The sequence below is a fragment of the Vibrio sp. M260121 genome, assembly GCF_036533715.1.
Classification (GTDB): domain Bacteria; phylum Pseudomonadota; class Gammaproteobacteria; order Enterobacterales; family Vibrionaceae; genus Vibrio.
In genome coordinates this window covers 57,672-115,342 of sequence record NZ_JATABF010000002.1, presented here as the reverse complement: position 1 = coordinate 115,342, position 57,671 = coordinate 57,672, and the positions used below count along the sequence as shown (strand labels likewise).

The following is a 57,671-nucleotide window of genomic DNA, read 5'->3' as shown; positions in this document are numbered from 1 at the left end:
GACGTAAGTATTTCTGCCAATAAAACGCAGGTGGAAATTGCTGAGCAAGCCTACAACCCACAATTTGGCGTCGAAGTAATGTACGCCTACCGCCAAGCCGACAACATGATGGGTGAGCCCGCCTCTGATTTGGTCAGCGCTTACCTCACCATGGACATTCCGCTGTTCACAGGTGACCGCCAAGATCGCAATCTTGCTGCCGCTCAATACCAAGTTGGCGCGGCACAATCGCAAAAAGACACCTTACTAACGCAGATGAATGCCAAGGTGAACACTTTGCTGGTTGATCGCGGCAACTTAACCCAACGCTTAGAACGTTATCAATCCACCTTATTGCCTCAAGCGAAAGCGCGCATTCAAGCCGTTGAGCGGGGTTATCAAAACAACACAGCGCAGTTTAACGATGTGATTTCTGCCACGACTGACGAACTGGCTCTGCAATTAGAGCAACAACGTCTGCTGACCGATCTCAACATCACAAACAGCAATTTAGCCACCCTACTCGGTGGTTTCGACTATCAAGTCGAGCAGCCAGAACTGTCTGAATTAAAAAAATAATAAGGTAAAACAATGAAAACATTTAAGATTGCAACCATCGCGCTGATTGTTGGTGGTGCTTTAGGGTTTGGTGCTAATCATTTTCTTACGGGCTCGACTCACGACATGAGTCCGATGGGTGGCGAATCTGCTGCAAGCTCTAATGATCCGCTTTACTGGGTTGCCCCAATGGATCCGAATTACAAACGCGACAAGCCGGGTAAATCCCCAATGGGCATGGATTTGATTCCGGTTTACGCAGAAGACCTATCCGGTGAACAAGATGCACCGGGTACAGTGACTATTGACCCTGCAGTAGAAAATAACCTCGGGGTTAAAACCGCAAACGCGACACTACAGCAGTTGTCACCACGCATCGAAACGGTTGGTTATATTGCCTTTGATGAAAGTCTGTTATGGCAAACCAACGTTCGTGTGGCGGGTTGGGTAGAAAAACTCTACATCAATGCCGTGGGTGAGAAAGTGAAGAAAGGCGATGTGCTTTTCACGCTTTACTCTCCAGAACTGGTTAAAGCACAAGAAGAATTGCTGAATGCGTACCGCACTGGCCGCAAAGGTCTGGTAAAAGGCGCGACCGAACGCTTGGTAACACTTGGTGTTGACCGCGCTCAAATCCAATCCATTACTCGTAGTGGTAAAGCATCGCAAACCATTGAAGTCAAAGCGCCTGCTGATGGTGTTATCGCGAGCTTAAACGTGCGTGAAGGTGGCTATTTGTCCCCTGCTCAAGCGGTGATCAGTGCAGGTCCTTTGGACAATGTTTGGGTTGATGCTGAAGTCTTTGAGCGTCAAGCACACTGGATGAAAGCGGGTTCTCAAGCCACGATGACCCTTGACGCGATTCCGGGCAATGAATGGCAAGGTGTCGTGGATTACGTGTATCCAATCCTTGATCCAAAAACACGTACATTGCGTGTACGCCTTAAATTCCCTAACCCAGATGGCGCATTGAAGCCAAACATGTTCGCCAATATTGCCTTGCAGCCTGTCACTGACGACGCAGTGTTAACGATTCCTAAATCATCTGTTATCCGCTCTGGCGGTATGACTCGCGTTGTTCTGGCTGAGGGCGAAGGCAAATACCGCTCAGCTCGAATTGAAGTTGGCCGCGAAGCTGGCGAACAAATCGAAGTATTACAAGGGCTTAAGCAAGGCGACAAGATCGTTACTTCATCTCACTTCATGCTCGACTCTGAATCAAGCCAGTCGGCGGATCTGTCTCGCATCAATGGTGTAGAAGCGGCAGTAGAAACGGCATGGGCTAAAGGTGAGATCACGGACGTAATGAAAGATCACCGCATGCTGACCATCAACCACCAGCCTGTACCAGAATGGGATTGGCCGGGCATGGTAATGAACTTCACTTTCGCAGATGGCGTTGAGATGGGTGACTTGAAAAAAGGTCAGGCTATCGAATTTGAAATGCAAAAGACGGAGTCCGGTCAGTACCAAATCATCGACTACAAGGCAGACAACAGCGTCATTGCCGCAGAGGTTTGGCTAACTGGTGACATCACAATGCTGATGGCTGATTTTGGCATGATCACCTTAAACCACCTACCGGTTGCAGAATGGAACTGGGATGCTGGCGAGATGAACTTCTCTGTCGGTGAAGATGTTGATCTATCGGGTTTTGAAGAAGGACAGAAAGTTCGGTTTCTAGTTGAAAAACAAGGATCTGACTACGTTCTTAGACAGCTAGTTCCTGCAACAACAGCCGTCGAGGGTTAATTATGATCAATGCTATTATTCGTTGGTCACTGAGCAACCGATTCCTAGTGTTGGTCGCGACCTTAGCCCTTGTATTAGGCGGACTTTACAGTGTAAAGAATACGCCTGTTGATGCGATTCCGGATCTTTCTGATGTGCAAGTGATCATCAAGACAAGCTATCCGGGTCAAGCTCCTCAAGTCGTCGAGGATCAAGTTACTTACCCACTCACCACCGCCATGCTTGCCGTGCCGGGTGCTGAGACAGTTCGTGGTTACTCATTCTTTGGTGATTCTTACGTTTATATCATTTTCAACGATGATACCGACATGTACTGGGCACGTTCACGCGTGTTGGAGTACTTAAGCCAAGTAGCACCCAAGCTGCCACCGAACGCAAAACCAACCCTAGGTCCTGATGCAACGGGCGTGGGCTGGGTTTACAGCTACGTATTACAAGACAAAACCGGCAAGCATGATTTGGCGGATCTTCGCAGCCTGCAAGACTGGTTCTTGAAGTACGAATTGCAAACCGCTGATGGCGTTTCTGAAGTCGCGACCGTGGGCGGTATGGTGAAGCAGTATCAAGTGCAGATTGATCCTGCCAAACTGCGTGCTTACAACCTCACTTTGCAACAAGTGAACATGGCAATCCAAAACGGCAACCAAGAAACCGGCGCATCCGTTATCGAAGTGGCCGAAGCCGAACACATGGTTCGTACCACGGGTTACCTAACCAGCATTGAAGACATCAAGTCACTGCCGCTAAAAGTCACTGAGAAAGGCACGCCGTTGCTACTAGGGGACATCGCAGACATTAACCTTGGCCCACAAATGCGCCGTGGTATCTCAGAGCTGAATGGCGAAGGTGAAGCGGTAGGTGGCGTTATCGTGATGCGCTTTGGTGAAAACGCCAGTGAAGTGATTGCGAAAGTCAAAGACAAACTCGCAGACTTACAACGCAGCCTACCAGAAGGCGTGGAAATTGTTGCAACCTACGACCGCTCTACCCTTATCGATTCAGCGGTAGAAAACCTATGGAAGAAGCTTGCAGAAGAGTTCATCGTCGTCGCGATTGTGTGTGCGTTGTTCCTGTTCCACATTCGTTCTTCGTTGGTTATCGCTCTGAGCCTACCGGTTGGTATTCTTAGTGCGTTTATCGTAATGCATTGGCAAGGCATCAACGCCAACATCATGTCCTTGGGTGGTATTGCGATTGCTATCGGTGCCATGGTGGATGGTGCAATCGTGATGATTGAAAACGTTCACAAGCACATTGAACGAACGCCACTAACCGACAAGAACCGCTGGCAAGTAATTGGCAAAGCCGCAGAGGAGGTCGGCGCACCGCTGTTCTTCTCGTTACTGATCATTACACTTAGCTTCGTACCGGTGTTCGCCTTAGAAGGTCAGGAAGGCAAGATGTTCTCGCCGCTTGCGTTCACTAAGACTTACGCCATGGCAGCGGCAGCAGGTTTGGCAATCACACTCGTCCCTGTTCTTATGGGCTACTTCATTCGCGGTAAGGTGTTACCGGAGCACAAAAACCCGGTTAACCGTGGCTTGGTCGCATTGTACCGTCCGCTGTTGAACACCAGCTTAAAATACCCTAAGACCATGATTGTTATCGCATTAGGTCTGATGGCGTCGGCTTACTACCCAACCAGTAAACTGGGTAGCGAGTTCATCCCGCCACTGGATGAAGGCGACTTGATGTACATGCCAACGACCTATCCGGGTATCTCAATTGGTAAGGCGCGTGAGCTTCTACAACAAACCAACAAGCTGATCAAAACCGTTCCAGAAGTGAAAACCGTATGGGGCAAAATTGGCCGAGCTGAGACCGCAACCGATCCAGCGCCACTCACCATGATTGAAACCGTGATTCAGTTGAAGCCACGCGATCAATGGCGTGAAGGGGTAACAACCGAGTCACTGCGCAAAGAGTTCGACAAGCTGGTTCAGTTCCCTGGTCTTACTAATGCTTGGGTAATGCCGATCAAAACCCGTATCGACATGCTGGCAACGGGTATCAAAACCCCTATCGGCATTAAGATCGCCGGACCCGATCTGAAAGTGATTGAGAAGATCGGTTCTCAGTTGGAGCCAATTCTTAATGGCGTACAAGGCACGGCATCGGTTTACGCAGAACGTGTAGCAGGTGGTCGTTATGTCACGATCGACATTAAACGTCGTGCAGCGGCGCGTTACGGCTTGAGCATCAAAGACGTTCAGCAGGTGATATCCACTGCGGTGGGTGGCATGAATGTGGGTGAAACCATCGAAGGCTTAGAGCGTTACCCAATCAACGTTCGTTACCCACAAGACTACCGTGATTCAGTGGTTAAACTGCAAAACCTACCGTTAGTGACACCAAATGGCGCTCGTATTGCGCTGGCTGACGTAGCGGACATTCGTTATGAAGATGGCCCTCCGATGATCAAGACGGAAAACGCGCGTCCAAACGGCTGGGTATTTGTCGACATCGATGGTCGTGACCTTGGCTCTTACGTCGTGGAAGCACAGCAAGTCGTGGCTGATCAATTGGAACTCCCTGCGGGTTACTCGCTGGCTTGGTCTGGTCAATACGAATACATGGAGCGTGCGAAAGACCGCTTGAGCGTCGTGGTACCAATCACCATCGCCATCATTATGCTGCTGCTTTACTTCAGCTTCCGTCGCGTTGGCGAAGTGATGATCATCATGCTTACCCTACCACTCGCTATGGTTGGTGGTTTGTGGCTTATGCATATCCTCAACTACAACTTCTCGATTGCTGTTGGGGTCGGCTTTATTGCCCTCGCAGGCGTCGCGGTTGAAATTGGGGTCATCATGCTCGTCTACCTAAACCAAGCATGGCACTACAAAAAACTCGATGCGGAAGAGAGCCAACAGAAGCTTGAAGCGAAAGACTTAACCGATGCCATTCGTGAAGGTGCGGGCCTGCGTGTCCGCCCAGTAATGATGACGGTACTGACGGTCATTATTGGTCTGATTCCGATCATGTACGGCGAAGGCACAGGGTCAGAAGTGATGCAACGTATCGCCGCACCAATGATTGGTGGTATGGCATCAGCACTGCTACTGACGCTGTTGGTGCTTCCTGCCATCTTCAAACTGTGGAAACAACGTGAGTTGCGTCATAGCAATGCGACTAATCACCAAGCTAGCACTCAAGCTAGTGATGTAAACAACCACGCTTAATCCCTACCTTCCCCTCAATCAATTCGTTTGAGGGGAAGCAACCAAGTTATTAATGAATTAAAACAAGGATATAAAAATGAAAAAGACACTAATCACTCTTGCTCTAGCCCTAACAACAACGACTGCGTTTGCCCAAATGGATCATTCAAACATGGACCACGCGAACATGGATCATAGCAACATGAAGCATGAAAACATGGACCACGGCAGCATGAAGATGGACCACAGCAAAATGGACCATTCAAACATGATGGATATGCCGGGCATGTCGACTGTTGGTATGCCAGCAAAAGGGGCAAAGCCAGACAAGGTGGTACACGTTATCTTGGGTGATGACATGACCATCAAGTTCAAGAAAGACGTTAAGATTGAGCCAAACGATGTGGTGCAATTTGTTGTGATGAACACAGGAAAGATCAACCACGAGTTTACGATTGGTTCGGCTAAAGAGCAGCTAGAACATCGTGAAATGATGAAGACAATGAGCGGTGATCATATGCACGACTCGGGCAACTCTGTGACTGTCGAACCGGGCAAAGCGAAGCAGTTATTGTGGCATTTCCACGGTGACAACAACGTTGAGTTCGCGTGCAACATTCCGGGCCATGCAGAAGCAGGCATGACAAAGAACATTACGCTGTAAATCGTACTTGAACACAACAAAAAGGAGCTGACATTTCAGCTCCTTTTTTCTCTCTGATTCCTTACTTACGAACCGACATCGGCTCAGAAGTTATAGGCTGCCATGACTCGAACCGCCATCTCATCTTCCTCCGACAAGCTGATGTCCTCGTCAATTTTGTAGCCTTCAACAATAAGACCAACGCTGGCAATATCGACTTTGACGCCTAAGGTTGGTTCAAAGTTGTTTTGGCTGTCTGTGTCGACATACTCACCCGTCTCTTCTTCAAAATACTCAATCTCGACATTGTTGTAATTCAGCCCGATACGCGGCGTTATCGCCAACACATCGTTCACGCGAATTTCGTAACCCAACGCAGTATGTAATCCCCAAACTTGCTTCTCTGCCCAATGCGTACCAAAGTGCTCTTGCTCACCGCTGTCTATCGGTGCGTTGAAGCCAAGTGACCAATTGATATTGGGTAACACTTCTGCGCCCATCTCTACACTCAAGACCTCATGCTCATCCAAAAACGTTACGCCACCGGCGATAAAAGGTTCTCTCTCTTCTGCAAACACCGGAGCACTAAGCAAGAGCACCAAAATGAATAAGCCAACCAGATCTTTAAGCATGACACCTCCGAGCTATGAATACGTCGATTTACCACTTTCAGAATACGTGGATTACGTGCGCATTTTTGACGGTTAAGAAGCTCAAATTTGAACCTTTAATCACCACACAATGTCGTAACCAACGATGTAAATTTATGCTTAAGGCGCTTTGTGAAACACTCCATAGACCTCAACCTATATCGCTTTTTAAACCTGATTTTTGAACAGAAGTCGTTGCCCAAGGTGTGCCATACGCTCGATATCAGCCGAGCCACGTTTAATCGCCAGCTGGCTGATTGCCGCGAGTTATTTGGCAACGAACTGTTCATTGCCAACAAAGGGCTGTATTTCCCTACCCTGTTTTGCAGTCAACTCATGAGCATTATCGAGGAGCCGTTAGAGCAACTGGAGTCTGCTCAAACTCAAGTCAACGTCCTTGAAGCCGCTACGCAACCGACCCAATTTCGCTTTTTTGTACCAAACCCTCTTAGCGCCATTCTCACCACACCGCTACTCGAATTGCTCAGCCAGCACGACAATATCGCTGATTTCTCGATGGTCGATTGGAATCTTGAAGGCATCGAATTTCCAAAAGCGGGTTCACTCGCCGTCGGCATTTCTGGTTACCCTTCCGTCATGAATGAACGCGTGGTTGAGCGGAAAATCGGTGAACTAGGTTTGTATCTCTATACCTCGCAGAACAACCCGATTTGGCAACATGAACGTATTGATATTCAGCGCCTACAAAACGAAAAACTGGTGCGAGTGTCGATGGGCGCACTGGATGACGCCATTTACTATGAGAGGGTGAAGCGACAACTTGGGTTTGCTCTGGAAAGACGGTTAACCGTGCCATCGGTTCATGCCGCTTTGGATTGGTTGATCAAAACCGATTATGTTCTGATTTGCTTTGCGCTGCCCGATTCGGCTTTGCCGCGAGGTATCAAGAAGATTCCGTTGATTCAGGATAACGCGCAGATGTTCTTTGATATCGGCTTGCAGTTTCACCGTGGCTATTATCAACACCCAACGATAGTGAAATTAGAAAAGCACCTATCCGATATTCTCAATGATTTATAACGTCAATGGTCATCGCGATACTGGACATACAAAAAAGCCGCCTGGTACAGGCGGCAAACAAGCAGTATGTGCAATAAAACGATAAAAATATAAAGGTCGATGAAAAACGTTAGAAGTTGAAGCTCAACGTAGCGCGAACCACATCCTCTTCAAATTCTTTACCATTGATCGGGTTAACCGCTGAGTCGTTGATCTTACCGTAATCAACCGTTAGGCCAACCATACGCCAGTTAACCGTACCGCCAACAGAAGCGTAAACGCTATCAATGTTCATGCTCTGGCCTGAGTAAGTACCGCTATTGATATCAACGTCCGCATTAAAGTAGTTGATACCAAGCTTAGGAATGATATCGAACTCAGCAATTTCAAAGCGGTAGCCAATGTTTGCGTACATGCCCCAAGCGTCCTGATCATTGCTCACAGGCAAATCAATCGCATCAGAGCCAACAAAAATACCACCGCCAGTGACAATGTTGTTACCCACATCGCGGCTGTAACCCAAGGTGTACATTTCGTGGTCGCCAACGAAGGTTGCACCCGCTTCAATTGAGTTGTTGCGGCCTTCTGCCAATGCGTGGCCAGAAGCAGTTAAAGTCGCCAGTGTCGTTAGCGCTAGAATGCGTTTTGATGTGATAGTCATCTTTACTCTCTCGGTTTGGATTTGCTTATTACCCTAACCATTTCTGAATATCGAAATTGAGGCTTAAAAAGCTCACCGCTGAGCTAACTCATGACTAACAATCTTGACACTTAGCGCATAATAAATAGCTCTTCGTGATAACTCTGCTCAATATTAAACTGATGCGCATCTAGCTCTTTTTTCAGTGTTTTTGAGAAAGCTTCTGGTCCACAGAAATACATTTCATACTGGTTCAAATCACCACACTGAGCCGCAATACGTTCAGCATTCAAACGTGGCGATTTCATGGTATCTATCACGTGCAGTTTGACGCTTGCTTGGTGCGCTAAATGCCAAAGTTCATCGACCAACTGACCGTCAATACCACGGCTGCAGTAAAACAAATGAACGTCGCTAGTTTGAGCTTGCACTTTCAACGCTTCCAAAGCGGCAAAGAAAGAAGCAATCCCTACCCCACCAGCAATCCAGATTTGAGGTTTCTCTAAATCAAATTCCAAACGTCCGTAAGGCCCCTCAACCATCACAGCATCGCCCGCTTTTACGCGCTCATACAAACCGGTAGTAAAGTCGCCGAGCTCTTTGATTAAGAAACGTAGCTCATCACTTTCACTGCCAGAGACGATAGTGAACGGATGGGCATCTTCATCACCAAAACGTAAGTAAGCAAATTGCCCCACTTTGTGCCCTTGCCAAGACGCATTTGGTTTGACGACCAATTCCATCACTTCAGCTTGAGGGAAGTAACGTGTCGACGCCACAACCGCAGAATGTTTGTTACGACGACCAACGAAGCCAAACAAACTGTAAAGTGCAGCAATCGAACCGACGACTGCGAATGCTATTGTGAGATAGTAAACAGGCTCGCCCCAATACGCGCGTTTGAGCAGCAGTACGGAGTGAATCGCGATCAGCAAATACGCCACAGACATAAAGCGGTGCGATAGTTTAAAGGGCTTGTATTTCACTGCGCCCCATAGAGAAGCCACCAGCAAAACCAACAGCATGTAGAAGCCCCACTCACCCATGCCTTGAGCAAGATCGCGCAGACCATGAATCCAAGCCTCGATTCCAGAGAGGTTACCCTCAGGCCCTGCACCTGTGTGTTTCTCTGGTCTTGCTAATACGCCAGACATGACTAACCATTTCGGCACTTGATACCAAAGCCAGTGCGCCAAACCTAATGCAACGCCACCGATACCGAGCCATTTGTGCACTCGATACGCTTTGTCCATGCCGTGTAGCCAGTTTTCAACCACAGGAAGGCGCATTGCCAACACCATGGTGATCGACATCAACATCAAAGACAGAATGCCTGAATATTGGATCATGGCAGATCGCCATTCAAAGACATTGGTAGAAGAGAAAAGCTGCGGTTCCATCGCAAACCATAATACGGACATCGCGGCGATCATTGCCCAGATGATATTGCGGAATGTTTTCATGATTGGTTACTCGGTTAATCGACAACTTTACTTTAGCGCTTCACATGTAAAGCAACGTCAATAAGCGTAAAAGCGGGTAAAGCTCGACATATGCAAGGATTCCTACAGAAAAAAGACAAGAATCTAACAGTCATTAGAGTATTCACTCGTTATAGTTCCGGCTAAATTCGCCAAGGTGCGAAGTGGAATAAATAACACTAAGAAAATCAATAATGAAAAAGCTATTTCTGCTACTCGGATTATTAGCCTGTTCGAGTGCAACGTATGCCGCCAAACTGAATGAAGACCTCTCCGCAATTGAAGACCACATTACGGGTCGCATTGGCGTTTCTGTTTGGGACACGCAAACAGACGAAAAGTGGGATTATCGTGGCGACGAGCGCTTCCCAATGATGAGTACCTTTAAAACGCTGGCGTGTGCGACCATGCTGAAAGACATGGACAGTGAAAAGCTTGATAAAAACGCCACCGCGAAAGTCGAAGAGCGCAACATGGTGGTGTGGTCACCTGTCATGGACCGAATGGCAGGCCAAACAACCCGTATTGAACATGCCTGTGAAGCCGCAATGCTGATGAGCGACAACACAGCGGCCAACATCGTTTTACGCAGCATTGGTGGTCCGCATGGCGTAACCAGATTCTTGCGTTCTATTGGTGATAAGGCCACTCGCCTTGACCGTTTTGAACCAAGATTGAATGAAGCTAAACCGGGCGACAAGCAAGATACAACAACGCCTAACGCCATGGTAAACACTCTACACACCCTGCTAGAAGGCGATGCACTCTCTTACGAATCACGTATTCAGTTAAAGATTTGGATGCAAGACAACAAAGTCTCTGACTCTTTGATGCGCTCTGTGTTGCCAAAAGGCTGGTCGATTGCCGATCGTTCTGGTGCTGGCGGGTTTGGCTCGCGTGGTATCACGGCCATGATTTGGAAAGAGAATCATAAACCGGTTTACATCAGCATTTACATTACTGAGACCGATTTATCGTTACAGGCGCGCGACCAAGTCATCGCTCAAATTAGCCAGTTGGTGTTGGACGAATACAAAAATATTTAACGCTAACTTGATGATTTAAAACGGAGCTTTCGGGCTCCGTTTTTTTATGTTTGCGATCTTAGTTGACACAGGTAGAACGATCGCTCTACCCTAATGGTAGAACATTCATTCTACCCATGAGAAGACGCTATGTTGAAAGAACAGATCGCCGCCAGTTTAGAACAAGCTTTTAGCGAGCTTGGATTTGCCGAGCCGAGTGTGGCACAGCTCAAGACGGCCTGTGGCGTTAGCCTGCGCACCTTGTACAAGCACTACCCTTCTAAGGAAGACATGATCGTAGCTGCACTGGAGCATCGCCACCAGCGCTACTTAAACTTCCTGCTGGATAACTCGCCACAAGCTGGGCTAGAAGCGACTCAGCACGTATTCAACAAGCTCAAACAATGGATGGAAGACTATGCACCGCATGGTTGCATGTCGATGAACGCGATTGCGGCATTTCCCGAGCACGACATCATCAACCAAACCGTGAAAGCACACAAAGAAGACGTTCGACAATTTTTGGGTAAACAGAGCCTTCGTCAAGACCTCGCCACGCAGCTGTTCTTATTGCACGAAGGCGTCTCCAGCGCTTGGCCGGTACTGGGTAACGAAGCTCTGAACTCTGCGCAACAAGCTGTTTTAAGATTGCTAAAGGAAGATTAATCATGACAACACTACCAACCACAATGAAAGGTGTTCTGTTGACCGGTCACGGCGGACCAGAAATGTTGGAATACCGCCAAGATATTCCTGTCCCAACACCAAAAGAGAATGAAGTGCTGATTCGTGTATCCGCTGCAGGCGTGAACAATACCGATATCAATACGCGTATCGGCTGGTATTCAAAAGGTGACAACGACAGCGAAGACGCAAGTTGGAGCGGCAATGCACTGGTTCTTCCACGCATTCAAGGCGCTGACGTCTGTGGCGAGATCGTTGCCGTGGGTAGTATGGTAGATGAACGCCGTATAGGTGAACGCGTGTTGATTGAACCTTGCTTGAGCGACGTGAACGGTGAAAACATTAATCCACCTTGGTACTTTGGCTCAGAATGCGACGGTGGATTTGCAGAATACACAGTGGTATCAGCTAAGCACGCCTACCAGCTAAAGACGGATTTGACTGACGTTGAACTTGCGTCTTTCCCATGTTCGTATTCAACGGCAGAAAACATGCTCACGCGCTCTCGTGTTGCCAAAGGAGATCGTGTCCTGATTTCTGGTGCTTCCGGCGGTGTCGGCTCTGCGGCGATTCAATTGGCCAAAGCGCGCGGTGCTACTGTTATTGCCATCACAAGCCCAAGCAAAAATGAACAAGTGCTGGAGTTGGGCGCAGATGAAGTCGTGCCACGCAACGCAAATCTTGTTGAAGCACTTGGCAACAACAGCGTCGATGTGATGATTGATTTAGTTGCTGGCGACCAGTGGCCACAGTTTCTTGAAGTCTTGCGCCCGAAAGGTCGTTACGCGGTATCCGGTGCCATTGGCGGTGCGATGGTTGAGCTAGACGTTCGCACTTTGTATCTCAAAGATCTCAGCTTCTTTGGTTGTACCGTCCTTGAGCCTGAAGTGTTTGGAAACTTGGTTCATCATATTGAACAAGGCAACATCAAACCATTAGTCGCACAGACGTTCCCACTTGAAGACATCAAACAAGCGCAAGCGGCATTCCAAGAGAAGGGCCACGTAGGCAAGATGGTCCTTACCGTGAAGTAATGCCTGGTGGAACGCATTAAAAAGCCCCTCTGCAAGTTCATCGCAGAGGGGCTTTTTCGTTCAGGTTAGGCCAACCAATGACCGGAACTTAATGGGTTACCAGTAAGCAGGGCTATCCAAACCTTGAACGCAAGAGGATGTGCCTTGGATTGACGTCAATTCACCTGCAAGTGATTGTGCCAACCAACCATGTGGGAAGCTCAAAGTATGAGGCGCTTTGAATTGCGCTTCTGTCACTTGTTGGAAACCAACACGCGAGTAAAAGTTAGGGTCGCCATAGGTAAATACCAATTCGATGCCTTGTTGTTTCAGTTGTTCAAGGCCAAAGTTGATTAGGGCTTGTCCTACGCCTTTACCTTGGCACTCTGTTAGTGTTGCCATTGGCGACAATAAGTAGCCCACTTCACCGCTCTCAAAGCGTAACGGTGTAAACAACACGCCTGCGATCAAACGCTCACCTTGTGTCGCTACAAAACCTTTCAGTTCTTGCTCGGGCGTCGTGCTCAATAAATCGCCGACTAGTGCGCCAATGGTTTTGCCTTCTGCTTCACCTTCTGAATCAGAAAAGGTTTGAGTAAACAAAGCGATCATCTCGCTGCTCATGGCTCTCTCATATTGAGAAAGAGTGTAGTTAGATTTTTGAGTATTTTGATTTGTTGTTTCGTTCATTTTTCTATCAATCTTTTTGTAAAATATACATCTGATACGCCACTTCATTACCACGGCGTTTAACGATATCTAATTCAACTTGTATGTCTTTCAATGCTTGTGATGCTGGCATCTCAGCTTTCAAACTTTGCACACGCTCATTTAAAGGAACGTAGTAGTTATCCCATGCCTGTTGGCTAATTGGGAAAGTCTCTAACACTCGGTAGCCTGCTGCTTTCGCTTGCGCAATGCGCTTCTCAACGCTGCCCATATCTGGGTACTCTTTTTGCCAGAATGCCACTGTATCTTCGCTTGGCGTGTCTGTATTCCAAACCAAATCGCTCACCACTAAGATACCGCCGCCTTTAAGCAATGGACGCCATTCTTTTAATGCGTTTTCAACGCCCATGATGTAAGCACTGCCTTCCGCCCAAATTAGGTTGCTCGTCCCGTCGGCGAATGGCAGTTCAGTCATGCTGGCACACACCGTGGTGATATTGTCACTTAGGCCAAGAGCTTGTGCTTTACCTTGCAAGCGTTGCAAAGATGGCTCGTCATTATCGACCGCGGTGACATGTGCGTGTTTTGCCAAAGTGCGAGTCGCAATGCCCTGCCCACAGCCGATTTCCAATATCTCATCAGGTTGAGTTGGTAATAGACTCAACGCTTTCAACGTATCTTGCTCTGAACCCGGCCCCCAAAACTCCAGGGCTTCATATACGCGGAAGAAGTCCGCCATGTAGTCGTCGTGAGTATTCATATCTTTTGATAACCAACGTAAGTGAAGGGCTTCTTTCTCGCTAAAACCTTGCGTCATCAGCCATTTCAAGTGCGCATCCGGCGCGACTTCATCCAACGATTCATGCCAATCAGTTAACGGAGTTTCACCAAGCAGCGCCGCCAACAACTGACGCGATTTCTGCTTTTGCTCAATCTCTTCATCGAGCTGCTTAAGCCTTTCCAACATCAACTGGCGATCCACTTTCGCTTCCAGACAGGCTTTACATTCTTTGAGCGTCAGTCCACCGCTCTGCAATTGCTGGATCAAACGCAAGCGTTGCAGATCCGCATCGCTATAAGCGCGGTAGCCGTTACTTAACCGTTGCCCTTTGATGAGCTCAATCTTCTCGTAATAGAGCAATGTGGTACGAGACAAACCCAGCATCTCAGCCAGTTCCGATATCCGATACATGTAATTTTCCTCAGCGCTGATGAAAGCATCTTAAACTGTAGAGTTATAGACAGGTCAACATGAATTGTAAAAAAAGATTCAAAAAGTAAAACGCCCACAATACGTTCGCATTGTGGGCGTTTTTGTATTCTGTTCGTGATTAGACGTTATTTCACTAACCCTTGTTCAACCAAACTCGAGAAGACCTCATTGCGGAAAATCGTGCTTATCGCGATGTCATCCACGTTTGAAGAATCTACCCATTGGCACTCTTCGATTTCGTTACTGGCAACCACCTCGCCCGAATAATCATTAACGAAGAACACATCCATGACCAAAGTAATGCCGTCTTTATCGTGTGCAGGCGCTTCAAAGCGACCAAAAAGCGTCAAGGCATCTTCCGCCACGACAATGCTTACTTCTTCTTGCAGTTCGCGACATAACGCTTGCTCTGGTGTTTCGCCACTATCCAGTTTTCCACCCGGCGCATAGAAGGTGTCTTTGCCTTTTGAGCGCAGCACCAACAGTGAGCCGTCTTTAATGATGATACCTGCTGACTTGTGCATCTTGCTTGCCTTCTAGGCGTTAGAGAAACTTCTCGATCATAACTTCATTGATGTATTGGCCATTAACCTTGGCATGCTTCTTAGCGGTGCCGACCACTTCAAAGCCATGTTTCAGATACGTTGCGAGCGCGTTGGGGTTGTCCTCTCGGACATAAGCAAACAACTTTTCATCAGCAAAGGTAGCGGTAAACAACGCTGAAGCGACCCCTTGTCGACGGCATTTCGCATCGACGAACGTACCAATAATGCCAACATGCACGAATGCCTTGGTATAACTAGCGAAAGGCTCTACGTTTTAGAAACCGAGCACGGCGCTGTCTTCCTCATCCGCTTCTTTTACATTCAATGCCACATTGAACACACCCGTTTCAGGAAAGCTTTCAATGAAGCCTTCTTCCTCTTCTGGGGTGAAGGTGGTATCAAGGGTTGTGTATAAGCCCTCTTCTATGATGGGATTGAGAACTTCGGTAATGCCTTGAGCGTGCTGTTTTTGTGCCTTTGTGACGACAACTTTCATAGTATTTTTCGTTCTTTTTGTAGGGATGGAATAGGAGCTCGATTATCTTCTATCTTAATCTTAAAACCGATGACATAACGATCGTTCGATCAGTAAGTATCCACTGAATAATCGTATCGTTAACGCCCTATAAATAAGCCACCGCTTCGATGTTGTTACCATCGGGATCATAAAAAAATGCTGCGTAGTAATTTGGCGCGTAGTGTTCACGCAAACCGGGCTCACCATGACAAGTAAACCCAGCCTCAATACCTGCTTTATGAAAGGCCTCGACGGACGCTTTGTCATTCGCTTTAAACGCAATGTGGCAAGGGGCTCTTTGGCCACCCTTTTCTATCAGGAAGCGCGTATTGGGTTCACCAACTAATCCAAAGCCTGCCGCTGCTTCGTCCGACCATTTTAGCTCGATGCCCAGAGGAGTAAGCATCTTGTAGTAAAACGCGACACAAGCATCAAAATCCACAACCTTAATTTCAAAATGATCAATCATATCTATCCCTACTTGATTGAATTTGTTCCATAAAAAAGACCACCTTAATCAAAGGTGGTCTCGATTGCGAAGTCTATCGTTTTATCGGTGACAAACTTGTCGGTAATGCCTCAGCTTAACTTAAAGTTCGGCCTTCATAATCGCCCGTCAGTGTTTTCAAGAACGCTTTGATGGCATCCACTTCTTCATCCGACATTTCCACTCCGACTTGGTATTTACCCATGTCGTAGATAGCTTTTTCTAGCGTATCAGCATGTCCATCGTGGAAGTATGGCGGTGTCAGTTCAATGTTACGCAAGGTTGGCACTTTGAACTTGTGCTTGTCTTCTTTGTTACCAGTGAAGTTGTAACGACCAAGGTCTGCATCCGTCATGTCAGTACCACGGTCCGCAAAGTAATCCGCTTTCATGCCCATGGTTTCAAACGTTTCACCACCCATCGCTTCACCTGCGTGACAAGTTTGACAATCGTACTTCTTGAACAGCATTAGACCGTATTTCTCATGTGAATCCAGTGCCTTTGTATCACCCATCATGTATTGGTCGAAGCGGCTGTTTGGTGTGGTTAGGGTTTTCTCAAACTCAGCAATCGCATCCGTGATGTTGTTGCCATTAATCTCACCTGAGTAAACCTTTTTGAACATCGCAACCATTTCTGGATCTTGGCTCAACTTGTCGACGATTTCATCCCAATCCATAGAGCCCATTTCAATCGGGTTAAACGGAGGACCACCCGCTTGATCTTGCAGATCCGCGGCACGACCATCCCAGAATTGCAGCTTGTTGTACACAGCATTAAACACGGTTGGCGCGTTGATGCCACCCACTTGGCCATGAATACCAACAGACGTTACGAGTCGGTCTACGCCGCCTGTATCAAGGCTATGGCATGACGCACATGAGACACTATTGTCTCCTGATAGTCGCGTGTCGTGATATAGCACCTTACCCAGTTCAGCCTTGTCTGCATCGGTTTCGAACGTGGTGTAAATTGGTTGTAGAACTTTGGTTTTACGTTCTTCAGATACCGGAGAGTGAGCATGACGCTCTGCACGCTTCTCACGAATCCACTTCAATAAGGTGTGCTTTTCGTCTTTCGACATACTTGCAGACCAGTGCATGGTCAGGTAAATCGCGGGCGGCATTGAATCGTCGTAGAGCACCTTCTCAAGACGAGCAAGTGCCACTTCAGAAACAGGATCATTCTGCTTCACGTCGCCGAACAGATTGGTCATATCAAAGTGACGCATGGCCACCTTCACATCCGCTTCCATGATCTGTTTCGCCACTGGCATTTCTGAGTAGAAAGGCATTTCGCTGTTTGGTGTATGACAATAGCCACAACCTTTATCCGCTAACACCTTCATCGCTTGATAATCCAGCGTAGATTGATCGAGCGAACTAAATTGCGCCAGATTTTGTTGAGCCACTTTTTTATCGTCTTGGTTCACCATGTAAACGGTGCCGAAGTAAGCCACCAAGCCTGCACCCACGATCCCTAGTGTTATTTTCTTTTTATTCATCACTGTTCCCCTAAATCAGTTGGGGCGAAAGTTATTGAAATGCCAATATTTTTAAAAATGGGAAAAAGGAATAGATATTAATCGAATATTTAGATGAGCAGCGAATTTAACATCTAAAGTTTATAAAAACAGACACTTGCGGAAATAAGTAAAAAATACAACATAAAAACAACAACTTAAAACCGGAGCTTTTATTGATATGAGTCAAAAATGACGGAGGCGACAATATATTAACCAAACATATTAAATTTGATTAAAAATAATTCAGGTCGAAATAAAGTAGGAATTTAGGAAGGAATTGTAGGCACAAAAAAAGGCAGCTCGAGAGCTACCTTTTTAGCAAGTCAGCAAATGTAATTATGCTTTCTTAAGATCTTTAGCTGGGTAAGTTAGTGTCTTTTCGCCAGCTTTAACGTGCGCGTAAAAACCGCCGCTGCTTAGACCTGTAACAACCATTTCGCCTAGTTCGATACCTTTAGTAGCTACTACTACGTCACCGATTGAAAACATATTTAATACCTTGTTTCTGTAGATTATGACCTTAAGTCGTTGGCGGTATTTAATCTGAAATTGCACCCTTAACCTAATCAGATTTGTTGTCGTCATGATTAAGTTTCATTATTGCCGCAGCCCTTATAGATAAAGGCGTTGCAAGGGTATGACGAAGATCGCTTTTACGACCCTAAAGTCTTAGAAGTAAAGGGGAGATTTCCCTCTAATGGGCTAAGATGGCTTGGTTATAGTCGCATTTGATTATGCTTTTGCTCTCTGGAGATAGACGATGAAAAATGGTCTCACTATTCGTGCTTTAGAACGTTCAGACCTGCGCTTTATTCACGACCTCAACAACAACCGCAACATCATGACTTACTGGTTTGAAGAGCCTTACGAGTCTCATGATGAATTAGAAGAGCTGTATCGCAAACACATTCACGACGATGCCGAGCGCCGCTTTGTCGTAGAAGATGAACACGGTGTCTTAATTGGCCTGGTCGAGTTGATTGAGATTAACTACATCCACCGCAGCGCCGAGTTCCAGATCATCATCGCCCCAGACCACCAAGGACGAGGCTATGCCGAAGAGGTGATCAATCGTGCTTTGGATTATTCATTCTCGATTCTTAACCTGCACAAAATCTACCTGTTGGTTGCCTTGGACAATGAAAAAGCGATCCACCTTTACCAGAAGTGCGGCTTTATTGAAGAAGGCCATCTTGTGCAAGAGTTCTTCATCAACGGTAGCTACCGCGATGTAAAACGCATGTATATCCTACAAGACCAATACCGCGCAGAGCTAGAGAGCTGATCCGTTCTGATATGGGTTGGCACTTTTTAATTAAAACGCAGCCGATGGGCTGCGCTTCTTTAATCAAACTGATACTGGTATGAGACGATGACGCGCTTGTCTGGATCATCGAGATAAGTGTTGTTGCCCATCATAAACGTCATCAAGTTAAACGAGTGGCGTTTCTGCACCAGATAACTCATGCCTACTCCACCAAAAACGCCTTTGTAGTTGTCGCCTTCACTGTTCTCTGAGCCATAAGAGCCACCCGCAAATCCCATCAAGGTCAATTGCTCTGTTAGGGGTTTCAATGTGAACGCTCCCAAATAACCGCTACTGCCTGAAGAGTTCATCATGTTGAATCCATTCTCTGGGCTAGGCGTGCCAGTAAAACCAGGGTCTGAACATGCACTGCCTTCTGCGCCATCACAAACTGGCACATCGCCATCGTTATAAGTATAACCAGCCATAGGGAAGATCTGAAAGCCTGCTGGCTCGATGCCAAAATAGCTCAATGGTACAAACGTTCCGACGCTGTAGTTGGTTTGATCAGCACCGTTAGTGTATTCGTTCTTACCAAAGTTGAAGTTCACGATACCCACCGGAAACAGCCAAGAGCCGCCCACGCGCCATTCACTCGCATCATCATTGATACGAACATTAATCTTGCGAGCTTCATCCAATGCTAAAGAGCCAGAGAAAGAGAAGTTCTGGTCATCAAAATCATAGTTGTTGGAGTAAGCCGCACCGAACTTGGTGATCACCTTTGTTGGGTCATCGGCTAATTTGTTTTTGTTCTCTTTGGGAACGCGTTCGCTAGCCAGAGCCGACGAGCTTAAAATTAACGCTGCACATGCCAGCCAAAACGTGTTGTTCATTTCAAATTTCCTCGACGAATTCGCTATCGTCTTTTTACTTTGTGCTTTTTGTTCAGTTGAATTGATACCGTCCCGCTACAAACAAAAACGGCGGTAAGCCTAGGACGTGCTTACCGCTGCTTTTCGCCGTATCGCTAATCTAGTGATTGCGTGAACGCCGGATTATTGGTTTTTCCAGCTGTAGCCAATGCTTAGGAAGTACAACGCTGGATCATCAAAGCTTGCAACAGGAATACCCGCCATTTTCACTTCAGACGATTCAATTAAGGTCGCTTCAAAGGCAACTGACACCGTGCTTGTTTCATCAATCTTGTAATCAATGCCCGTACCTAGACGGTAAGCGTTGCCAGTTGGGATAGTCAGATCACCGTTGGATTGGTCTGTGTACATGCTTGAATCAAAGGCGAAACCTGCATTCCACATCACTTTGCTATTAACCTTGTATTGTGTCCCCAAAGCAATTTGGTAGGTGTCTTGTGTTTCTACATCCATCAGCGTCTGGTAAGCGCTCCAATCTTGCCAGTTCAAGTTACCCATCACCGCCAGTTTGTCGTTAAGCTCATGGTAAGCACTGAATACCAACTGCTGAGGTGCAACGGCACTGGTCGAGAAGTCTTTATCATCGAATTCGAACTCAGTTTCATTCGAGTAAGACAGACCTAAGCGAGTACCTGAATTCAATTCATACAGCACACCAACGCGGCCATTGACTTGAGTGTCGGTATCTTCAATGCCACCAACGATTGCCGTACCTTCAACTTTGACATCCATATCTAAGATGCCGTAATGGATGCCCAATGCAGCACCTACAGACCATTGATCGTTAATACGGTATGAAGCAGAAGGTTGAACCGTCACGGCCTGAGTAATTGCATTAGGAATATCAATACGGCTGAACAGCTTGTCGTATTCCAGACCCAAGCCGTAGTTGCCGTACATACCGATACCAAGCGTCCACTTATCGTTCACTTGTTGGCTGTAAAACGCAGAACCAAGCGGCACGTAACCAATGATGTTACCTGCGTCACCGCCACCAAAGGTGTCCAGTGTTGTGTCGCCATACAAGCTGATCAAGTGACCTGAAAATGACTGACCCGCCACATTAGATAAACCCGCAGGGTTCGCCGCCATGACCGAGGCATCCTGCGCTCTTGCCGCCATACCCGCAGACGCTAAACCAATGTCTGTGGTGGAAGTCTCGTACAAGTACAGACCTCCTGCTTGCGCTGCTGCACACGAGATGAGGGACCCCACAGCAACGATTTTGGTAAGATTTTTCATACTAAAACCTATAAGTATATTTAAAAGAAAACCCATGCTGACAATTTGGTTTTATCTCAACAAAAACTCTTTTCATTGCAGCAGCATGGGGAGGAGCGATTAGAACTTACGCGCTAGGTTCCTCCGTTTTAGTTGGAACATTACGCTTAAATCGTTCGCGCAATGACTGCATCATCACGAAGAAAACTGGAGTCAATAATGTGCCGACAAAGGTTGAAAGGATCATGCCGCCGAAGACAGCGAAACCTAATGAATGGCGTGAAGCAGCGCCTGCACCAGACGCAATCACTAACGGGAAAACACCCCAAATGAACGCAAATGCCGTCATTTGAACCGCTCGGAAACGAATTCGAGCCGCTTCTTTTGCCGCATCAATAATCGATAGCCCTTTCTCTTCTCGAAGCACTTTGGCGAATTCCACAATGAGAATGGCGACTTTCGCCGACATCCCGATCAAGATAACAACACCTATCTGTACATAGAGATCGAAAGACTGACCAACCATGACTAGCGTTCCCATTGCACCCAGAATGGCTACGGGTACTGCCATCATTACCGCAGCAGGAATCGTCCAACTTTCATATTGAGCAACAAGGAATAGGTAGGTAAATAAGAGGGATAGAGCAAAAGCAATAGGTGCAAGGTTACCTGCCTTTTGCTCTTGATAAGTCATGCCTGACCATTCGTAAGAATAGCCGCTCGGCAAACTGGTTTGTGCTAGTTCCTCTATCGCGTTAACGACATCACCAGAACTGTAACCAGGAGCAGGAGCGCCATTCACTGTTGCCGAACCAAACATGTTGTAATTTGATAGAGTATCCGGGCCAAAGATCGGCTCTACTTTTACTAACGTTGCCAGAGACACCATCTTTCCGGAACTGGAGCGAACATATAGATGGCTAATGTCATCAACGTTGTCCCGGAACTGCTCCTCTGCTTGAACCTTTACTTGGTAAGAACGACCAAATAAATTGAAGTCCGAGATATACGCACCGCCCAACTCAGCTTGAAGCGTTGTAAATATCTCATTCAACGGTACTCCCATTGAGATTGCTTTATCACGATCAATGTTGATGTAACGCTGTGGGATGTTTGCGCGGAAAATGGAAAACGCTCGTGCAACCTGCGGCAGTTGGTTTATCTTTGCTACAAACTCTGCGGTAGTTCTTGCCAACTCCTTCGGAGAGCGACCCAAGTTATCTTGCAAAACAAGATTGAAGCCATCGACCGCTCCCATCCCTTTAATTGCAGGAGTCGCAAATACAAACGAGGCTGCATCTGGCGTAGAATTCAGCAACTGATTCACTTTTGCCATCAGAGCACGTTGATGCAACGCAGGATCTTGTCGCTCATCCCAATTATCCAGTTTAATAATTAGCATGCCGGAGTTTGGGATAGCGGCCATATTGATGACGGAAAAGCCTGCCACAGAGACAACATTCTCCACGCCATCCATCTGTTTAAGCTCATCGACATATTTTTTCATTAAAGGGGCGGTGCGTTGCAACGCTGCAGCATCAGGTAACCTCATCTCAACCATAAACACACCTTTGTCTTCATTTGGAACAAACGACGACGGGACATTCATAAATCCGTAGGCAAGCGCACCGATTAACGCTCCATAGACTCCAAGACTGAGAACAAGACGACGGCTCAAAAAACCAACTAAGCTTTGATATTTACGAGTGATGGCATCAAAACCGCGGTTGAAAGCACGTAAAGGTGCGATAGGCTGCTCATGCGTTGACTTGAGCATCAGAGCACATAATGCAGGGGTAAGTGATAACGCATTGACTGCTGAGATAAGAACCGAGACACAAATCGTCACTGCGAACTGGTTAAACATGCGCCCAGAAATACCTGGTAGTAGTGCAACAGGTACAAATACAGCAAGTAAAATAAGTGTGGTTGCCAGTACAGGTCCCGTCACCTCTTTCATCGCTTGAATAGTCGCAGGCACAGGAGCAAGGTGCTCCTCATGCATTACACGCTCAACGTTTTCTACCACGATAATGGCATCATCGACGACGATTCCAATTGCCAATATCAGTCCAAATAGGGATATCGTATTTATCGTCATCCCCATGAGAGCCATTACCGCAAAAGTAGCAATGATCGACACTGGAATTGCTAACGTGGGTATGACCGTTGCACGCCAATTTTGGAGAAACACGTACACAACTAGCGTAACTAAAAGAACCGCAATAACGAGGGTCTCATACACTTCATCGATGGACGTTTCTACATATTCGGTAGAGTCGTAAGCAATATCGTAAACAAGATCATCAGGAAACGTCTTTTCGTACTCTTTCATTGCCTGCTTGACTTCTTCCATGACTGCCAACGCATTCGCTGTAGGCAATTGGTACAGCGCAAGTACTGCTGCAGGGGCGTTATTCATACGGCCATCAGCCTCATACCCTTGAGCGCCAACTTCCACACGAGCGACATCTTTAAGGCGAATTAAAGTCCCCTTTTCACTTGCTCGAATCACAATATTTTCAAACTCAGCGGCAGTCGTTAGTCTCCCTTTTGTCTGCAAAACATATTGATACTGCTGATCTCCCGGAGCAGGCATTCCGCCAACCTTACCTGCTGCAACTTGTATGTTTTGTGTTTTGATTGCTGTGATGACGTCACTGGCAGAAAGCTTCAAGGTCGCTAGCTTGTTAGGATCTAACCAAACTCGCATGGAGTAATCTTTTTTACCCAGTAACGTAATATCACTCATACCTTCAATACGCTTCAAACGTTCAACTACGTTTAAATCCGCATAGTTGGAAAGGTAAATGCTATCGAATGATTGATTTGGTGAGCGAAGAGTAATAACGCCAAGCATGTCCGACGACTTTTTTTTCACCGTTACACCGATTTGGTTTACTTCTTGGGGTAAAGAGGAGGTCGCTTGGGCAACTAAGTTGTTCACTCGAACCTGTGCCATATCACCGTCAGCACCTACCCGAAAGTAAACCTTCAGCGTGTATGAACCATCGTTACCAATAACGGATGACATATAAATCATGTCTTCAACACCATTGACTTTGGCTTCGATAGGTTGAGCTACCGTCTTTTTAACCACATCCGCATTTGCACCCGGATACATGGTTGTTATTGAAATTACTGTCGGTGATATTTGGGGATACTCAGAAATCGGCAACACATTTAAAGCGATCATCCCCATCAAGGTCATCGCCAATGAAATGACCAAAGCGAACTTTGGTCGGTGAATGAAAAATTTACTTAACATCGTGGCTAACCCTGTCGCTCAATATCATTCACAGTGCTGCCTGGACGCACTTTTTGTAGACCGTTCACAATGACTTTTTCATTTTCAGACAGGCCTGATAGGACAGCATGGTTCACACCATAAACTTGACCCAACTCGATATTGCGACGTGAGACAACATGATCATCAGCAACCACCATAACGTAGCTACCAGCTTGATCTTGTTGAATCGCTGATGACGGAACTAGCAACCCATCAATCGTTTTGTTACGGAGTTTGATCGTCAAATTTCCGTATTCACCCGGCATGAGTGAGTAAGTTGGATTGTCAAACTGAGCCTCAGCCTGAATTGAGCCTGTTTCTAAATCGATCTTATTCCCAAGTGCATAGATCTTTCCTTTGTGCGGATATGTTTTGCCGTCGGATAAAGAAAGCGTTACATCAACATTGAGCTTTTCGTCGTGGCTTCGTGCCACATCAATTGCATTTCTTACACGTCGATAGAGTTTTTCATCCACATCAAAGCCAAAGCGAATCGGGTCAATTTGAGTAATCGAAACGAGTGGAACAAGTTGTATTTTTGAGATGCGGTCGCCAACGCGAAAGTTACTGAATCCCACACGACCAGAGAATGGAGCACGAACTGACGAGAATTCCAAATCAAGCTTAGCTGAAACCAGAGTCGCCTTTGCCTCTTCCACCTCTGCACTAGCTGTTGCTTTATCTGTAATCGCCTCATCAAACTGCTGCTCACTGATGCTCTTGTCTTTGATCAACTTTTGAGCTCGCTGTGCATTTCGGTTAGCTTGAAGCAAGTTAGCGCGCGCCTTTTCTAATGATGCTTCGGCATAGGAAAGTGCGGCTTCATAGGGTCTCGAATCGATTTCAAATAGAAGCTGACCTTTTTCAACCATATCTCCATCTTTGAAATGAATCGCGGTCAGCTCTCCTCCCACTCTCGGCATAATATCAACATCATTGACAGCTTCTGTTCTGCCGATAAAGGTATGGTAAGGGGTAATTGGTGTTTTAGTGAGAGTGAGCGTTTCGACTGATGGGACTGCCTTATCTAGTGTTTTCGCCTCATCAGTATTACACCCAGAGAGTAAGGTAGTCGTAATAAGTAGAGAGAGTAATACTGCTTTATTTTGGACTTTCATAATAGACCTACTTAGGAAAAAGTGAGCTTATGAAAATACGCCCACTCGTTTATTCCTGAGATATAAATATAATTATTAGAATTGGTAGTTATATTCGATGCGGTGATCACCATCGCCAAAGTCGACTTGCTCATTCCAGTTAGCGAAGTAACGAATATTTGAGCGTGGTGTTATTTGGTAAGAAATCGCAAATTCATGCGTTAAGATATTATCCTCACCTGCATAATACGTGTCTTTATAATCACTTGAGCCCGACAAGGTGTGCATATACATCGGGTTGTAGTTGATCCAAATTTTGTCGGTAATATCGATTTTCGAATACATACCGACCACAGTAAATGTACCTGGAATCTCGTAGCCGTTATCTTCACCGCTGAAGTCATTGGCAATCGTCACACCTGCACCAGCTAATGGGTAAAGCTGGACAACACCAAGCTTAGGTAAGGCCTTGATGAAGCTGTACGATGCATCTAACTTGTCAGCATCCACGTCGTAGTTCACATCAAGCTGACGTCCCAATCCCTTCGCCACTTCAACTTGGAAATTACGCAGGCGGAAGGAATCAATACTGTCATCCACTTTGCTGTACAACGGGTCATCTTCGTCTCGAATGTCAAACAGTTCGCCACCAATACCTTTGACTTCGATAACGTTCATTGCCATCGTGCCCGGTTGTGACGCTTTATAAGTTTGACCTATTTTGATGTTTGCTCCTTTGTCCGTAATACCAAAACCTGCTTGGGTATAAACGGCAAGAGGATCCGACATATCTTGTAATTGTTCATCTGAATTTGTCTCAGCAAAAACGGGGGACGCAAACTGGATTACTGCTGCCATTACAACAACAGATGGTTTCACCAAATTCATAGGATTTTGTCCATTCTCATGATAATTAATTGTTTTGCGTCATCGAGTCATCACAAACAGCAAACGTTCAGAAGCAAGCTTTGGAGGATAATATTTCTAAATGCTATTCTAATGATGGCTAAAGGATTGACGCTGTGCGTAAATTAAGAGAAATGGTATAGAAAGTTCAATCACCTATGGTTATATGAGTTATAACCTAAACTTTGGTAAAAGAAGAAATAATAAGAAAACAATGGAATTAGAAATAAACAAGCATTGATAAAACAAATAACAAGTTGTTTTTAACATCACTTCTTCATGTGAAATCTTTCTTTAATTCTATAAGTTAACAAAAAAGAATCACTATTGATAATAGCTAGTAAATACGCGAGATACAGAAGTTTTTATATCTATGTGATTTTTCCATTTCATATTTATACTTTACAGTTGTAGAGCATTTTATATTAAAATAATGTTATTCTCCCTTTTGTAAAAGTACCGCTTAATACTCTACAGATAAATAATGAGGAATGTGAGAACTGTCACTCTTACTTTATCCCTTGTATTCACATAAAAAACGCAGCCCGAAGACTGCGTTTTAATTCCAAGGTAAATGAGCTTAAGCTCTTCGGTTAATCCGCCCTCTCGCTTACAGCTTTTCAACGCCCATATTGAACAAAGTAAAGCTGTAAACATCGGCAGTTTTCTCGATAACCTTGCTAGTCGGTGTGCCTGCACCGTGACCTGCGTTGGTTTCGATTCGAATCAAAGTTGGGTTTGTACCTGCTTGCTTAGACTGTAGTTCAGCCGCAAATTTGTAAGAATGCGCTGGCACCACACGGTCATCGTGGTCACCCGTTGTTACCATAGTTGCAGGGTACTTAACGCCGGCTTTGACGTTGTGTACTGGCGAGTAACCTTTGAGGTAATTGAACATCTCTTTACTTTGTTCTGCTGTACCGTAGTCATAAGCCCAGCCCGCTCCTGCCGTAAAGGTGTGGTAGCGAAGCATATCCAATACCCCCACAGCTGGCAGTGCCACTTTGAACAGCTCTGGGCGCTGCGTCATCACTGCACCAACAAGCAAGCCGCCGTTCGAGCCACCGTTAATCGCGAGCTTGTCTGACGAGGTGTAGTCTTTATCGATAAGGAACTCAGCTCCGGCAATAAAGTCATCAAACGAGTTTTGCTTCTCTAATTTGGTGCCGGCGTTGTGCCACTCTTTACCGTACTCGCCACCACCACGGATGTTCGCGACAGCGAAGATACCGCCCATTTCCAACCATGCAGCTCGGCTTGGGCTGAAGTAAGGCGTCAGGCTGATATTGAAACCACCATAACCATACAAGATCGTTGGCGCACTGCCGTCCATCGGCGTGCCTTTCTTGTAGGTGATGATCATTGGAATCTTGGTCCCGTCTTTCGACTTGTAGAACACCTGACGGGATTCAAATTGTGCCGGGTCGAATGGTGCGTTTGATTTGTGGTAAACCTCGCTGTCACCCTCTTTAATGTCTAGGCGATAGGTCGTGCTTGGCGTCTTGTAGTTGGTGAAAGAGTAGTAAACTTCAGCGTCTTCTTTCTTACCCCAAAAGCCGTAAGCATTGCCAATATCTGGCAGCTTGATTTCACGAATGAACTTACCATCCATATTGTATTGTTTGACCATCGAAAGAGCGTCAATAATGTAGCTGGCAAACAGGTAAGCCCCCGCAGTTGATGGACTAAGCACGTTGTCAGTTTCAGGAATTAAATCTTTCCAATTCTTCGGCTCAGGATTGCTCGCATCTACCGTCACTACACGTTTGTTTGGTGCATCTAAGTTAGTGACCAAATACAGCTTGGAGCCTTTGCTATCAATCACCCAAGTATCAGAATTGGTGTCATCCAAAATGGTTTTCAGCGGACTGTCTGGCTTGGTCAAATCTTTGAAGAACAGCTTATTGCCAGACGTTGAAGTGCTTGCCGAAATAAACAGGTAACGTTGGTCGTCGGAAGTGTAACCACGAACGTATCGGTGCTTCTCCGCATCTGTACCACCGAAGATAAGCTTATCTTCACTCTGCTTAGTGCCTAGCTCGTGATAATAAAGCTTGTGTTGGTCGGTTTTTGCCGAAAGCTCGCTGCCTTCTGGCTTATCGTAACTTGAGTAGTAGAAGCCTTTGTTGCCTAACCAGTTTACGCCACTGAACTTAATATCTACTAACGTCTCACCGACAGGCTTTTTGGTTTCAGTATCAAGCACAATTACTTTGCGCCAATCGCTACCGCCTTCTGAAATACTGTAAGCGACTAAAGAACCATCTTTGGTGAAGCTCACATTCGCCAATGAGGTCGTGCCATCTTCGCTAAAGGTATTTGGGTCGAGGAAGACTTCAGGCTTGCCACCGTCGAGTTGGCGGTAAAGCACATCTTGGTTTTGCAAACCGTCGTTCTTGTAGAAATAGGTGTATTTACCTTCTTTGAATGGTCGCCCTAACTTCTCGTAATCCATCAACTGAGTTAAGCGTTCTTCAATCTGGTGACGATAAGGAATTTGCGCCAAGTAATCGAACGTGACTTGGTTCTGCGCTTTGACCCAGTCAGCGGTTTCTTTACTGCGGTCATCTTCTAACCAGCGGTATGGGTCACTGACTTTGGTACCAAAATACTCATCCACCACATCGACTTTCTTTGTCGTTGGGTACTTCACCGCCATTTTGTGTACGTGTTCAACCAACTCCTTTGTTGAGTCTTCGGCATAAGCACTCGGCAATATGCCCGTCATCGCAAACGCGGTCACCAGTGCTAAGGTTTTCTTTTTCATAGACTTCCTTTTCTGTTTTTGTTTTGTGTAATGCATCAAGCATCTTACCCATATCGAAGTAAGGATTCTAATTGCTTTGAGAAAATTGCTTGGTAAAGGTTTTAAAGTCACCAAAGCCAAACTAGCTGCTTGGCTTCGGTGATCCCCCGCAATGTGGAGTTATAGACAAGAGCTTGTTAGCTCAGTTCAATACTTCGAGACACACCCGATTCCGCGGCAAAATCTTGGTCGTGACTGATAAGAATAAAGCCGCCTCGATACGCGCTTAGTGCCTGAGCAAGCATGATTTTCGAATCCAAATCGAGGTGATTATCTGGCTCATCCAAGAGCAACAAAGGCTGCGTTGGTTGATGACTGACAATCAGCATCGTGAGCTTCATTTTCTCGCCGCCACTCAATACGTTGCCCAAACGAAAGACACTGTCTCGACGAAAGCCAATGCCTGCTAGTAATGTTCTGGCATCACTTTCTTTCATCCCCTCACAATGTTGCATTAGGTTTTCCAACATGGAGAGTTCAGGCTGTATCGCACCGAAGTGCTGGTCGAGATAATAAAGCGACGTATTGATTTGTAGCCCACCACTTTGCAGTGAGAACTCACCCAAAAGGGTTTTCAGTAAGGTCGATTTTCCGCACCCGTTTTTGCCCAACAAATGCAATTTATCATCCGCATGAACTTGCGCGGTGATGGGCTGAGCCGACCCAAATGGCAACATGCCTTCTAAAAGCGACACAACTTTTCGTGAGCGGTTTTGACTGTCTGCCAAATACAGTTTTTGCCCTTTGATTTGCTCTTTACGCACTCGCAAGCTTTGCTCTTTCTCTTGCAGATGCGCTTGGCGAAGTTGCTCGTTTTTATTGCGACTGGCTGCTCGGGCTGTGGCTTTGTCCTTCATACCATCCAGTAAGATTTTCGGCTGGCTGCCATCCTTTCTCAACTTGTTCCCTTGAGCCGCTCTTTGTTCTGCTTTCTCCCGATTGCGCTGAGCTTGTTCTTCTAATTGCTTTTTTTGTTTATCGACACTGGCTAACTGGCGTTCCACCGCTTGTAGTTCGGTGTGCTTTTGCTCTGCATACACGTCGTAATTACCGCCATACACTTGCAAGCCTAGTCCGGAGAGTTCCCAGATTTCCTCCATCTCGCGAAGTAACTCTCTGTCATGACTGATGAGCAGAATCGCTCCTGAGAAATTGCGCATCGAATGAATCAACCACTGCTTGGCATGTGTATCAAGATGGTTCGACGGTTCATCAAGGATCAGCAATTCCACTTCACTTTCGAACAACTGCCACAGTTGCAAACGTGCTAACTGTCCGCCACTCAATTGCGAGCAAGGGAAGTCTGGCTGTGGTGGCAAACCCATGGTTTCTAACTGCTTAGCAAGTTGGATAGGCAAATCCCATTGTTCACCCACCACCTCAAACAAATGCTCTGAGCAATCGCCCATTTCGATCTGCTTGAGCGCGCTTAGCACTTTGTCCTTTGATAAAAATTGGGCAATCGAAAGCTCTCCCGCCAACAAATGAGATGGTTGCTGGCGATACACCGCAAAGGACTTTGGTAAGGTGACTGTACCGCTGGTTGGGGTTTGCTCACCGCTGAGTATCGATGCAAACACCGATTTCCCGACACCGTTACGTCCGACTAACCCAACACGACGTTTGATCATTGAACATGAGATTTGCTGAAACAGCGTTTCGCCATTACCAAATTGATGACTGATATTGTAAGCCTGTAAGACTGGCATAATTTGCTTCCTGTATGACAGGGACAACAGCCGTAGCTTGAGATAAATCTAGAGATGAGATCGATGCAAATACACACGCCCATAGAAGCGCTTCAAACAGAAAAATGGTAACTGCAAAGAAATATCGGAAAGTGAGCTACGCCTACTAACCCTGTAAATCCAAAAAATAAAATGAGAGTTGGATGACAGGTTTAGTTGTTCATGTTGGCGTAATCTCCTAAAGAAGTGATGGGCAAAGTCTAAAGGTTTTCTTGTATAAAAAGCAAGCGACTTCTGTCACAAGCGAGGTCTAAGAAAAACGAACTCAAACACAGGAAGTGAACTAAATTCTATCGCTCGCCGTAATAGCCAGAGAGTGACACACCAAGGGAAACGGCTATGAATCTTTTGATTGAATCAGTCGAGGGTGATATCTACCTCGCTTACAACATAGAAAACCAGACAAGATCGCTGATATTAAATGAAAACAAAAGCCCGCTAACGTTCGCGAGCCTTTGCGAAGCAAGAGACCACTTTCGAGGAGAAGGATACTCCTCTGCAAAGCTGGTTCACCTCAACGCATCCGACGAGATGTGTGGAGAGAGAATACGCTGTGACATGCCATTAGAGATTGAATTGAGCTGGTATTAGTACCGGCTCTTTTTTTATTTTTATCAATGCCTTCCACTTGCTCTGCTGATGATAATTTGCCAAAACTTTTTTGAACAATTTCGAGATCTTAGCAACACATTTTTTCGCCAAGACATACTATGCTATTAGTAACGTATTCCACAAAAGGGCATGGTTATGAAATACAAACATATCCTAGTCGCACTGGAACTGTCTGATGAGAGTACTGTGTTGATTGACCGCGCTGTATCTATGGCGAGTTATCTCGGCTCCGAGATATCATTTATCCATATCGACGGTACTCATGGTGAGATTTATCGTGAGCTTGTTGATATCAAAGCGGACCCAGCTCAAAGACCGCTGAATGAGCACTCTATGGAGTGTTTGAGATCCTTCAGCGATTACATGGAGCAACCGTTGAAGCACTTCTTTGTCGGCACTGGTGATTTGGCAGACAAGTTAGAAGTGACCATCAAAGAACAGGAAGTCGACCTACTGATTTGTGGTCATCACCAAGATTTCTGGAGCAAGATCATTTCTTACTCAAGACATCTGATCAACAAGTCTCCGGTTGATATTTTGGTTGTGCCTATCCACGACTAGGCTAGAACAACGCGAAAAGTAACGACGCGAGAGATAGCCAAAAGATAATGTAAAGCCGCCTGTGATGGCGGCTTTTTTGTGTTCTTTTATTCTTCTTTTATTAGTTACTGAAAACGCGAGCGAAATAACTAAGCGGAGCCACCTTAGTATTGGCTCTGCGCTGCCACTTACTGTTGTTCGCCACCAGCCACTTTTGCTCCGAGTTAGCCAAAATCGCTTGGCTCATTTTGGCTTCTCGCAATTCATGTTCCATTGCGAACGGCTGAGTATCAATCGTTGTGCTGCCAAGGTTGATCATGTCGGAATGCGACTGCGCGATTTCGGTCACGCCCGCACAACCAATAATGCCAATATCCGCCGAGAACTGACCATAAAACTGCTCTGCGGAGCCATCTACCACGTCGCGATCGTTGGTACGAATACGCCCACCGGGAATCCAAGTTTCGATATTCTCAAAATGAGAAAGAATGGGTGGCGCGCTAGGTAAAAAGGTCAACGAAATTGCCGCAGACTTTAACGCAAGCCAAGATAACCCATGGTTGCAGGTAGAAGTCGAATTGATTGAATCGCTCGGTGCCGATCTGTTGCTTTACTGCCGCACAGAAGGCGGTGATTCACAAAAGCTGGTTGTCCGCGTTGAGGGACATACGCCAATTCAAATTGGCGATAAACTTGGTCTGGATATCAAACCAAAGCATGTTCATCTTTTTGATGCCAACACAGAAAAACGCATCGAGTGTACACTGGCCCCAGCGGTATCATCGCAAGACGTCAGTGACGAAACCCAAGCAATCAATCCTCAAGTAAACAATCAAGGAGTGGTGAATGCCTAACCCGTTATCAGAGCTCAAGTTAGAGAGCCTGAAACAGATCGAATGGCTGCTGACCGACGTGGACGATACGTTGACTTGGCAAGGCAAACTGCCACCAGAGATATTAATTGCGCTAGCCGAGCTAGAGCGCGTGGGCGTAAAAGTGGTCGCAGTAACAGGCGCATGTGCTGGTTGGTGTGACCAAATGGCAAAGATGTGGCCACTGCATGGTGTGGTTGGTGAAAATGGCGCGTTTGGGATGAGAAAAGACGCGACAGGATTCAACACCACCTTCGCTCGCCCAGCAGAAGCGATGCGCAAAGAGCAACGCGCATTACAAGAAAGCATTGCGGGCATTTTGGCAGAGTATCCTGATGTCGAGTTCAGCCACGATCAGAGCTTTCGCTACTGCGATGTGGCGGTGAACATCGCACAAGATAGAGCGCCGGTTCCTCCTTCTACAACAATGGAAATCCTCAATCGCATAGTGAATTTGAATGTGGAATCCCACCCCGTCAATGCAACATTAAGTTCAATTCACATCAATACGTGGGGGGGCAATCACAGTAAGCGCACTAGTGGTGAAGCCTACATTAGGCAGTTCAATAATGGTGAGCTACCGAGTTTGGAACGCATCACTTATGTGGGAGATTCATTGAATGATGAAGGCATGTTTGAATGGTTGCCAACAACCTTTGGCGTGAACAATATTCGCCCTTTATTGGCAAAACTGAATCAGCAACCTAGCTTTTTGACTGAGGAAAACGGCGGTTTTGGGTTTGCACAGTTAGCAAATCTTATCGTCAAAGCAAAAAAGCACAACAACACTAGCGAGTAAACCGCTTGTAGTGATCTGCTACGAATAAGAAGGCGTTGATGGTTCTTTGGTAAACAAATTATGGATAAATTGGCGCTCTTCTTCACTTAAGGGAACCACTTCATGCTCTAATGAAGCACTTTTTATCAATCTTTGCACTTCACGCAGTTGAGACGATGTTAGGAATCTTAATTGACTCTTGAGTTCTCTAAATTGTTGCTGTTCCATGCTTTAACCCCAAATTGAATAAAAAGGCACTCAATCTAAACACGCTCTCTAAGAGGGGGGGACGTGCTCAGATTGAGTGAAAGAAGGAGTAGAAATTCAGACGGATTGGATAGAAAGTAGTTTTCTACTTTCCTTCAAACCACTCCAACACGGTGAAGCTTAAACCCGCAGTAAATAATTTTATTAGCAGCTTAAAATTTAGTTCTTCTAAAATGCTCAGTGCTTTTCTACGAATTGGGATATCCCTTTACAAGATGTGAACATGAAAAAATCAAACTCTCAATCTTTATTAAGCTCTCCAACGAGAAAAAGAATATCGCTTTCTGATGTATTTATAATTAGCAGTTGTAAAGTTTATTTATCATAAGTGCTTAAAAATCTCTCACCGAGAAACACCGCGTAAGCCCTTGCTGTACTTATCATTTCTCCAATTCAAGCAGCCTACCATGCCCAGAACGGACAATCTCGCAACAAAAATCGCTTGTTGTTTTCACTAATTATTTTTGTTTGTCGCATCCAAAAGCAGCCCATATTATCCGCAGCACAAGGGATGACATTCCTTACGCTCTTTAACAATCAAATGCCGTACTTCCTCATCTGCAACCTTCCTACTGATGTAAAAATTTCCTTTTGATTCCCATTTTCTAATTTTTACAACCACTGCGCAGAGCATTTAAAGCTGTGTTCTGCATTACAGTCTATTCATGTAGGAATTCATCGTGGATAAATATCAAGCTGCATACGCTAAGCGTTTAGAAAAACTGAAAGGCAATCGTTCGCCAAAAGCTATTGCACGTATTTCGGCGTGGGATGCGTTTTTTAACAAAGAATACGAGATGCAAGATCTAGAGTCTCAAATGACAGACTCAGCTCGCAAGCACTACGACCAATCTGACGTTAAAAATGAAATCAGCTTTGGTTCTTTCAAACGCGCGTTCTATAAAGAATCGATCGTGATTTATGACCTAACCGATGGTGCTTCAATTCAGAAGGTGTTTACACCACTACTTGTGCTAGCAACGGCATGGGTACTGTTCGTGTGTTTTACCCAGTAATTGAATAACCGAATTTAATAAGCAATAGATAAACTATTGGCAGGGTGTTTATTACCTTTGTTCAATACAAACAGTTGAGAGTTTAAGGATGAAAGGAAGAAACATTGCGGCATTTGCCATTGTGATGACAGCACTAACGTTTGGGTATGGCTTTAAAGCGTACCAAGAGGCTAATGGTGTCATTTACCCAACCTTTAAGAAGGAGTTTAATCTCTAATGCCTAAGATTACCCTTCTACTACTCGCAACGACCCTCGCCATGGGCATTACTGGCGCGGCGTTCTGTGTTGGCGTCACTTACGCGTTTACACAATTGCCAATAGAGCAAATTCTATCGAGCTTATAATAAAAAAGTAGAGCATTTCGGTGCTCTACTTTTTTGCTATTGAGGGTTTTAAAAGCCAATCAAAATTCTCGATTCATCTTCTCTAAACAGGCGAACAAAATCGCTTGATGCTCAGGGTCGATATTGCGCGTTAAGTCTTGAACCAAATCTAAATGCAGTTGATTGTGATGGCGGTGAATCTCTTCACCCGCAGGCGTAAGCTTCACGACAATCGCGCGACGATCTTCTGGGTGCGGGCAACGCTCAATAAGCTCTGCTTTCACCAGCTTCTCAATTTGAACCGTCAGCGTACCCGTGGTGATACCGAGTTTCTCGGCCAGCTCTTTCATACGCATTGCACCGTGCCCACCCAACACTTCGATGGTGTGAGTTTGAGCCAGTGAATAACCCGTTTCTTTTACTACAGATTGCTCCCAAGAAGACATTTTGTCATAGAACTCGGTAAGCGTTTGATTAAGCTTTTCTAATTCGCGCATCAGTCAGTCGTTTGAACTTCTAAAGTCAGGTGGTGAATCTTATCAAATTTACTCAATAATTGCTTAAATTCATCCAGCGTTTTGTCACTGTGATTTTTGAGTGCGATTGCTGCAGAGTAATGGTGACCACTCACTTTCCAGATGTGTAAATCAACAACCTCGGCATAAGGAGTGAGTGTTTCTGTAATCTCATCTCGATAAGACTTATTGATGCTCTCGTCCAACAACACAGGCGCGGTTTGTTTCATTAAACCCAAGGTCCATTTACCAATTACAACAGCACCAACAATACCCATCATGGCATCTAACCAAACCCAACCGTAAAACTTACCAACAATCAGCGCCACAATAGCCAACAAAGACGTCAATGTATCCGCCAGCATGTGGAAATACGCAGCGGTTAAGTTGTGGTCGTGATGATGTTCGTGCTCATGATCGTGAGAGTGGTGATCGTGATGGTCATGATGATGGTGATCTTGCAGAAGTAGCATGCTTGCAAGGTTAACCACTAGACCAATCACCGCCACCATGATCGCCTCGTTAAATTGGATACTTTCTGGATTAAAGAGACGGTGAATCGACTCGACCATCATCATCAATGCCACAATCCCCAACGCAATCGCACTGGTAAAACCGCCAAGAACACTCACCTTGCCCGTACCAAATGAGAAGCGGTCATTGTGCGCATTTTGTTTCGCGTAGCGGTAAGCAAAGAGAGTAATACAGAATGCCGCTGCGTGTGTGCCCATGTGCCAACCATCTGCGAGCAATGCCATTGAACCAAACATGGTTCCGGCAGCAATCTCCACCACCATTGTGGTCACGGTTAGAATCAATACGTAGAGCGTGCGTTTTTCACCCTTTTGGTTGTGAGAAACAAAATCATGTGAATGTTGCGATACAGCCATTGCGACACTTACCTTCCAATTTTAGCTTGATTGTCAAACTATTTGGATTTCAATTTAGTTTGATCATCAAACAATGTCAACATAAGAAATCATCATCACCAAAAGATCATGCAAAAGAAGTTAAGAAAAAAGAAAACTTGGAAGAGAAGTACCGAGCGGTATAAAAAAGAAATTGCGGGCATTCAGCCAAACACTAATGCCCGTTATTATTAATCGTGTGAAAATTCACACGAAAGCAGCTTGGCTTCAAATTGATCGTCAATGCTGTCTGCAATCAATTCGATGCGGCTTTCGGCACAATCATCCAACTCCACTTCGGTTAGTCCATCTGGCGTTAAGTTGTAGCCATAAATGCCATCGCTCGTAATAAACACGGCTTTCATGCGCTCTACTTCTAGCTCCACCAACAAAGGAATCAGCTTCCGACGGTCAAACACTTTCTCAGGTGAAAAGCGCCAACCGACACTCTGGAAACCTTCGCCTGAATTGGTCGCTTTGAGCATACCACTCTCAGGCATTGGCATGTCTGAAGCCAAAGGCTTGTCACTCGCATGATGGTGGTGATGCGGGGGATGTTCATGAATGGTGGTCTCACCTTCAAATTCAGTAAACGGAATCACACCATGCTGAGCAAAAACCACTTTGGTATTCGGGCGCCCAACTTGCGCCACGTAAGCTTCTAGCTTCTGGGTGTCTCCCTCTTGATACAAATCGAGCTTGTTACCCACCACTGTATCGGCAATCGCAATTTGTTGGTTGAACGTGTCATGCTGTGTATAGCGCTCATCCGCAAGCTTACGCGCGTCGACCAAAGTGATGTTCTTTTGTAGCGAAAGCACTTGGCGATAATGATCTGTCGACAACACTTGCAGCACTTCTTTCGGGTGACCAAGCCCAGTAGGCTCAATCAGCAAACGGTCTGGCTTTGCTTCATTAAGCAGTTGGTTTAAGGCGATTTGCATTGGCAACCCCGCCGCGCAGCACATGCAGCCGCCGGGTACTTCGCGAATAAACACTTGTTGCTCTTCGCTTTGTTGCCCCTGAACCAAGCTACCATCAACGCCGATTTCACCAAACTCATTCACTAATACCGCCCAGCGCTCGTTCTCTGGCTTATTCGCCATTAAATTCAAAATCGCTGAGGTCTTTCCTACACCAAGAAACCCCGTAATGATGTTGGTAGGAACACCAAGTATGGGTTGGCTCTCAGAGCTCATTGGCAATTCTCCTGTAACCTTGCACCAGTTCGTGGTTTGCTGAAACCACAGACTCTGAAAACGCCGAGTACTCAGGTGGCACTTTCGAGATGCTATTCAAATCAAAGTCAGCACCAATATTCGTCATTGGCGGAACATGGAAATTCTCTGGCAAGTCTAGACCATCTACCACACAGTTATGGCGAATAACACAACCCTTCCCAATCACAGCATTAAACACCACCGAGTTAAAACCAATGAACACATCATCGCTAACTTCACACGGACCATGAATAATTGATCGGTGTGCAATGGAAGAGCGCTCACCAATGGTCACGGCAGCGCCTGCCTTTGAGTGAATGACCACGCCATCTTGAATGTTGGTATCACGCTTGATGACAATGGCTTCCATATCGCCTTGCTCGTTCACCTCATCAGCACGAATCACCGCGTAAGGACCAATAAAAACGTTATCTTCAATGATCACTTTGCCACAGATGATTGCCGTCGGATCGATGAAGGCTGTTTCCGACACTTCGGGCATGTGACCTGTGGGATTTCTTCTTAACATATTGAATTCTCTTTATTTGGTGCCGAAAAGACACTCAAGTTACGACAACTATACTTCTACAAATAAAGCCCGATGAAAGCGGATAAATGTAAGCTTTCGAAAATAAACTGAGCTTTCAAATAATCTAAGTTTTTGAAAAACGTGAGTCTTAGCGATCAAATACCAATCGCATAGCATGTGCTGCCTGCTCATTGACTTGTTGGTCGACATACACCAACCCACCGTTGACCCAAGTTTTCTTGATTTGTGAGGAGAACTGATGGCCAGCAAAAGGCGACCAACCACAGTGGTACAAGCTATTGCCATTGGTGACTAAGGTCGGCATTTTTGTATCCACCAGCACCAAATCAGCGAAATACCCTTCACGGATAAAGCCACGTTGCTCAATACCGTAGCGGATGGCTGGGTTATGTGCCGTCTTTTGAACCACTTGCTCCATCGTCATATGTCCACGAGCGACTTGATCAAATAAAGACAATAGTGCGTGCTGTACCAAAGGTAACCCCGCTGGCGCTTGTTCGTAAGGCACCTGTTTTTCTTCCCACGTGTGGGGGGCGTGGTCTGTCGCGATAATGTCAATTTGACCTGTATTAAGTGCTTTTAGAATAGCCTCACGGTCACTTGGGTACTTCACCGCTGGGTTGCATTTAATTTGGTTACCACGCTCTGCATAGTCTTCATTGCTAAACCAGAGGTGGTGAACACACGCTTCTGCGGTGATGCTCTTACCTTGAATAGGGCCCGCTTCAAACAACGCTAATTCTTTTGCTGTCGTGATATGCAGTACGTGTAGTTGGCTATTGTGTTTTTTCGCTAGCTCAACAGCGTAAGAAGAAGAGGCATAACAAGCTTCATCGTCACGAAGTTCTGGGTGGTCTTCAATGGTGAATTCCGATTTCTCTTTCAACAGACGTTCTTTGTTCTGAGCAATGACAGGGCCACTTTCACAGTGCGTTACGATCAATACTGGCGAATCACGGAAAATCTCATCCAATGCTTGCTCGTCTTCCACCAACAAATCTCCGGTAGATGCGCCCATAAAGACTTTCACACCACAGTGTTTCTTTGGATCGAGTAATTTGATTTGCTCAAGGTTGTCTTCCGTTGCGCCAAGGTAGAAAGAGTAGTTAGCCAGAGAGCTTTGTTCTGCGATGGCAAATTTGCGCTCCAATGCTTCAATCGTTGTGGTGGCCGGGCTTACGTTTGGCATTTCCATGAAGCTCGTTATACCACCAGCGACAGCTGCGCGTGATTCGGTTGCAATAGAGCCTTTGTGAGTCAGTCCTGGTTCGCGGAAATGTACTTGGTCATCGATCATTCCAGGGATCAAATAGCAACCTTTCGCATCCATAACGACATCACCTTCCCTTGCTGCTATGTCAGTTGCGATGGTTTCGATTCGTTGATCGACAATTCGCAAATCGGTTTCGGTGATGGTTCCTTCATTTACTACACGGGCGTTTTTAATGAGCGTTGCAGACATAGCGGTTCAGAATCTCCTTGCTGATGATGCTAATGGTTGGGATGTATTTGAGGAAAAGGCGACGACGTCGTCATGGTGTGAGCCAAATTCAATAAAAAGCGCGGCTATTTGGTGTCAGCGCAGTTATCACATACACAATTGATTTCTAATTGCGGGCTAACAACGGTAAACCCCTCTTGTTTTGCATGAGATTTAAGACCATTAATCAATTTAGGATCGATGGCTTGTTCGCTGATCTTGTTGCACTTGGAGCAGATAAGAAATTGAGGGATACCGTGCTCGTGTTCGCAGAGAATATGGGAGCATACGATGTATTTATTGGAAACTTTAAGCTTGTGAGCCAGATGCTCGCCGTCAAGAAAATCCAAGATTCGATACACAGACATAGCCTGAATATTCTGATCAAAATGGGCTTTGCAATAATCCACTAACTCATAAGCTGATAACGCTCTATCGGCATGGACCAAGGCTTTCAACACCAGTTTTCTCTTAGAAGTTAATTGCTTTCCCTGAGCCTTAAAACTCTTCTCAACATGCTCAATAATGGCGTCAATATTGCTCACTCTCACCTCACACAAGACACACGCTACCTTTTAATAATTTTGATTATTGTTACGTTATAACATAAAAAATAGATTCATCAAGGTGAGACCAAAACGAACGAGATTTGGGAATGCGCATTAGATCCGTTACTCTAATTAGCTCGTATCCCAAATCAGAATAATCAAAACGGATGGCTAGAATGGAACACGTTGGCTCTCGGGCACTGGTTGTTGAAGGCGGTGCCATGCGCGGGGTATTTTCCTGCGGCATACTCGATCATTTTATTAAGCAAGACTTCTCCCCGTTTGACAGTTTTTGGGGCGTTTCGGCAGGCGCGAGCAACTTAGCCGCATACCTTGCAAAAATGCCGGGAAGGAACCTCAAAATCTATCTCGATTACAGCTTGCGTAAAGAGTTTATCTCCCCCACGCAACTCGTGCGCGGTGGCGATATGATGGATTTAGATTGGATGTGGGACGTCACGCTCAAAGAATTAGGCATTGATCGAGCCGTGCTTTCTGCCGATCCTCGACCGTTCTTTTTAGGCGTCACACGACAAGACAATGGGCAACCAGAATACCTTACCCCATCCATTCAAATGCTGGCAGAAACCATGAAAGCCAGTAGCGCCCTGCCCATCATGTACCGAAACGGCGTCGCTTTAGATGGTGTGAGATATGTCGATGGCGGCGTAGCGGATGCGATTCCCGTCGCCGAAGCCATTAAACGTGGCGCGACCAGAATCATGGTGCTAAGAAGTCGGCCAGCCAGTTATCGCAAATCCAAACCTAAACTTGAAAAGCTCACCGCGCGCCTATTGAAAGACCACCCTGCTTTGGTCGAGCCAATGCTCACGCGTCATATTCGCTATAACCAGAGCTTGGAATTGATAGAGAATCCACCTGCTGGTGTTGAGATCATTCAAATCTGTCCGCCAGAAGGCTTTAAATTAAAACGCTTGAGCCGCTCGCCGGAACCATTACGCAAAGCTTATGAATTGGGCTTGGAGTTTGGCAAGCATGCCATAACGCGTTGGAAACAGAGCTAAACACCACTTTCAAAACGCAGCAGAATAAAAAAAGCCACACCATGTTAGTGTGGCTGATGCAAATTCGATGGCAGTGGATATCGTCTTTGCTTGCGTATGAGCCCAATGCACGGACTCCAAATCACTTAGGGGTCACCAATCGTGCTAATTCAGTGCGCACGACTGTCGGTCAAACTAATACGTTTCAAACAATCCAGAGTTGTAATCTTGAATAGCTTGTTCAATCTCTTCGATGCTATTCATGACAAACGGGCCGTAATGCACGACAGGTTCATCAATTGGTTCGCCGATAAAGAGCAGTACGCCATTGGTGTCATTGGATTGAAGCGTCACCAACTCACCTTTAGAAAGCAGTGCCATTTCTCCCTGCATGACAACGCGCTCTCCAATAGTAATGATGCCTTTATAAGCATAGACCATCATATTGTGATCGTTAGGTGTCATAAGGTTTAACGACGCGCCTTGGTGCGCTTGCCAATCGGCGACCGTCACAGGTACACCCGTTTTACTCAATGGCCCACGAATTACTTCATCATCAATGTTCAGCTCACCAGAAATAACGCGAACTAAGCCATGCGCCTCTGCGCGATGTTCGGTAATGGTTTCCGGTTGGAAGTCGTGATATTGCGCCGGAGCCATCTTGTCTCGCGCGGGTTGATTAATCCAAATTTGGAAACCGTGCAGTTCACCGTCTTCCATTATTGGCATTTCACTATGAATGACGCCTCGGCCAGTTGCCATCCATTGCGCACCACCGGAGCGAAGTTCACCAACATTATCCATGTGGTCACGATGTTGGAAATGGCCCGTTAACATGTAAGTCAGCGTTTCAATGCCTCGGTGTGGGTGCGGAGGGAACCCGCCTACGTAATCGGCTCTTTGGTCTGATTTCAGTTCATCTACCATCAAAAATGGTGAAAAGCTCGCATTGTTAAAGCCCGCGACACGGCGAATTTTCACGCCGTCACCATCAGCAGTTGCATGTGATGGGATGATCTGACGAATCTCTCTCACTGTACTCATAATCTTGCCTCCCTTTAGGATATGAGTTGATTCTAGAGAGCAAGTACTGAGTTTATGAGGGGGAAAAATTGTTCTACTTCATCAACTTTTTCGAACGAAAAAAATGAAAAATAAATGTAGCTATTTTTTAAACACCCTGTATAGTGGCGGCTGGCTCTAGAAAAGAGCTGTTAATGCTACATTTAGTTTAAGTTCCCTCTCAGTAACATCCTGAATCTTCGGTTCAGACTCCTGCGTAAAACTTCCTCTTGATTGCACATTCAATAGCTTAAAAAAGATCCACCACAATTCGTATATTATTGTTTAATTTCAGAGGTTTTTATGTCTGGTAAAGTAACTGGTTCAGTAAAATGGTTCAACGAAACTAAAGGTTTTGGTTTCCTAACTCAAGACAACGGCGGCCAAGATGTATTCGTACACTTCAACGCTATCGTTGCTGACGGTTTCAAAACTTTGACTGAAGGTCAGAAAGTAAGCTTCAATGTAGAAGACGGTAAAAAAGGTCCTCAAGCGACTGAAGTTACTCCTCTATAAGATAGCTTTTCTTGGTGCAGCATTTCCTCGCTGCACCAAACTCTCTCCCCCTTCAAAAATTCCTCACACTCAACAACCCGCAAGTATTCTTGCTCGGTTTTCTGCTGCCTAAAATAAATGAGCTGCGGACACGATATCTATCGTTGGAACGTTATATCTATCAAATACGATAGCCATCGTTGGTATTTCACTTACTTAAAATTAGGAAAAATTATGTCTAAAAGAACAGGTCGCCAAAGACACTGGTACCAATTATTGAATAAAGAAAAGATCACTAAAAAACAGGAGAATAAATGATAGAGATTGAATTCCGTTTAAAACAACCCGACATCTCTTGGAACGCCAAAATTCATCAACTTAACAGTGATATTTTGAGGCGCCATATATTGCCAAAACTCCAATCCGCTTGCTATCTCATTGATTTTAAATACTGTGAGAAAACCTACTCTGGTGACATTCTGTGTGACTCAGGTTCAAAGCTAGGAAGTTTTATTATTAAATAAATCAATTTTCGTGCATTAATGAATGATGCGGAAATTTAGGAAGAAATTCCCAAGGTGAAAAACATGGCAAACAAAAGCAAGAAGCAGATTGAGCAAGAAAAGAAAGAGTCCGAACAAAACGCAGCTGCGATTAAACAAAGAACGCGCCGCCGAATTGAGGACATTATGGAGCAAAGAGAATTTGATAAAATGTTCGAGCTATAATTACATTTCCTTCCAATTCCTTTTCTTTACTCCTCTCAATCTAAAGTATCGATGTGCAAGGTATCGCCACCCCACTTCTCAGTTCACAATGAGCAACGCACAATAAACTCGATATGACTCCAAATGTTTCTCGCGTGATGATATTCAGTTTTAGCCACTGAACGTTCGAAAATCAGCAAGGTGTGTGCTGACAACGAAACCATCATGCGATGAAATCACTGCAACGTTATTTATCCCTTATCCCTTATCCCTTATCCCTTATCCCTTATCCCTTATCCCTTAGATAGTACAATTTCATCAACGACTCTGGTCAACCTTCAATTTTTGCGTATAATCGCGCCGTTTGCTTCGTATAACCCCAATGATATGGTTTGGGGGTCTCTACCAGCTCCCGCAAAGTGCTGATTACGAAGAGTTGAGATCACTGTGGATCTTACTCTTTGTAATAGCGTTCGATTTTTCTCAATCTAGACCTATCCTTAGAGTAATTGCATCCACAACAACCATAAGAAAAAGTGGGAGTTTATTATGAACGCATTTATTCAAGGTCTTCCAAAGGTAGAGTTACACTTACATATCGAAGGTTCGCTAGAGCCAGAACTGTTGTTCGAACTGGCACAACGCAATAGCATCGGCATTCCTTACGAGTCACCACAGGAACTGCGCAAAGCATACGAGTTCGAAGATTTGCAGTCTTTCCTAGATATCTATTATCAAGGCGCCAACGCGCTGATTACGGAACAAGATTTCTATGATTTGACGTGGGCATATCTAGAGCGCTGCAAAGCCGACAACGTTATCCATACTGAGATCTTCTTTGACCCACAGACCCATACCGATCGCGGCATTGAGTTTGAGACGGTCATCAATGGTATTCACCGTGCTATGCAAGATGGTAACGAACAGCTAGGTATAACGTCTCAAATCATTGCGTGCTTCTTACGTCATCTATCGGAAGAGAGCGCGATTGAAACGCTGCAATCAATCATCAAGCATCAAGACAAAATCATCGGTGTCGGTTTGGATTCTTCAGAGCTTGGTCACCCACCAGAGAAGTTCAAACGTGCTTTCCAACAAGCCAAAGACGCTGGCTTACTGACCGTTGCACACGCTGGTGAAGAAGGCCCGGCACAAAACATTGTCGACTCTGTCGAGATGCTCAGTGTCAGCCGTGTTGACCATGGAGTTCGCTGCGTTGAAGATGCATCGTTAGTCGAAGCGCTTATCGAAAGTAAAATGCCACTCACAGTGTGCCCGTTGTCGAACATTAAGCTTTGTGTGTTTGATGAAATGGAGCAACACAACATTGTCGATTTGCTACGTCAAGGTGTCGCGGTAACCATTAACTCGGATGATCCGGCGTACTTTGGTGGTTACATGACGGATAACTTTATGGCGGTCAGTAATGCTCACCCAATGACAAAGTCAGAACTCGCTCAGTTCACGATCAATGCGATTAACGCGAGCTTCATTAGCGAGGCGCTGAAAGCCAAATACCGTGCACAAGTCGCTGATTACTTAGCGAATCACTGATTGGTAAACAAATCACTGATTGATAAGCAAAGTAAACTAGGGCTGGTTATCAGCCCTTTTTCTCACCCGTAGACTATGATATTCGTCTTCAAGAAAGAGTGTAGATCTGCACGGATATATGAGCGTTATATCAACACAGCTTTTATGCCAATACACAACTTTTCACGCAGTTTCTTCCCGATTTCTTCGCTTCGTAAAGTGCCTTGTCGGCATTGGCAACCAGTTCATCAAAGCTTTGCCCTGCTTCCAATGTTGCGACACCAGCACTAAACGTCATGCTTGTTACGGGCGAGAAGTTTTCCTGCTTCATCTTCTCTTGCAAATTGATGGCGATTTGTTCGCTCTGTTCAATCGATGTCTCTCTCAACAGAATAACAAACTCTTCCCCACCCCATCTGGCAATAAGATCTTGCTTTCTCACGTTTTTACTCAGGAAATCAGCGATATGCATCAACACTTGATCACCCACATCATGCCCAAATGTATCATTCACCGCTTTAAAGAAATCAAGATCGATCAGAATCAAGCAAGTGGTATCAAAAAGCATCGTCTTATTGGCCAACTCTTGATGCACTTGGTTAATTAAAGCGCGCCGGTTGAATAAGTTCGTCAGAGGGTCATACATCGCGAGCCATGTTAGCTTCTGATTGTTTTCATTTAATAACTTTACCGACAGCTCCAAATCATGGTTGGCATCGTTAAGCTCATTCGTTCTTTGCGCAACCACCGCTTCCAGATTTCGATTATGCTGTTGAATCTCATCAATGGTGTTTTTAAATGCCTTCGATAGCTGCCCTATTTCATCTTTCGAGCTTTGCTCCACAAACTGAGTATAGTGATTGTTCACCGAGTTTCTCACCCCGTCGGTAAGCTGCAAAATTGGCCGCGTTACAGAGTTAGTCAGATAAATGATGATAGGAAAGAAGACAATCAATACCAGCGATGAAGTTATAGTCACATCCTCGACTAACGCTTTAATATCAAGGAAAATGTCCGATTCTTTGGTAGTGACAAACAGCGTCCAACCGGGCAAACAATCTATCCCTGCAAAAGTGACAATCTTAGATTCACCCAGGTTTTCATCAAAGTAGTGGCCATACCCCACTTCGTGTTGTTTTGTTTGCAAGGCAATGTCACCAAACCCCTTAAAACCAATATGGTCAACATCGAAAATGTTCGCATCAAGAATAAGTGACTTATCGGGGTGAGAGACCACATTGCCAAAGTTGTCGGCAATCCATGCATAACTGCTATTGCCAAGTTTGACTTCTGAAAGTCTGTTTCTGAGATGGTTTATTGATATCGACACCGCAACAATACCGCGCCAATCTTGCTGCGTATTAAAAACAGGAACACCAAGCGCAATCAATGGCTCTCCGGTAACCAAACCAATATGTGGCTTAGTCACGTGATGGCTAGCCAGCCTCCATTGCACATCATCCCTAATATCTGGCTGGGTGATTTGGGTTTTACGGCCTTGATAGTCAGTAAGATTCCAATCTTGGTCTACAAAGCTCGTATTAATTACCGCCTGCCCTAGTATGCTTTGAAGCCATTTCAGCTCTTCAATAATAAAAGGCACGTCCCCTTGTCTGACTCTTTCATGGCCACTGATGGTTCGTAACGAGGCAATACTTCTTTGTAGCTCTTGGCTAATCACATCTGAATGGAGGTTAGAAACCTGAAGTGAGTTTTGCAGTGCAACATCAAAAACACGTTGTTGTTCTTTAAAGTACAGGACGCTAAATAAAATCAATACGAAACATATCGTCATCAAAGAATAGATGACAACAAACTTGGTTCTGATACTGGTAAAGAAAAACCAACCGTTCCGCACAAATGCCCTTATGACTTTAGGGGATATGCGTACAGTTTAGTTTGTAACTTAAGGTTATTCCATACGGTATCGACAGAATAATTACTGTAATCTAATGATTCTTAGTAAAATTCTCAGCAGCTAATAAACATTGTTCGCGTAACCATTGATGGCTTGGGTCATTTGTACGAGACGGATGCCAATACATCGCGACATCAATCGGATCTTTCATAAATTCCGCCTCTAGCTCTCTCAAGTTATAAAGTTTTCGGTATTGCTCCAAGAGCGTTTGTGGCATGAGTGCGAGATAATCACAACGTTGAATCAGAGGAAGTATCTCGAGGATGCTTCCTGCCTGCCAAGCCACTTGGCGTTGCCCTAAGATCTGCTCATTCTTAATACCTCGACCAAGCAAATAACCATTTTTTTGATCAAACTGAGATAGGGTAACGTGTTTCTCATTGAGGTACTCTTCAACGCTGATGGTTTTCCCTTTTAAACGTGGGTGCTCTTTACGACACACAACCGTTAACTTATCTGACATCAACACTTTAGAACGCAAATGCGGATGCAAATTGGTTTGCGCTTCAATCACCAAATCACACTGTTGTGTTCTTAATAGGCTGGTTAAATCCATGGTGAAAAGCGGCTCTATTCTCGTATTGGTCTTTGGCGCCTTTTCGCTAAGCAGTGCAGCGAGTTCAGGCAACAGGGTAAAACTGAATACACTAAGGGAAGAGATCACAAAACGCTTATCGCACTCGGCAGGGTTAAATCGAGAATGCTCAGGCAACATATAAGCAATGCTTTCTACCGCACTCGCCAAAGTAGGATAGATATCAATGGCAAACGCAGTTGGGGATACACCATGACTTTCACGGATAAATAACGCATCCTTAAACACTTCGCGAAGCCTTACCACCGCTTGGCTAACCGCAGATTGGCTTATACCCAGTCGTTGCGCCGCTTTGGTGTAACTCTTCTCTTCGACAATCGCCACGAAGGTCGGGATAAGACTGTAGTCTGAGTGCTTCATAGATTATGTGTTCTCGGGAAATTTTATAATGATATGAGATTAACTTATATCATATATAACTCAACTTATGACGTTTTTTCATACAATTCCGCGCATGTGATTACAAAAGACAAAACAATAATCACACGCTCAACGTTTTACCCTCACACATCGACAAAAGGTATAACTATGAACGTCATAAAAGCCATAGGTCGCGTTATCTTTGCGATTTTTATGGTGCTATTAAAGTTCTCACTCTTCATGGCTCTCATGCTTGGTGGCGCTTACTTGCTTGCCCCCATGGGCACGATCAATTCAAAAGACATTGATATGAGCTTGTTCACCAACACGCCTAACGACACCATGATGGTGATTTTTAACTCCGAATACTTCAGTGGTTATCTGTTCTCCGTTACCATAGCGCTTGCCCTTTTTGTCATCTATTTGCTATGGCAGATCCACGAAGTTGCGGTTCACCGAGCTCAAGAGAAGAAAAGTTCTCACATCCAATTGGTCTTTGCCCTCTCCCTTTGTGGCTTGTTCATCCATAAAGCATGGTGGGTTTTAGCACTGATCATTGCCTTCGCAAACTGGGAGCACATTGGGAACTCTCTGAGCAACATCATTCGCAATAGCCGTTTGTCGTCTCAACCACAAACACCCGCAAAAGTGACGGAGGAATAAGCCATGAAAGAGGTAATGATTCCGTACATTCTGATCATGTGGATTTTGGTCTCAACGGGTGCGATTAAGTGGACATTTAAAAGCGCGTTTTGGATCATCTCTGGTGGAGCATTCATTCTAGTGGTACTAGGAATTCTCTCACGTCTATGGGCTCCGGTAGATCTGACTTATTCATCGACAGTGAAAGCGCCCCACTCGGTGTTGTCTCCACTGTTTCGCGAGCAGATTGACCATATCTATGTCGACCATAACCAAGAAGTGAAGAAAGGCGATGTGATCTACACGCTTGTCGACACCACCTCTTTGGCTGATGTAGAAAAAATCAAAGCAGGTATTGTTCAGCAAGAAGAAAACGTGGCTCAGTTAAAGCGCGATATCGTGCGCGGGAAAACGTCGCCAGAGATCTTCAAAGGTCGTGATATCGAATACTACGAATCACAGCTGCGCGTCGCACAGGCGTCACTAAAATCTTTGCATGCGGATTTAAAAAAGACCGAATTCGAACAAAGCCGCAAGACAGTTAGAGCTCCTTACGATGGTCAAGTCGCGGTGGTGAACGTCGCCGATGGTAGCCGTGTGGGTAACATGCACATCTACGACACGTCACGTAAGTTCTTGGAGATGCGCATACCAGACCAAACCTACCGCTATGTTGAACAGGGTCAGTTTGCTGAGTTCTATGTTGATGCTTACCCGGGCGAAGTGTTCCGCGCTCGTGTCCACAGTATCACCGCTGGTACCGGAGAATCATCGGTATCACCATTACAAGGACCGCAAAGTGTTCGCCAGCACGTAGGCGCGAACACCAGCAGCCATGGACGAACCGTGATCTTAGAGATCTTCGAACCAGAAGGTAAATCCATTCCTATCGGCGCAACAGGTTCGGCTTGGATTGCCGCGAATAAGCCCCACAGCTTGTTTGGCTTTATCGACGTGATTGGCGCGGCAACGGTTCGACTTCACTCTTATAAGTCATACCTAAACGCCATGTAACCAACATACAAGCCGCCGACTCAGGCGGTTTGTTTTTATGAAGCCTATTAAGCCCTTACATTTCGTCTGTGGTTAGGTGGTCGTTTTGGCGCTAGACTGAGTGAGCGAAATAACGCATACACAAAAGGAAGAAAATCATGATTCAACAAGGTCAAGCATTGCCTGCTGCGACGCTAAGCGAACTGACTGCAGATGGTATGGTAAACCACCAAGTAACAGAGCTATTTGCAGATAAGAAAGTGGTTCTATTTGCAGTTCCTGGTGCATTTACTCCTACTTGTTCTGAAGCGCACCTGCCAGGTTACGTCGTATTGGCGGACCAACTAAAGGCAAAAGGCGTGGACCTGATTGCTTGTGTATCTGTTAACGATGCATTCGTAATGCAAGCTTGGGGTGAAGCACAAAACGCATCTGAGCTTCTAATGCTGGGTGATGGTGACGCAAGCTTTACTAAAGCACTGGGCCTAGAAATGGACACCGGCGGTTTTGGTGGCGTTCGTTCACAACGTTACGCAATGATCATCGACAATGGTGTGGTCACCACATTAAACGTTGAAGAACCAAAGACATTTGAAGCAAGCAAAGCGGAAACCATCCTCGCTGCACTTTAAGCTCAACGCTAAGATCACAAAACGGAAGCCTCTGCGCTTCCGTTTTTTCTATCTGAACTCACTGATTTTACTCGCTCAGCGCCACACATTTAATGAAGATGAAGTTCGGGAACGTCGCCAAACGTTGGTAATGCTCCGGAGAGATTTCACGAATATTTTCATTCACCTTACCTTCTGAAATCGCTAGCATCGCCATGTTACTGCCCGTGATCGCATCGGTAATGTCTTGCAATGAGCGGCGGTAGAACGCCACAGGGACCGGTTCTCCTACCGTATTCCACATATCTTCAACCAACTCTTTATCGTAGTAATTGCCAGAAGCCGAACATTCGAAATCGGCAAATGGATGATGAGTTGAGAAGACAAACTGACCACCGGCTTTTAATACTCGTTGAATATCGTTAAACAAGGGACGAAGATCTTCAATGTAATGAACCATCAGCGGGCAAATGACCAAGTCGTACTGTCCGTCCGCCTCTTTTGGTAAACCGAGCGCCAAGTTTTGCGCGTAAGCGGTGACCGAGCTACCAAGCTTTTCTTTTACGATATCTATCATCTCTTGTGCAGCGTCGATGCAGGTTACTGAGCTTGCGCCCAACTCAAGAAGAAGCTGCGCGTAAATACCAGAGCCACAACCTAAATCCAGCACCTTTTTGCCTGCCACATCACCGACTAGTTCAAGGGTGTTTGGACGCTCAAAATGCGCGTTGTACAGGTTATCTTGCGCGGCTAAATCGTATTGCTTTGCGTAGGTGGTGTACATTTCTTGCTTCATGGTGACTCCGACAGAAAAAGTGGGATGCGAAGACTAGAAAATAGCCGATAACTAGTAAAGTCAAAAGCGCGTTAGAAGCGTGATCTTGCGCGTACATTGAAGAAGATAGGCGACTGGTGGTTAGGTTGAGCCTTTCCAACCGATTGCAAAGGCTCGATGTGTAACAATAAAGCGCTTATTGGAATGACAAGAACAGCACTAGCGCATACGCACAACGCTGGTCTCTTGTTTGCGCTGCATCTCAGCAAACGTCAAGACAAACGGGGAAGATTGCTTAACTCGACTTGGTAATGAAGACAATGCGTTGTAGGCGTCTTGCTTGGTTTTGAAGTCCCCTACTGTCACCGTGTACCAACGTGTGCCACGGCTGTTTTTCCAGTTTACCCACACCGGATGTTTAGGATCGATGTAGCGAATGTACTCTTTGACATCCTTTTCTTTCTTTAAGGCCAGCACTTGCATGGTGTAGTGATTTGGGTTGAGGTAGCCATAAGCGTCTTGCGATGACATCACACCCACACACTGCCCTGTTTCCATTGGTTGATGCTGCGGCATCACACAGCCAGTAAGTGACATAACCAAAGTCAAAGATAGAATCTTGCGCACGCGTAACTCCGTTTTTTGTTCTGAATGGTTCTCTTGATGAGTGCTCAAAACAAAAAGGCGACCATTTCGGCCGCCTTAGTAAATTTAATATTGGGAATCTTGGTTAGAACCAACTCGCAACCAAACGTTTGAACCAATCCATTAGGCGCTTAAAGATGCCGCCTTCTTCAACAGGTTCCAGCGCAACCAATTCCGCTTCTTTGACTACATCACCATCGACTTTGTACAACACTTTGCCGACAACTTGGTCTTGCTGAATTGGAGCCATTAGGTCGCCATTGTATTCCACTTCGGCTTCCAGCTTGTTCACATCACCTTTTGGCAACGTTAGGTAGATATCACGATCAACACCAACTTTTAACTCGTCTTGATTACCCATCCAAACGCGTGCCGTTGCTACCTCTTTACCTGCTTGAGTTGGTACAACGGTATCGAAGAAGCGGAAACCGTAGCTCAGAAGCTGTTTGCTCTCTGACTCACGTACACTAGGGCTTTTCGCACCCATCACAACCGCGACTAAACGCATGTCACCGTTGGTTGCCGAGGTCGCGAGACTGTAACCCGCACCGCTGGTGTAACCCGTCTTCATACCGTCAACGCTCATGCTTCGGTCACGTAGCAAGCCGTTACGGTTGTATTGAGTGATGCCGTTGTAGGTAAACGAAGTCTCGCTGTACAACGGGTAGATATCTGGAAGGTCACGGATAATCGCACGGCCTAGCGTTGCAATGTCTCGCGGCGTTGAATACAGACCATCGCTATCCAAACCATGTGGGTTAGTAAATGCAGAGTTTGATAGACCAAGTTGGTTCGCCCAGCTGTTCATCAAACCAACAAAGCCCGCTTCACTACCTGCAACGTGTTCTGCGATAGCAACACTGGCGTCGTTACCCGATTGAACAATCAATCCACGGTAAAGATCCGACAGTGAAACCGAAGTGCCGACTTCGATAAACATCTTGGAAGAATCAGGGAAGTTTTTCGCCCACGCGTTGCGGCTGATCACCACTTCATCATCTAGGCTAATGTTGCCAGACTTCACCTCTTGACCCGCAACATAAGCGGTCATCAGCTTAGTCAAACTTGCCGGGTTTAGGCGTTTGTCGGCATCACGTTCCACTAGCACGGTGCCAGTGTGGTAATCCATTAATACGTAGCCACGAGAGCTCAGCTCTGGGGCGTTTGGAACAACGGTAGGAGCAGCAAAACTAAACGCAGAAACAGCAGTCAAGGTGGTCGCTAACGTAGCATTGAATAAAGTGTTTTTTCTCATAGCAGCATTCTGTGGCTTACAACTTACAAACTAAGTCGAGTATATGGAAACGCTGTTCAGTTACAGCACCTCTGTTACGATTGGTTACGTTTACTCGATATTTGTCGAAAAGAATGCGAAGTTCGTTGGAATTTGTGCTTATTCGTTAACCAATCCCTTGAAATCATGATTTTTGATTAGCCCTAGTTTAGCGTTCGCATTCTTTGAATGCGTTACCAACCTTTAGGCACGTGTCACGCTGCTACTTTTGGTCAAACAATCTTCTCCAACACCAAACGAATATTTACACATCAAAACATTACACCTCATTGTATTTTTCACTAAAAAACTGACTTACAACCAGTTTAAAAGCCTTAAAAATCTATCGATTTGCAATGTTTTACACAAAACATTATGATCACGTCGCATTTTTTAATTAGAACTCAAAACAATCGGAGGGCGGTTTTAGTGTTTTTCTTGTTCAGGAAAGGCACATTTAAAAAAGCGTACATGTTGTATTTATGGATAATGCACTAAAAAAATATAGTATCGACACTACCGACTATCAGGTTGGTCAAGATAACGTTCAAAAATGGGGATTTGATATCCACAATCCAGTATTTGGGATTAGTGCTGGTCTTGTTCTTCTCTGTCTTGCTTCTCTTTTAATTGTTGATCCTTCAACAGCCCGTGATGCCTTAAACGGCGTTAAGAACAGCATCATTTCTGACTTCGATGTGTTCTTCATGTGGTCTACTAACTTCTTCATCGTATTTGCTATCGCTGTCTTGCTTTCACCGCTGGGAAAAATCCGCATTGGTGGTAAAGACGCGCAAGCAGAACACTCAACAGCTTCTTGGTTATCTATGCTGTTCGCAGCGGGTATGGGTATCGGTCTGCTATTTTGGAGTGTTTCGGAACCAACGGCTTATTTCACTGATTGGTACGGCACACCACTGAACGTAGAACCTTACACCGAGGAAGCAAAATCACTCGCTATGGGTGCAACCATGTTCCACTGGGGCATTCACGGTTGGGCGATTTACGCCATCGTTGCACTTTCACTGGCTTTCTTTGCCTTCAATAAAGGCTTACCACTTTCTTTACGCTCTGCGTTCTACCCACTATTTGGTGATAGAGCTTGGGGATGGTTAGGTCACGTTATCGACATTCTTGCAGTACTTTCAACCCTATTTGGTCTAGCGACTTCGCTTGGCTTGGGTGCACAGCAAGCCACCAGCGGCATCAACCACGTATTTGGTTTGGATGGCGGCATTGGCATGCAAATGATCGTTATTGCGTTTGTGACCTTTATTGCGGTTCTTTCTGTCGTTCGAGGCATCGACGGCGGCGTTAAGCTCTTAAGTAACATCAACATGGCAGTGGCATTTGCCCTACTGGCTTTCGTGTTGTTTATTAGCTTTGATGTAGCGACAACCTCTATCTGGGATACAACCGTCGCTTACGCAAAAGACATCTTCGCGCTAAGTAACCCACATGGTCGTGATGATACGGAATGGATGCACGGCTGGACTGTGTTCTACTGGGCATGGTGGGTATCTTGGTCACCATTCGTCGGTATGTTTATCGCTCGAGTTTCGAAAGGTCGTACGGTTCGTGAATTCCTATTCGCTGTTATCGTTATTCCAACCACAGTAACACTGATTTGGATGGCAGTATTCGGTGGTATCGCGCTTGATCAAGTGGTCAACAAAGTCGGCGAGCTGGGTGCGAATGGTCTTACAGATATCTCGCTAACGCTGTTCCACGTTTACGATGCAATGCCGTTTAGCTCTGTGATTTCTGTTCTGTCTATCGTTCTGATTTTGGTGTTCTTTATCACTTCATCAGACTCAGGTTCATTGGTTATCGATAGCATCACGGCTGGCGGTAAAATTGATGCTCCTGTACCACAACGTATTTTCTGGGCATGTATTGAAGGCTCTATCGCCGCAGTCATGCTTTGGATCGGTGGTAAAGAAGCACTGCAAGCGCTTCAATCCGGCGTGGTGGCAACAGGCTTGCCATTCACTTTGGTGCTGTTAGTGATGTGTGTGAGCCTAATTAAAGGGTTAAGGTCTGAGTTACCTGCCTATCAAAACGCGGCGCAGAAAGCGTCTGTCGCCTAATTCGTCCTTGAGCAAAAACGTATAACAATACGGCTCATCGAAGGTTTAGATAACAAACGAGCGTCTATTCGGCGCTCGTTTTTTGTATCTTGCTAACCACGCTCAGCAGGTACTAAACCAACACTCAAGACCTGAACTTAGGACATAAAAAAGCCCCAAACAAAAAGAGTCGGGGCATATAAAGCAATGAGTTATTGGTCAAGGGTAGCTAACTCACCACTGGAACAACGTCAGATCTATGACCTCAATTACTACGTGGTTTCACTTTGAAACGATCAAAAAAGGAATGCCGAAGCATTCCTTTTTACTGATTCAGAAAGGGCAATTATTCAGGCTTCTTCGCCAGTGCCGCATCAATATCTGCTGCGCTATGACGCTCTGCCACTTGCTCCCACTCTTCACCCCATGCGCGGTTAACAATGCGACCACGTTTTACCGCTTCACGCTCATCAATCGCTTTCGCCCAACGCACAACGTTTTTGTAGCTTGCTACGTCTAGGAATTCAGCCGCATCGTAAGCACGACCCAATACAAGGTTGCCGTACCAAGGCCAAGTTGCGATATCAGCAATGCTGTACTCATCGCCACCTAGGAACTCATTGTTCGCAAGACGCTTATCTAGTACGTCTAACTGACGTTTTGTTTCCATCGTGAAACGGTTGATTGGGTATTCGAACTTCTCTGGTGCGTACGCGTAGAAGTGACCAAAACCACCGCCTAGGTATGGCGCAGAGCCTTGAAGCCAGAACAACCAGTTCATGACCTCAGCACGCTTTGCGCCTTCTGTTGGTAAGAAATGACCAAACTTCTCTGCTAGGTAAAACAAGATGTTGCCAGATTCAAACACGTTCACTGGCTCAGCACCTGAACGGTCTACCAATGCAGGAATCTTTGAGTTCGGGTTAACTGACACAAAGCCAGAACCAAACTGGTCGCCATCGCCAATCTTAATCAGGTATGCATCGTATTCTGCTGCCGTTACGCCTGCCGCCAAAAGCTCTTCAAACATGATCGTCACTTTTTGACCATTTGGTGTACCCATTGAGTAAAGTTGGAATGGGTGCTCACCAACTGGAAGCTCTTGCTCATGACGTGCGCCAGAATCCGGACGGTTGATGCTCGCCCACTGACCGCCGTTTTCATTATCGTTTGTCCAAACTTTTGGTGGAATGTATTCGTTAGTCATTGTTATCCCTTATTGTGTTTGAATGCATCTTCAAACTGACGGCTTTTGCGCGCCAGCAAGCATTATTAAAATCACCACTTCGCCAACTGCGATTGGGCATACTCAAGATATTAGGTCGAATTCGCCAAATAAAAGTCCTGCAATCTCTTTTAGTTAGAACCTTTGGTTATGGGAATTTCTTTCACGCTATAAGTAAAAAGTGCACGTTAATGTGAACTAGGTTCGAGATGCCAATAACGAAGAACAGATCAGATTTAACGGCCCATCCATCATCTCCGTCTTAATCAAGCTCGCATCGTGGCAACAACTGATCGAGAACGCGAACCCGTGTAGATAATCTACCAATAGATCCAAACTGTCTTTCTCCACTTGCGGAGACAATGCCAAAGGCTGAACAATGATTTGATAGCGCTCAGTAAACACTTGAGCAGGGCCATGAGATGTCATGCTCAGCATGGTTTGCAATAACCCGTTGTACTCACGCAGCAGTTCAATATAGCTAACACACAAGTTTTTGAGTTCGCCTTGCCAATCTTCATTCACTTTCGGTTGATAAATTTCTTCCACCAACGATGTGGTTAACGCTTCCAGCAAGGCATTTTTGTTTTTGAAGTAGTGATAGATCGCCATAGGGTCCACATTTAGTTGCGTCGCTAACGAGCGAATGCTTGGTACCTTGCCATCATTTTTCATCAATGACTTAGCTGTATCTAGGATGCTTTCTGCGCTTAACAGCGACTGCTTGGCGGCTGGTCTCCCGCGTTTCTTTTCGTTGACAGACATTTGATCTTCCAGATAAACTCAGAATTATTCTACAATGTAGAATTAATTTTAAACCATACTTTAGCTTGGCTCAAGCATCACCATTTTGATGAGGTACTCATGGCAAATATCGTATTTATTGCGACCAGTCTGGACGGTTACATCGCAGATAAGCAGGGCAAACTCGACTGGCTACATTCAGTACCAAATCCAGACAACATTGATACTGGTTTCTTCTCACTGATGGAGCGTATTGATGGCTTGGTAATGGGGCGCAACACCCTAGATGTAGTACTGAGCTTTGATTGTGATTGGCCATACAGCAAGCCTGTGTTCGTACTCAGCAACACCATGACTGAAGTGCCACAAGGCTACGAAGACAAAGTCTTTCTAGTAAAAGGCGATCTAAAAGATGTACTTGCGGACCTAAACGCAAAAGGCTTTAACGAGCTTTACATCGACGGCGGGGCGACGATTCAGAACTTCTTGAAAGAAGATCTTATCGATGAATTGGTGATCACTCGCTTCCCTATCCTACTTGGCGGCGGCGCACCTCTATTTGGGGATTTGGTACAACCGC

Annotated in this window: 56 protein-coding genes, 3 pseudogenes and 1 riboswitch (2 of these 60 cut by a window edge); of the genes and pseudogenes, 26 read left to right on the top strand and 33 right to left on the bottom strand. The window is 45.6% G+C overall.

The genetic code is table 11. The features are described 5' to 3' along the window. The 4 genes from QTO06_RS02175 to copI all read left to right on the top strand — a co-directional run. Positions 1-558, top strand: the 3' portion of a protein-coding gene (locus tag QTO06_RS02175; protein ID WP_331406734.1) for a TolC family protein. 831 nt of this gene lie to the left of the window's left edge; only the last 558 of its 1,389 coding nucleotides appear in the window; its start codon lies beyond the left edge, outside the window; it ends in the stop codon at positions 556-558. A 12-nt stretch (positions 559-570) separates the two neighbouring features. Further along, entirely contained in the window at positions 571-2,289 is a 1,719-nt protein-coding gene (locus tag QTO06_RS02170; RefSeq protein ID WP_331406733.1) for an efflux RND transporter periplasmic adaptor subunit, read from the top strand. Positions 2,290-2,291: 2 nt separating this feature from the next. Beyond that, positions 2,292-5,471, top strand: a complete 3,180-nt coding sequence (locus QTO06_RS02165; RefSeq protein ID WP_331406732.1) for an efflux RND transporter permease subunit — start codon at positions 2,292-2,294, stop codon at positions 5,469-5,471. Between the two features lie 76 nt (positions 5,472-5,547). Then, the gene (gene copI / locus QTO06_RS02160; RefSeq protein WP_331406731.1) at positions 5,548-6,114 is read left to right on the top strand and encodes a copper-resistant cuproprotein CopI; all 567 of its coding nucleotides are present in this window, start codon (positions 5,548-5,550) and stop codon (positions 6,112-6,114) included. Positions 6,115-6,197: 83 nt separating this feature from the next. On the opposite strand, the gene QTO06_RS02155 is transcribed toward copI, so the two are convergent. Continuing rightward, positions 6,198-6,725, bottom strand: coding sequence for an autotransporter domain-containing protein (locus QTO06_RS02155; RefSeq protein ID WP_105067390.1), 528 nt, complete (start codon positions 6,723-6,725; stop codon positions 6,198-6,200). A gap of 150 nt (positions 6,726-6,875) precedes the next feature. Here QTO06_RS02155 and QTO06_RS02150 point away from each other — a divergent pair, with 150 nt between their 5' ends. Further along, positions 6,876-7,784: a LysR family transcriptional regulator gene (locus QTO06_RS02150; RefSeq protein WP_331406730.1), complete on the top strand. Its 909-nt coding sequence runs from the start codon at positions 6,876-6,878 to the stop codon at positions 7,782-7,784. Positions 7,785-7,893: 109 nt separating this feature from the next. Here the strand turns inward: QTO06_RS02150 and QTO06_RS02145 are convergent, their stop codons facing one another. Both QTO06_RS02145 and QTO06_RS02140 read right to left on the bottom strand, forming a co-directional pair. After that, complete coding sequence (locus QTO06_RS02145) at positions 7,894-8,424, bottom strand: hypothetical protein (protein WP_331406729.1); 531 nt, start codon at positions 8,422-8,424, stop codon at positions 7,894-7,896. Positions 8,425-8,534: 110 nt separating this feature from the next. Then, complete coding sequence (locus QTO06_RS02140) at positions 8,535-9,866, bottom strand: ferredoxin reductase family protein (protein WP_331406728.1); 1,332 nt, start codon at positions 9,864-9,866, stop codon at positions 8,535-8,537. A 212-nt stretch (positions 9,867-10,078) separates the two neighbouring features. Here QTO06_RS02140 and blaCARB point away from each other — a divergent pair, with 212 nt between their 5' ends. The 3 genes from blaCARB (at position 10,079) to QTO06_RS02125 (ending at position 12,627) form a co-directional block, all read left to right on the top strand. Continuing rightward, a complete protein-coding gene (gene blaCARB / locus QTO06_RS02135; protein WP_038895534.1) occupies positions 10,079-10,930 on the top strand; it encodes a CARB/PSE/RTG family carbenicillin-hydrolyzing class A beta-lactamase in 852 nt (283 codons plus the stop codon). A gap of 129 nt (positions 10,931-11,059) precedes the next feature. Continuing rightward, entirely contained in the window at positions 11,060-11,575 is a 516-nt protein-coding gene (locus tag QTO06_RS02130) for a TetR/AcrR family transcriptional regulator (protein ID WP_005435424.1), read from the top strand. A gap of 2 nt (positions 11,576-11,577) precedes the next feature. Beyond that, a complete protein-coding gene (locus QTO06_RS02125; protein WP_443088825.1) occupies positions 11,578-12,627 on the top strand; it encodes an alcohol dehydrogenase family protein in 1,050 nt (349 codons plus the stop codon). 96 nt (positions 12,628-12,723) lie between these two features. Here QTO06_RS02125 and QTO06_RS02120 read toward each other — a convergent pair whose 3' ends face one another. The 7 genes and pseudogenes from QTO06_RS02120 to QTO06_RS02090 form a co-directional block, all read right to left on the bottom strand. Further along, positions 12,724-13,296 (bottom strand): GNAT family N-acetyltransferase, encoded by a 573-nt coding sequence (locus tag QTO06_RS02120; protein ID WP_331406727.1) that lies wholly within the window; start codon positions 13,294-13,296, stop codon positions 12,724-12,726. A gap of 7 nt (positions 13,297-13,303) precedes the next feature. After that, positions 13,304-14,467, bottom strand: a complete 1,164-nt coding sequence (locus QTO06_RS02115; protein ID WP_331406726.1) for a MerR family transcriptional regulator — start codon at positions 14,465-14,467, stop codon at positions 13,304-13,306. A gap of 146 nt (positions 14,468-14,613) precedes the next feature. Beyond that, positions 14,614-15,012: an NUDIX hydrolase gene (locus QTO06_RS02110; RefSeq protein WP_331406725.1), complete on the bottom strand. Its 399-nt coding sequence runs from the start codon at positions 15,010-15,012 to the stop codon at positions 14,614-14,616. A 19-nt stretch (positions 15,013-15,031) separates the two neighbouring features. After that, positions 15,032-15,529: pseudogene (locus tag QTO06_RS02105) on the bottom strand (GNAT family N-acetyltransferase). Between the two features lie 127 nt (positions 15,530-15,656). Then, positions 15,657-16,019, bottom strand: a complete 363-nt coding sequence (locus QTO06_RS02100) for a VOC family protein (protein ID WP_331406724.1) — start codon at positions 16,017-16,019, stop codon at positions 15,657-15,659. A 115-nt stretch (positions 16,020-16,134) separates the two neighbouring features. Beyond that, on the bottom strand, positions 16,135-17,541 hold the full coding sequence (locus tag QTO06_RS02095; protein ID WP_331406723.1) for a cytochrome-c peroxidase: 1,407 nt from the start codon (positions 17,539-17,541) through the stop codon (positions 16,135-16,137). A 357-nt stretch (positions 17,542-17,898) separates the two neighbouring features. Continuing rightward, positions 17,899-18,051, bottom strand: coding sequence for a hypothetical protein (locus QTO06_RS02090; protein ID WP_005452601.1), 153 nt, complete (start codon positions 18,049-18,051; stop codon positions 17,899-17,901). Positions 18,052-18,322: 271 nt separating this feature from the next. Between QTO06_RS02090 and speG the strand changes: the two genes are divergently transcribed. Beyond that, positions 18,323-18,847, top strand: coding sequence for a spermidine N1-acetyltransferase (gene speG, locus QTO06_RS02085; RefSeq protein ID WP_009706233.1), 525 nt, complete (start codon positions 18,323-18,325; stop codon positions 18,845-18,847). Positions 18,848-18,906: 59 nt separating this feature from the next. On the opposite strand, the gene QTO06_RS02080 is transcribed toward speG, so the two are convergent. The 7 genes from QTO06_RS02080 to QTO06_RS02050 form a co-directional block, all read right to left on the bottom strand. Continuing rightward, positions 18,907-19,704: a hypothetical protein gene (locus QTO06_RS02080; protein ID WP_331406722.1), complete on the bottom strand. Its 798-nt coding sequence runs from the start codon at positions 19,702-19,704 to the stop codon at positions 18,907-18,909. Between the two features lie 162 nt (positions 19,705-19,866). Further along, entirely contained in the window at positions 19,867-20,985 is a 1,119-nt protein-coding gene (locus QTO06_RS02075) for an OmpP1/FadL family transporter (protein ID WP_331406721.1), read from the bottom strand. A gap of 106 nt (positions 20,986-21,091) precedes the next feature. Continuing rightward, positions 21,092-24,232, bottom strand: a complete 3,141-nt coding sequence (locus QTO06_RS02070) for an efflux RND transporter permease subunit (protein WP_331406720.1) — start codon at positions 24,230-24,232, stop codon at positions 21,092-21,094. A 5-nt stretch (positions 24,233-24,237) separates the two neighbouring features. After that, positions 24,238-25,371: an efflux RND transporter periplasmic adaptor subunit gene (locus tag QTO06_RS02065; RefSeq protein WP_081634736.1), complete on the bottom strand. Its 1,134-nt coding sequence runs from the start codon at positions 25,369-25,371 to the stop codon at positions 24,238-24,240. Positions 25,372-25,446: 75 nt separating this feature from the next. Then, complete coding sequence (locus QTO06_RS02060; RefSeq protein ID WP_331406719.1) at positions 25,447-26,238, bottom strand: hypothetical protein; 792 nt, start codon at positions 26,236-26,238, stop codon at positions 25,447-25,449. Positions 26,239-26,866: 628 nt separating this feature from the next. Continuing rightward, complete coding sequence (locus QTO06_RS02055; protein WP_331406718.1) at positions 26,867-29,023, bottom strand: prolyl oligopeptidase family serine peptidase; 2,157 nt, start codon at positions 29,021-29,023, stop codon at positions 26,867-26,869. Between the two features lie 176 nt (positions 29,024-29,199). After that, positions 29,200-30,771 (bottom strand): ABC-F family ATP-binding cassette domain-containing protein, encoded by a 1,572-nt coding sequence (locus QTO06_RS02050; RefSeq protein ID WP_331406717.1) that lies wholly within the window; start codon positions 30,769-30,771, stop codon positions 29,200-29,202. Positions 30,772-31,149: 378 nt separating this feature from the next. Here QTO06_RS02050 and QTO06_RS02045 point away from each other — a divergent pair, with 378 nt between their 5' ends. Both QTO06_RS02045 and QTO06_RS02040 read left to right on the top strand, forming a co-directional pair. Beyond that, positions 31,150-31,401: a DUF6482 family protein gene (locus tag QTO06_RS02045; RefSeq protein WP_331406716.1), complete on the top strand. Its 252-nt coding sequence runs from the start codon at positions 31,150-31,152 to the stop codon at positions 31,399-31,401. Positions 31,402-31,557: 156 nt separating this feature from the next. Continuing rightward, positions 31,558-31,983, top strand: coding sequence for a universal stress protein (locus QTO06_RS02040; protein WP_051118740.1), 426 nt, complete (start codon positions 31,558-31,560; stop codon positions 31,981-31,983). Between the two features lie 100 nt (positions 31,984-32,083). Here QTO06_RS02040 and QTO06_RS02035 read toward each other — a convergent pair. Continuing rightward, positions 32,084-32,461: pseudogene (locus tag QTO06_RS02035) on the bottom strand (DeoR/GlpR family DNA-binding transcription regulator); the annotation flags it as partial. A 43-nt stretch (positions 32,462-32,504) separates the two neighbouring features. Between QTO06_RS02035 and QTO06_RS02030 the strand changes: the two are divergent. After that, positions 32,505-32,816: pseudogene (locus tag QTO06_RS02030) on the top strand (TOBE domain-containing protein); the annotation flags it as partial. Next, complete coding sequence (locus tag QTO06_RS02025) at positions 32,809-33,633, top strand: HAD-IIB family hydrolase (protein WP_331406715.1); 825 nt, start codon at positions 32,809-32,811, stop codon at positions 33,631-33,633. The pseudogene QTO06_RS02030 and the gene QTO06_RS02025, both read left to right, overlap by 8 nt. An 18-nt stretch (positions 33,634-33,651) precedes the next feature. On the opposite strand, the gene QTO06_RS02020 is transcribed toward QTO06_RS02025, so the two are convergent. Then, a complete protein-coding gene (locus QTO06_RS02020; protein WP_331406714.1) occupies positions 33,652-33,840 on the bottom strand; it encodes a hypothetical protein in 189 nt (62 codons plus the stop codon). A gap of 719 nt (positions 33,841-34,559) precedes the next feature. Here QTO06_RS02020 and QTO06_RS02015 point away from each other — a divergent pair. From QTO06_RS02015 to QTO06_RS02005, 3 genes are all read left to right on the top strand, one after another. After that, on the top strand, positions 34,560-34,895 hold the full coding sequence (locus QTO06_RS02015; protein WP_331406713.1) for a hypothetical protein: 336 nt from the start codon (positions 34,560-34,562) through the stop codon (positions 34,893-34,895). 88 nt (positions 34,896-34,983) lie between these two features. Then, entirely contained in the window at positions 34,984-35,112 is a 129-nt protein-coding gene (locus QTO06_RS02010; RefSeq protein WP_331406712.1) for a hypothetical protein, read from the top strand. Then, a complete protein-coding gene (locus QTO06_RS02005; RefSeq protein ID WP_331406711.1) occupies positions 35,112-35,240 on the top strand; it encodes a hypothetical protein in 129 nt (42 codons plus the stop codon). Before QTO06_RS02010 ends, QTO06_RS02005 begins: the two co-directional genes overlap by 1 nt. Positions 35,241-35,299: 59 nt before the next feature. Here QTO06_RS02005 and QTO06_RS02000 read toward each other — a convergent pair whose 3' ends face one another. The 6 genes from QTO06_RS02000 to QTO06_RS01975 form a co-directional block, all read right to left on the bottom strand. Further along, on the bottom strand, positions 35,300-35,716 hold the full coding sequence (locus QTO06_RS02000) for a MarR family winged helix-turn-helix transcriptional regulator (RefSeq protein ID WP_005439069.1): 417 nt from the start codon (positions 35,714-35,716) through the stop codon (positions 35,300-35,302). Beyond that, positions 35,716-36,624 carry a CDF family Co(II)/Ni(II) efflux transporter DmeF gene (gene dmeF, locus QTO06_RS01995; protein WP_331406710.1) on the bottom strand — a complete coding sequence of 303 codons (909 nt, stop codon included), beginning with the start codon at positions 36,622-36,624 and terminating at the stop codon, positions 35,716-35,718. The genes QTO06_RS02000 and dmeF overlap by 1 nt, the downstream gene beginning before the upstream one ends. Before the next feature lie 209 nt (positions 36,625-36,833). Further along, entirely contained in the window at positions 36,834-37,841 is a 1,008-nt protein-coding gene (locus QTO06_RS01990; protein ID WP_331406709.1) for a CobW family GTP-binding protein, read from the bottom strand. Next, positions 37,831-38,391, bottom strand: a complete 561-nt coding sequence (locus QTO06_RS01985; RefSeq protein ID WP_005426373.1) for a carbonate dehydratase — start codon at positions 38,389-38,391, stop codon at positions 37,831-37,833. Before QTO06_RS01985 ends, QTO06_RS01990 begins: the two co-directional genes overlap by 11 nt. A gap of 148 nt (positions 38,392-38,539) precedes the next feature. After that, positions 38,540-39,874 carry a dihydroorotase gene (locus tag QTO06_RS01980; protein WP_331406708.1) on the bottom strand — a complete coding sequence of 445 codons (1,335 nt, stop codon included), beginning with the start codon at positions 39,872-39,874 and terminating at the stop codon, positions 38,540-38,542. A gap of 104 nt (positions 39,875-39,978) precedes the next feature. Continuing rightward, positions 39,979-40,437: a Fur family transcriptional regulator gene (locus QTO06_RS01975; RefSeq protein ID WP_331406707.1), complete on the bottom strand. Its 459-nt coding sequence runs from the start codon at positions 40,435-40,437 to the stop codon at positions 39,979-39,981. Between the two features lie 179 nt (positions 40,438-40,616). On the opposite strand from QTO06_RS01975, the gene QTO06_RS01970 reads away from it, so the two are divergent. Beyond that, positions 40,617-41,465 (top strand): patatin-like phospholipase family protein, encoded by an 849-nt coding sequence (locus QTO06_RS01970; protein WP_331406706.1) that lies wholly within the window; start codon positions 40,617-40,619, stop codon positions 41,463-41,465. A 174-nt stretch (positions 41,466-41,639) separates the two neighbouring features. Here the strand turns inward: QTO06_RS01970 and QTO06_RS01965 are convergent, their stop codons facing one another. Continuing rightward, positions 41,640-42,488: a pirin family protein gene (locus tag QTO06_RS01965; protein ID WP_331406705.1), complete on the bottom strand. Its 849-nt coding sequence runs from the start codon at positions 42,486-42,488 to the stop codon at positions 41,640-41,642. A gap of 321 nt (positions 42,489-42,809) precedes the next feature. On the opposite strand from QTO06_RS01965, the gene cspE reads away from it, so the two are divergent. From cspE to QTO06_RS01945, 4 genes are all read left to right on the top strand, one after another. Continuing rightward, complete coding sequence (gene cspE, locus QTO06_RS01960) at positions 42,810-43,022, top strand: transcription antiterminator/RNA stability regulator CspE (protein WP_005426339.1); 213 nt, start codon at positions 42,810-42,812, stop codon at positions 43,020-43,022. Between the two features lie 293 nt (positions 43,023-43,315). Beyond that, entirely contained in the window at positions 43,316-43,525 is a 210-nt protein-coding gene (locus tag QTO06_RS01955) for a hypothetical protein (RefSeq protein WP_005452681.1), read from the top strand. Between the two features lie 63 nt (positions 43,526-43,588). Next, the gene (locus tag QTO06_RS01950) at positions 43,589-43,729 is read left to right on the top strand and encodes a hypothetical protein (RefSeq protein WP_005426350.1); all 141 of its coding nucleotides are present in this window, start codon (positions 43,589-43,591) and stop codon (positions 43,727-43,729) included. 328 nt (positions 43,730-44,057) lie between these two features. Further along, a riboswitch (purine riboswitch) is annotated at positions 44,058-44,157 on the top strand. Positions 44,158-44,257: 100 nt separating this feature from the next. Beyond that, on the top strand, positions 44,258-45,262 hold the full coding sequence (locus QTO06_RS01945; protein ID WP_331406704.1) for an adenosine deaminase: 1,005 nt from the start codon (positions 44,258-44,260) through the stop codon (positions 45,260-45,262). Positions 45,263-45,404: 142 nt separating this feature from the next. Here the strand turns inward: QTO06_RS01945 and QTO06_RS01940 are convergent, their stop codons facing one another. Beyond that, positions 45,405-47,036 carry a sensor domain-containing diguanylate cyclase gene (locus QTO06_RS01940; protein WP_331406797.1) on the bottom strand — a complete coding sequence of 544 codons (1,632 nt, stop codon included), beginning with the start codon at positions 47,034-47,036 and terminating at the stop codon, positions 45,405-45,407. Between the two features lie 154 nt (positions 47,037-47,190). Next, entirely contained in the window at positions 47,191-48,114 is a 924-nt protein-coding gene (locus QTO06_RS01935) for a LysR family transcriptional regulator (protein WP_331406703.1), read from the bottom strand. Between the two features lie 168 nt (positions 48,115-48,282). Between QTO06_RS01935 and QTO06_RS01930 the strand changes: the two genes are divergently transcribed. The 3 genes from QTO06_RS01930 (at position 48,283) to QTO06_RS01920 (ending at position 50,381) form a co-directional block, all read left to right on the top strand. Beyond that, positions 48,283-48,777, top strand: coding sequence for a magnesium transporter (locus QTO06_RS01930; protein ID WP_331406702.1), 495 nt, complete (start codon positions 48,283-48,285; stop codon positions 48,775-48,777). A 3-nt stretch (positions 48,778-48,780) separates the two neighbouring features. After that, the gene (locus QTO06_RS01925) at positions 48,781-49,770 is read left to right on the top strand and encodes an efflux RND transporter periplasmic adaptor subunit (RefSeq protein ID WP_331406701.1); all 990 of its coding nucleotides are present in this window, start codon (positions 48,781-48,783) and stop codon (positions 49,768-49,770) included. Positions 49,771-49,907: 137 nt separating this feature from the next. Then, the gene (locus QTO06_RS01920; protein ID WP_005531886.1) at positions 49,908-50,381 is read left to right on the top strand and encodes a peroxiredoxin; all 474 of its coding nucleotides are present in this window, start codon (positions 49,908-49,910) and stop codon (positions 50,379-50,381) included. 67 nt (positions 50,382-50,448) lie between these two features. On the opposite strand, the gene QTO06_RS01915 is transcribed toward QTO06_RS01920, so the two are convergent. The 3 genes from QTO06_RS01915 to QTO06_RS01905 all read right to left on the bottom strand — a co-directional run bounded on the left by QTO06_RS01915 (position 50,449) and on the right by QTO06_RS01905 (position 53,035). Further along, positions 50,449-51,156, bottom strand: a complete 708-nt coding sequence (locus QTO06_RS01915; RefSeq protein ID WP_331406700.1) for a class I SAM-dependent methyltransferase — start codon at positions 51,154-51,156, stop codon at positions 50,449-50,451. A gap of 198 nt (positions 51,157-51,354) precedes the next feature. Then, a complete protein-coding gene (locus QTO06_RS01910; RefSeq protein WP_331406699.1) occupies positions 51,355-51,762 on the bottom strand; it encodes an SPOR domain-containing protein in 408 nt (135 codons plus the stop codon). Positions 51,763-51,865: 103 nt separating this feature from the next. After that, positions 51,866-53,035, bottom strand: coding sequence for a D-alanyl-D-alanine carboxypeptidase family protein (locus QTO06_RS01905; protein WP_005439123.1), 1,170 nt, complete (start codon positions 53,033-53,035; stop codon positions 51,866-51,868). Positions 53,036-53,535: 500 nt separating this feature from the next. On the opposite strand from QTO06_RS01905, the gene QTO06_RS01900 reads away from it, so the two are divergent. Further along, a complete protein-coding gene (locus tag QTO06_RS01900; protein ID WP_331406698.1) occupies positions 53,536-55,143 on the top strand; it encodes a BCCT family transporter in 1,608 nt (535 codons plus the stop codon). 325 nt (positions 55,144-55,468) lie between these two features. Here QTO06_RS01900 and yghU read toward each other — a convergent pair whose 3' ends face one another. Both yghU and QTO06_RS01890 read right to left on the bottom strand, forming a co-directional pair. After that, positions 55,469-56,329, bottom strand: coding sequence for a glutathione-dependent disulfide-bond oxidoreductase (gene yghU / locus QTO06_RS01895; protein WP_045393765.1), 861 nt, complete (start codon positions 56,327-56,329; stop codon positions 55,469-55,471). A 216-nt stretch (positions 56,330-56,545) separates the two neighbouring features. Next, positions 56,546-57,112, bottom strand: coding sequence for a TetR/AcrR family transcriptional regulator (locus QTO06_RS01890; protein ID WP_331406697.1), 567 nt, complete (start codon positions 57,110-57,112; stop codon positions 56,546-56,548). 99 nt (positions 57,113-57,211) lie between these two features. On the opposite strand from QTO06_RS01890, the gene QTO06_RS01885 reads away from it, so the two are divergent. Next, positions 57,212-57,671: the 5' portion of a dihydrofolate reductase family protein gene (locus tag QTO06_RS01885; protein ID WP_331406696.1), read on the top strand. 74 nt of this gene lie beyond the right edge of the window; 460 of the gene's 534 nt are visible here — the first part of the coding sequence; the start codon lies at positions 57,212-57,214; its stop codon lies beyond the right edge, outside the window.

Excerpts from the sequence above, each read along its gene's own strand:
- QTO06_RS02055 (WP_331406718.1), bottom strand. The coding sequence starts at position 29,023 with ATGAAAAAGAAAACCTTAGCACTGGTGACCGCGTTTGCGATGACGGGC.
- QTO06_RS01945 (WP_331406704.1), top strand. The coding sequence starts at position 44,258 with ATGAACGCATTTATTCAAGGTCTTCCAAAGGTAGAGTTACACTTACAT.
- QTO06_RS01955 (WP_005452681.1), top strand. The coding sequence starts at position 43,316 with ATGATAGAGATTGAATTCCGTTTAAAACAACCCGACATCTCTTGGAAC.
- QTO06_RS02110 (WP_331406725.1), bottom strand. The coding sequence starts at position 15,012 with ATGCACAAGTCAGCAGGTATCATCATTAAAGACGGCTCACTGTTGGTG.
- QTO06_RS02170 (WP_331406733.1), top strand. The coding sequence starts at position 571 with ATGAAAACATTTAAGATTGCAACCATCGCGCTGATTGTTGGTGGTGCT.
- QTO06_RS01935 (WP_331406703.1), bottom strand. The coding sequence starts at position 48,114 with ATGAAGCACTCAGACTACAGTCTTATCCCGACCTTCGTGGCGATTGTC.
- QTO06_RS01965 (WP_331406705.1), bottom strand. The coding sequence starts at position 42,488 with ATGAGTACAGTGAGAGAGATTCGTCAGATCATCCCATCACATGCAACT.
- QTO06_RS01970 (WP_331406706.1), top strand. The coding sequence starts at position 40,617 with ATGGAACACGTTGGCTCTCGGGCACTGGTTGTTGAAGGCGGTGCCATG.
- QTO06_RS02155 (WP_105067390.1), bottom strand. The coding sequence starts at position 6,725 with ATGCTTAAAGATCTGGTTGGCTTATTCATTTTGGTGCTCTTGCTTAGT.
- yghU (WP_045393765.1), bottom strand. The coding sequence starts at position 56,329 with ATGACTAACGAATACATTCCACCAAAAGTTTGGACAAACGATAATGAA.
- QTO06_RS02050 (WP_331406717.1), bottom strand. The coding sequence starts at position 30,771 with ATGCCAGTCTTACAGGCTTACAATATCAGTCATCAATTTGGTAATGGC.
- QTO06_RS02095 (WP_331406723.1), bottom strand. The coding sequence starts at position 17,541 with ATGAATAAAAAGAAAATAACACTAGGGATCGTGGGTGCAGGCTTGGTG.
- QTO06_RS02020 (WP_331406714.1), bottom strand. The coding sequence starts at position 33,840 with ATGGAACAGCAACAATTTAGAGAACTCAAGAGTCAATTAAGATTCCTA.
- QTO06_RS02125 (WP_443088825.1), top strand. The coding sequence starts at position 11,578 with ATGACAACACTACCAACCACAATGAAAGGTGTTCTGTTGACCGGTCAC.
- QTO06_RS02000 (WP_005439069.1), bottom strand. The coding sequence starts at position 35,716 with ATGCGCGAATTAGAAAAGCTTAATCAAACGCTTACCGAGTTCTATGAC.
- QTO06_RS02005 (WP_331406711.1), top strand. The coding sequence starts at position 35,112 with ATGCCTAAGATTACCCTTCTACTACTCGCAACGACCCTCGCCATGGGC.
- QTO06_RS01890 (WP_331406697.1), bottom strand. The coding sequence starts at position 57,112 with ATGTCTGTCAACGAAAAGAAACGCGGGAGACCAGCCGCCAAGCAGTCG.
- QTO06_RS02025 (WP_331406715.1), top strand. The coding sequence starts at position 32,809 with ATGCCTAACCCGTTATCAGAGCTCAAGTTAGAGAGCCTGAAACAGATC.
- cspE (WP_005426339.1), top strand. The coding sequence starts at position 42,810 with ATGTCTGGTAAAGTAACTGGTTCAGTAAAATGGTTCAACGAAACTAAA.
- QTO06_RS01985 (WP_005426373.1), bottom strand. The coding sequence starts at position 38,391 with ATGTTAAGAAGAAATCCCACAGGTCACATGCCCGAAGTGTCGGAAACA.
- QTO06_RS02060 (WP_331406719.1), bottom strand. The coding sequence starts at position 26,238 with ATGAATTTGGTGAAACCATCTGTTGTTGTAATGGCAGCAGTAATCCAG.
- QTO06_RS01915 (WP_331406700.1), bottom strand. The coding sequence starts at position 51,156 with ATGAAGCAAGAAATGTACACCACCTACGCAAAGCAATACGATTTAGCC.
- QTO06_RS02115 (WP_331406726.1), bottom strand. The coding sequence starts at position 14,467 with ATGTATCGGATATCGGAACTGGCTGAGATGCTGGGTTTGTCTCGTACC.
- QTO06_RS02165 (WP_331406732.1), top strand. The coding sequence starts at position 2,292 with ATGATCAATGCTATTATTCGTTGGTCACTGAGCAACCGATTCCTAGTG.
- QTO06_RS01950 (WP_005426350.1), top strand. The coding sequence starts at position 43,589 with ATGGCAAACAAAAGCAAGAAGCAGATTGAGCAAGAAAAGAAAGAGTCC.
- QTO06_RS02010 (WP_331406712.1), top strand. The coding sequence starts at position 34,984 with ATGAAAGGAAGAAACATTGCGGCATTTGCCATTGTGATGACAGCACTA.
- QTO06_RS02080 (WP_331406722.1), bottom strand. The coding sequence starts at position 19,704 with ATGAACAACACGTTTTGGCTGGCATGTGCAGCGTTAATTTTAAGCTCG.
- QTO06_RS02100 (WP_331406724.1), bottom strand. The coding sequence starts at position 16,019 with ATGATTGATCATTTTGAAATTAAGGTTGTGGATTTTGATGCTTGTGTC.
- QTO06_RS02090 (WP_005452601.1), bottom strand. The coding sequence starts at position 18,051 with ATGTTTTCAATCGGTGACGTAGTAGTAGCTACTAAAGGTATCGAACTA.
- blaCARB (WP_038895534.1), top strand. The coding sequence starts at position 10,079 with ATGAAAAAGCTATTTCTGCTACTCGGATTATTAGCCTGTTCGAGTGCA.
- QTO06_RS02070 (WP_331406720.1), bottom strand. The coding sequence starts at position 24,232 with ATGTTAAGTAAATTTTTCATTCACCGACCAAAGTTCGCTTTGGTCATT.
- QTO06_RS02075 (WP_331406721.1), bottom strand. The coding sequence starts at position 20,985 with ATGAAAAATCTTACCAAAATCGTTGCTGTGGGGTCCCTCATCTCGTGT.
- dmeF (WP_331406710.1), bottom strand. The coding sequence starts at position 36,624 with ATGGCTGTATCGCAACATTCACATGATTTTGTTTCTCACAACCAAAAG.
- QTO06_RS02040 (WP_051118740.1), top strand. The coding sequence starts at position 31,558 with ATGAAATACAAACATATCCTAGTCGCACTGGAACTGTCTGATGAGAGT.
- QTO06_RS02140 (WP_331406728.1), bottom strand. The coding sequence starts at position 9,866 with ATGAAAACATTCCGCAATATCATCTGGGCAATGATCGCCGCGATGTCC.
- QTO06_RS02045 (WP_331406716.1), top strand. The coding sequence starts at position 31,150 with ATGAATCTTTTGATTGAATCAGTCGAGGGTGATATCTACCTCGCTTAC.
- QTO06_RS01940 (WP_331406797.1), bottom strand. The coding sequence starts at position 47,036 with ATGACGATATGTTTCGTATTGATTTTATTTAGCGTCCTGTACTTTAAA.
- QTO06_RS02120 (WP_331406727.1), bottom strand. The coding sequence starts at position 13,296 with ATGAACGAAACAACAAATCAAAATACTCAAAAATCTAACTACACTCTT.
- QTO06_RS01900 (WP_331406698.1), top strand. The coding sequence starts at position 53,536 with ATGGATAATGCACTAAAAAAATATAGTATCGACACTACCGACTATCAG.
- QTO06_RS02145 (WP_331406729.1), bottom strand. The coding sequence starts at position 8,424 with ATGACTATCACATCAAAACGCATTCTAGCGCTAACGACACTGGCGACT.
- speG (WP_009706233.1), top strand. The coding sequence starts at position 18,323 with ATGAAAAATGGTCTCACTATTCGTGCTTTAGAACGTTCAGACCTGCGC.
- QTO06_RS01990 (WP_331406709.1), bottom strand. The coding sequence starts at position 37,841 with ATGAGCTCTGAGAGCCAACCCATACTTGGTGTTCCTACCAACATCATT.
- QTO06_RS01980 (WP_331406708.1), bottom strand. The coding sequence starts at position 39,874 with ATGTCTGCAACGCTCATTAAAAACGCCCGTGTAGTAAATGAAGGAACC.
- copI (WP_331406731.1), top strand. The coding sequence starts at position 5,548 with ATGAAAAAGACACTAATCACTCTTGCTCTAGCCCTAACAACAACGACT.
- QTO06_RS02130 (WP_005435424.1), top strand. The coding sequence starts at position 11,060 with ATGTTGAAAGAACAGATCGCCGCCAGTTTAGAACAAGCTTTTAGCGAG.
- QTO06_RS01925 (WP_331406701.1), top strand. The coding sequence starts at position 48,781 with ATGAAAGAGGTAATGATTCCGTACATTCTGATCATGTGGATTTTGGTC.
- QTO06_RS01930 (WP_331406702.1), top strand. The coding sequence starts at position 48,283 with ATGAACGTCATAAAAGCCATAGGTCGCGTTATCTTTGCGATTTTTATG.
- QTO06_RS01920 (WP_005531886.1), top strand. The coding sequence starts at position 49,908 with ATGATTCAACAAGGTCAAGCATTGCCTGCTGCGACGCTAAGCGAACTG.
- QTO06_RS02065 (WP_081634736.1), bottom strand. The coding sequence starts at position 25,371 with ATGAAAGTCCAAAATAAAGCAGTATTACTCTCTCTACTTATTACGACT.
- QTO06_RS01905 (WP_005439123.1), bottom strand. The coding sequence starts at position 53,035 with ATGAGAAAAAACACTTTATTCAATGCTACGTTAGCGACCACCTTGACT.